Source organism: Pokkaliibacter plantistimulans (assembly GCF_003194385.1).
Classification (GTDB): domain Bacteria; phylum Pseudomonadota; class Gammaproteobacteria; order Pseudomonadales; family Balneatricaceae; genus Pokkaliibacter; species Pokkaliibacter plantistimulans.
This window is the reverse complement of sequence record NZ_LAPT01000037.1, coordinates 1-40678: the sequence shown is the minus strand read 5'-3', so window position 1 is coordinate 40678 and position 40678 is coordinate 1. Positions and strand designations below refer to the sequence as shown.

Genomic DNA, 40678 nt, shown 5'->3' with positions numbered 1-40678 from the left:
CCTCGATAACGTTTTTCAACGACCTGATAAGCGCCGACCGGATCCACTCGCATCAGATCTTGATGTGGTATTTCTGCAGACGATAGCGCAGGGTTTCGCGCGTGGTCCCCAGGGCTCTGGCCGTGGCCACCACATTATTGCCATGCCGAGTCAGTGCCGTTTCGATGATGTGCTTCTCCATTTCATCCAGCGCCATACTGCCATCCAGCGGCAGCACCAGGGCATCTCCCTGAACCTCTGCCTTCATCACCGGCACTGGCTCTGCTTCATGGCTTTTGCCGAGCTGCAGCCACTCCAGCGGAAAACGCTCATCTTCGGCCAGCAGCACGCATCGTTCCACGACATTGCGCAACTCACGCACGTTGCCCGGCCAGTGATGCTGACGCAGTCGTTGCCAGACCTCGGGCGGTATATGCCGCACCCGGCGATTCGCCTTGAGATTGAACTCATGCACCAGCGGCCAGACCAGATCCTGAATATCGTCCAGACGTTCCCGCAATGCAGGCAGCTCCAGCTGAAAGACACTCAGGCGATGATACAAGTCTTCGCGGAAGGAGCCCTGCTCAACCCGCTGCTGCAGATTGCGATGGGTGGCCGCAATGATCTGCACATCCACCTGAATTTCCTGCTCGCCGCCCAAACGCCGAATGCGCTTGTCTTCGATGGCCTTCAGCAGTTTGGCCTGCAGCTCGATGTCCATCTCGCCCAGTTCATCGAGGAACAACGTGCCACCACTGGCCTGCTCCAGCAGACCACGGCGACGCCCCTTGGCACCGGTAAAAGCACCGGCTTCATGGCCGAACAATTCAGATTCCAGCAGCTCCTTGGGCAACGCCGCACAGTTGATCTCTACCATCGGCCCGTCACGATGCAAGCCACCCTGATGCAGAATACGTGCAACCAGCCCCTTGCCTGTCCCGGTCTCACCGGTAATGGCCAGCGCACTGAACGGCACGGTCAGTAATCGCTGCAGCAACGCCCGCACCCGCTCAGCAGCCTCACTGCGACCGACGAAGGCATCCACCCCCTGCCCAACGCTACTGCTCATCAGCTCCACCCGTCGCTGCGCACGGGCGCTGCGGGCAGCCCCCTGCACCACCAGATCCAGACGCCCCAGATCACAGGGTTTTTCCAGGAAATCGAAGGCCCCCAGCCTCAACGCCTGCACCGAGTCAGGAATCGAGCCGTAGCCCGTCAGGAAGATCCACTCCTGCGGCCGCTGCGCTTTGCGCACCTCTTCCAGCAGGCTCAGGGCGTTACCATCGCCAAGGCTCATATCAGACAGCACTACCAGCGGATCCAGCTGTTGCTCAAGCAACCAATGACGCGCCTCAGCCAGACTGGAGCACAAACACACTTCCCAGTCCTGACGCTGAAAATGGCGACGCAGCTCGGCGCCCAGCAACGATTCATCTTCGAGGATCAGTATGGTATCGGCCATCTAGGTCTCCTTTAGCCTGCCTGCTCGCGGTAATCTCCGGCCTCACCGACACGAAAGCGCAGCGACACCAGAGCCCCGCCTTCTGCCCGGTTCGCGACCTGCAACTCGCCGCCCATGTCCTGCATAAAACGCCGGACCATCGCCAGCCCCAGACCGGTCCCGCCTTCGCGGAAGCTGACAAAGGTACGAATCCCCCCGCTCAACAGTGCAGCGGGGAAGCCAGGGCCGTCGTCGGCCACCGTCAGCGTCACGTGATCGGCATCTTCGGTGGCGTCGAGCACGATCTGCCCTACCTGATGATCCAGGCTCTGCGCCGCGTTCAGAATCAGGTTGAGAATGGCCTGATGCAACCGACCCTCGGCCAGCTGCACACGGATATGCTCGGGAATGTTGTTATGGATATGGACGTGTTCAGGAATCTGGTAGCGCACCAGTGCGACAATTTCTTCGATACTGCGATGTAACTGACAGCGACACAGCGGCTCCGGCTGCTGTCGCGTCTGCGCCAGCAGCGTATTGAGCTGCTTTGACATCCGATCCAGTGCGCCGATGGCCAGGGTCAGGCGCTCAGTCTGATCCCCTTCGTCCAGCTCGGCACGCAGGTTGGAGAGGGTCAGGGAAATGCCCGCCAGCGGGTTACGCAACTCATGCGCCAGACTGGCCCCCAGTTCACCCACTGCTGCCAGGCGCTCTGCCGTGGCCAGTTCACGCTGATGCAGCAGCAACGTCCGGCTGGCCTGCTCCACTTCATTCTGCAGCAGCTGATTGCGGCTGATATGTTCCTGCTCCAGCTCTGCAAGGCGCGCTACCATGGTGTTGTAGTGCCGGAACAGTGTCTGCAGCAGCGGGTCCACATCTTCGGTGGACATAGGCCGGTAACCTTCATCGGTTAGCGCCGTCATCAGCAGACCCAGCTGTTCAAGAGGCTGCCAGATGCGTTTACGCATCAGGAACAGCAGCCCGATACCCAGCGAAGGGAACAGCCCCAGCGCGAGGGCAGACAACCAGGCCTCCTGCCATGCTGACGCCCGCACATGCCGCAGCAGATTCTGGTGGGCGGCATGCTCTTCATCAGACAGGGTAAACAGCAGCTCCTGCAACTGCTGCAGCCGCTGGTGGTCATTGAGATCGGCGTTGTTCAGCACCTGCCGCACATTGCGCAGATGATCGTTGGAGTCGAGATCGATAAAGCCGTTCATGTCATACAGACGTTTGACGTCCGCCTGCAACAGCCCCCAGGGCAGCGGGCTGACTTCAGCCAGCACCAGACGCTGCAAATGCTGCTCAGTGGTCTGCAGCTGCACCAGCACTTCCAGGTGATCTTCGACGGGTTGGAGATTTTCCAGTGTGCGCCAGGACTTGGCCAGCAATAGCCCCAGAGCCAATAACAACAGTACCGTGACCAGCAGCACTGGCCACAATACTGAGCGAAGAAAGACAGAACGCAGCATCTCATGCCTCGGCTTTGACAAAGGAACACCGGCCAGACGGACGACCGACGGCGTGTTGCAGACAGATGAGGGCACCAGCACCCGGCATGGGAGAAGCGCTGGCTGGGTAGCTCGTCTGACAATAAGGCAGACGCGAAATATTCTAGCCGCTTTTTAGCGGCAACGCGTTGTCAAATACGGGAAGGGTAAACGAAAAGAAGGAGCACAAATAAAAACAGCCGCCCTGAGGCAGCTGTCTTTACGAATCCAATCAGAAGAAGCCAGAGCTTACTTGATTTTGGCTTCTTTGTAGTTCACATGCTGACGAACAACGGGATCAAACTTTTTGATCTCCATTTTCTCAGGCATGGTGCGCTTGTTCTTGGTAGTGGTATAGAAGTGACCAGTACCAGCGCTTGAAACGAGCTTGATCTTCTCACGAACACCTTTAGCCATGATCTATCCCCTTACACTTTCTCGCCGCGAGCGCGGATTTCGGTCAGAACTGCATCGATACCTTTCTTATCGATGACACGCATACCTTTAGAAGATACACGCAGGCGTACAAAACGCTGTTCGCTTTCTACCCAGAAACGATGGTAGTGCAGGTTAGGCATGAAGCGACGCTTGGTCTTGATGTTAGAGTGAGAAACGTGGTTACCAACAGCTGGACGCTTACCGGTAACTTGGCAAACTTTAGACATTATCTATACCTTAATTTGCTTGTTGTCCAAACATTATCGGCTGCTACCGAGTCCCTTGCGGGTCAACCCAGGCCCAGCCTCAGGCGGAGCACCCCAACCATTCAGGGGCAAAATCCCGTACCACAGGTACAAGCGGGCGGCATTATACCCCTCACCCCTGCCAATAGCAAGAAAACTGCTCACTTTTTACTCGCCCAGCGTGTTTCTGAGCCATCTCAACCCCAATCAAAACACCCCTGCGTCCGTGCTAAGTAACGTGCTGACGAGCACCGAATTCATGTCAAATATTGGTAATACCAATAATTTAAAATAGTGATTCTTATCTATAAAAAGCCTAAAAACGCCATTTATTGGTCTTACCATTTTACAAAATTCAACCTTTGTCTATTTAACAAGCAGTTTGACTTTGCGTATGGTGCTGCTCATACGCGAACCATTGAGGCCGGAGTGGCTTTCCAGCCGTCACTGCCGCAGAGGCTCGTCGTGGATACTCCCTGTCATAGGTCTGCACACTTTTGACAGTTCAATAAAAATAAACCGCCTGGCGCAATGACTGCCTTTCGTTGCCGACAACGTTGCTCCGTGATGCAACGGCAGCCTTACCAGGCACAACAGGAAAAGACTATGCAACCATCCATCCAAGCACTCTTGGCGGTGTTGCCCATCGCCACTGCAGGCTTTCTGCTGGTGGGCCTGAACTGGCCAGCACGACGCGCTATGCCTCTCGTTTTTTTGCTAACGGCTGCCATCGCCTGGCTGGGCTGGGACATGACTCCCCTGCGTATTGCGGCCTCCAGCCTGCAGGGTCTGGTCGTGACGGCCTCGGTTCTGTGGATCATCTTTGGCGCCATTCTGCTGCTGAAAGCGCTGCAGTACTCCGGCGCCATCCGTACCATTCGCTCCGGCTTTGCTGATGTCAGCCCTGACCGCCGGGTACAGGCCATCATCATCGCCTGGCTGTTTGGCTGCTTTATCGAAGGAGCCAGTGGTTTCGGTACACCTGCAGCCATCGCCGCTCCCTTGCTGGTAGCGCTGGGCTTCCCCGCACTGGCAGCAGTCATGATCGGCATGATGATCCAGAGTACGCCGGTTTCCTTTGGTGCGGTCGGTACCCCGATCGTCATTGGCGTCACCGCGGGCCTGAAGAACGACAGCATCGAGCAGCAGTTGCTGGCGGATGGCAGCAGCTGGGCGCAGTTCCTGCAACAGATCACTGACCATGTGGCTATCCTCCATGGCGTGGTCGGCACCCTGATGCCGCTGTTGATGGTGGTGATGATGACCCGTTTCTTCGGTGCCAACCGCAGCTGGAAAGAAGGGCTGGAAATCCTGCCATTCGCCCTGTTTGCCGGACTGTCCTTCACCGTGCCCTACATGCTGACCGGGCTGTTTCTTGGCCCTGAATTCCCCAGCATTATCGGAGCCCTGGTCGGTATGGCCATCGTTGTACCCGCCGCCAAACGCGGCTTCCTGCAACCCAAAACGACATGGGACTTCCCGCCACGCAGCGAATGGCTGGCAGACTGGAGCAGCAAACTGAGCAACGGCAATGGCAACGGACACCATGATGACAGTCATCTGGCGGGCATGAGCCTGTTACGTGCCTGGACGCCCTACCTGCTGGTGGCGCTGCTGCTGGTGCTGACCCGTATTCCTGCTCTGGAACTCGGAGCACTGACCAAAAGCCTGAGTTTTGGCTGGAAAAACATTCTTGACCAGCAGGGCATCAGCGCCAGTATCGAGCCACTTTATCTGCCCGGCGGACTGATGGTGATTGTCGTCGCCATCACCTTCTTCCTGCATCGGATGCAGAGCGCCGCACTGGCCCGCGCCACCCGTGAAGCCAGCCGTGTATTGCTGGGAGCGGGTTTTGTACTGGTCTTCACCATTCCGATGGTGCGTATCATGATCAACTCCGGCGTCAACGGCATGCAGCTGGCCAGTATGCCCATTGCGCTGGCCCACTATGTGGCCGACTCGGTGGGTAATATCTATCCCTTCTTTGATGCCTGGATCGGCGCACTCGGTGCCTTTATCGCCGGCAGTAACACCGTATCCAACATGATGCTGTCGCAGTTCCAGTACGGTGTGGCCGAGTCACTCAGCTTGTCTGCGGTGGTGATGGTTGCCATGCAGGCGGTGGGCGCGGCGGCCGGGAATATGATCGCCATCCACAACGTGGTCGCCGCTTCGGCCACGGTCGGTCTGCTCGGTCAGGAAGGACAGACTCTGCGTCGTACCATCCTGCCGACCCTGTACTACCTGATTGCTACCGGTCTGCTGGGCATGCTGATGCTCTAGGAGCCCAGCGCAGACGCTGTTCCTGAATAACGCAAAGCCCCGCGGTGCATGGCACCGCGGGGCTTTGCTTTTGTGTCCGGTCATTCGGCAACGCGACTCAGCGCACTCTTTGCAGCGATCTCAGTTTCTTTAGATAGAAAGTGCGCTGCCAGAACCGGTTCGCAAAATCGTGCACACGGCCAGTCAATGATCAGATACTGACCAGCCCCTGACGGATGGCATAGATCACCAGATTAGGGATGTCCTTGATATTCAGCCGCTCCATCATCTGCAGACGATGCGCCTCGACCGTCTTGGGGCTGATCCCCAGCCTCCAGGCGATTTCCTTGGTACTCAGTCCCTGTGCGATAAAGATCAGGATTTCCTGCTGGCGCGGCGTCAGTGACGGCGGAATGGTCTCACTACCATTGCCATATAGGGGTTGCAGCACCTCTTCCGTTACCCCTGCACTCAGGTAGAGATCACCGTTGACCACCTTCTGCAGCGCCAGCTCCAGCTCGACACTGGCCGCCTCTTTGGGCAGATAACCGCGGGCACCGGCACGAATGGCACCGACGACAAAGTCCCGCGAGGTATACATGGACAGAATGATGACCCAGGGCCTGCCGATAATGCGCTCACTTTCCAGCGACTTCAGGACATCCAGCCCACTACCGTCCTTTAATGCCAGATCCAGCAGCAGAATGTCGGGCTGGTGCAACGCCAGTAGCTGGCGAGCTTCGGCCACCGAGCTGCCCTCGGCCCTGACAGTAAAACCCGGTAATTCTTCGATCAGTACCCGGATGCCCGCCCTGACCAGCGCATGGTCATCAATCAGCACGATGGAATAATCGCCACTACTCATACTGCCCCCTTATGCATGGGGAGAGTGACGTGCAGACGGGTACCCAGCCCGGGGCTGGTGACAATTTGCAGTTCGCCGCCCAGCAAAGCCGCTCGTTCGGACATGCTGATCAGGCCCAGTCCGGCCTGGTGGTGAGGGCTGGCGTGGCCCTGGAGGTTGGAATTGTTGTTCGCGTTAATATCAAAACCTCTGCCATCGTCTTCAATATCAAGAGAAATATGATTGCCCCGGTGTTGCAGGCGCACCTCCACCACCTGGGCCTGTGCATGCTTGATGATGTTATTTAATGCCTCCTGCACGATGCGGAACAGGGCCACCTGAATGTGATCCGACAGCCCCAGCAGCGTGGCAGCCACATACAGACTGGAGCGCTCAGGTAACTGGCCGCGCAGGCGGTCCATGTGCCACTGCAGGGCAGCCTGCAAGCCCAGCGTATCCAGCTGCGGGGGGCGCAGCATCAGTGACATGTCGCGGATCTGCTGCACACAGCGGTCGGCAATATCTACCAGCTGCGGCCAGTCGACCGGCTTGTCCTGACGGCGAGAGGCCATCTGTAAGTGGATCTTCAGGGCCGTCAGGTTCTGCCCCACTTCGTCATGCAGCTCACGCGACATGGCCTTGCGTTCCTGCTCCTGAATTTCCAGCATTTTGCCGGACAGATACTTGAGCCGGTGATTGGCATCCGTCAGCCGGGTACGGAGCGCCTTGGCCTCGCTGATATCACGGACAATCATCTGAATGGCGGGTTTGCCGTCCACCAGCGTCGGTGTACTGGCGATCTCGGCATCAAACTCAGTGCCGTCCAGTCGCCGCAACCGGCGTTCCATATAGCAGCCGTCATTGGGCAGTACCTGCTCCACCGGCACGGACTGCTCACGGATAAAGGTCCACAGTGGCAGGCCCATCACCGTTGCGCTACTGCGACCACAGAGAATCTGCTGTGCAGCAGGATTGGCAAACAGAATGTAATCATGCTGCTGGATCAGCACCCCATCAGGCAGGTAGTCAATCAGTTGCCGGTAGCGCCGCTCGCGCTCCTGAATGGCTTCCCGTGCCTGCTGAAAGGCGGTCATATCCTGCACGATGCGCAGAGTACTGGGCGTTTCCTGCAGTTGCAATGGCACTTCCCACAGGCGGATGGGCACATCGCGCCGGGCCAGCGCCAGCACCCGCAGGCTATCGGGCTGGTTCTCGTCACCTGTCAGGCGCTCGCCCAGCAGTTGTTGCCCGGACAGGCAGGCAAACTGATCTACGTCTACTTCATACAAGGTCAACGCCGCCTTATTGACGGCCAGTAGCCGCTCCTGCTGCTGCAGCCACATAGGCAGTGGATGGCTATAGAACAGCTGCAGCAGCTCACGCTGCCCCTGCAGGATCTTGTCCAGACACTGGGCCAGCCGCGTCATCCCCAGATACAGCAGCGCAGTCAGGGTCAGCCCGGCCAGCACCACAAACAAGCTGTGCTGTGCGGTCGACAGGGCATCCGGCAGCAGCCATTCCTGTACCAGTAACAGCAGGATCAGCAGCCCACCGCCAAGCCAGGGCAGCCAGCGCACCCCGCAACGACTGCGTCGCACATAATGCAACTGACGCTGCAGCAGCATTTCTAGCTTATCTGATGGTTCTCGGTAGGGCATGGAAGCCTCGTTTTTGCGCCCCCAACACGAAAAGGGCAACCTGGGGAATGACATCCTGTGACCGATGTCCTGAGCAGCCTCCCTTCCAGTACTCGCCTGTCCTGTTTCTGCAGGCAAACAGCCCATAAACATATAGATTCGTCACGACAAAACTATCCGCGTAACGCTGACGCTTTATAAGGAATTTCCTTAATCCTTACGGGGCAATCGCTTATCGTGTAGCACCTTGTTTATCGTCATCATACGGAGTTATTTTTTGGGCGGCGCGACCGGTTGGAGCTACCTTGCACACCACTGACAACTTCCCCTCTCTGCAGGCCTGCATAGAGCATCAACTGACACAACAGCAACCGGCCAGCCAATCCCGCGTCCTTCTCAGCCTGAATATCGCTCTGGTCGCCGTCGGCATGCTCCTGCTGTACCTGCTGCACAGCCCGCTGCCGCCGGTAACGCGCCTGTTTTCAGCCAGCCTTATTGTAATGTCACCGCTGCTGCCACGCCGCTGGTTTGTGCTGGCCCTGACGTTATTGCTGGTCAGCGTGCTGCTGCCGCAGACCAGTATTGAGGCGTTCAACGCGACCGTAATGCTGACCATTCTGCTAGGCGTCAGCCGCTATCTGCACGGGCTGCTGCAGCAACGCTATATGGCCAGCCAGCTTGATGACTGGCGCAACCATGGCCAGCCCCTGCTGCAGACACTGATGCAGTCCCATCGCGGTGACGTCAAACTACTGGATGAAGAAGGACGGCTGCATTTTGTCGACACCGTCAGTCTGCAACGGCTGGGCGCCAGTCATCAACAGGAGGTACTGGGGCGCCCCTGGTGGTCATTCTGGCCAGACAGCTGGCAGGCTACTATTCAGCAGTATCTGCAGCAGGCCGGCCCGACGCCGACCCGTATCCAGGCTCAGCGCAGCGATGCACAGGGTGTGATGCAACAGTGGCATGGCTGGATCATGCGCCTCCGCTTCAGCCACCGTCACTGGTATCTGGTGGTCACCGACAAACTGGCGCCACTGGCCTGTGATCATCTGGACAACCCGCCCTGCCTGGCATTTGACGAATTGCAGGAAGGCATTCTGCTACTTGGCGCTGACGGCACGGTGGTACGCAGCAATGCGGCGGCCAATGCCCTGTTCGCTCAGCCTGCAGCACTGACGCAATACAGTCTGTGGCAGCTGCTGCCCGATCTGCTTGCTCATCCGGAGTACAGTACCCTGCTGCATTGCCTGCAGCAGGGGCAGGGCAATTGCCAGCTGCAGCTGAACAGCCAGCAGGCCAGACTGCAGCTGCGTCTCTGTACCGACGGCCCACACCGCCGCCTGTATCTGCTGCCATGGAATGACAGCCAGGCCCTGCAGCAGCAACTGCAGTGCAGCGAGCAGCGTCTGTCACGGCTGGAACAGGCCTGTCGGGCCGGGACCTGGCAGCTGGATGCTCAGGGCCTGCTTACCCTGTCGGCCCATGCCGTCCAGCTGCTTGGTTGTCGCCAGCAGCAGGGCGACGTCAAGCAGATGCTGGCAGCGGTCGCCGAAGCCGACCGCCTGCCGCTGCTCAGCACCCTGCGCGATGCGCTTAACGGCCAGACAGGGCAGTTTGACTGCCGCTTCCGCCTGCAACGCCAGCAGGGCGAAGACGTCGTCATTATCCTGCGCGGCTGGAGCAACAAAAGCACCAACCAGCGCTGTGTCGAAGGCACATTGCACTGTGCCACCCCTACAGCGGTCACTCCGCAGCCTCCCTCTCAGCTGGCACAGCAGATTCTGGAGGTGCTGGATGAACAGCTCTGCCTGCTCGACTGCCGCGGCAATGTGGTCCTCACCAACAACCGCTGGGACGAAACCTCCCTGCTCTTCCCCACCACCAGCCACTGGCAGGGGCTCAATCTCCTCACCCTTTGCGAACAGGCGGGTAACGAAGGTGACAAAGCAACACGTGATCTGGCCGCCGGTATGCGTGCCGTCATGTCGGGGCGTATCCCTTATTACCTGCACAAGCAGCAGTCACAGCTCAACGGCAACAGCTACTGGCACTGGGCCAAGGTCACAGCGCTGACATGGCAGCAGGAGCGTTACCTGCTGCTGGCGCTGGAAGACTTTACCGAGCTGCAGACCATTCTCGACGCCCATCAGAAAAGTGAATGGCGCTTCCGTCAGGTGGTGGAGAAAGTCGCCCGCGCATTCTGGATTTTCGATGTCGACAGCCAGCGTTTCGACTACTACAGCCCGGCCTTCCAGCAACTGATGGGCATCCACCAGCATCATCCGGAAGCCCATACCAAGGTCTGGAACCAATGGCTGCATCCGCAGGACAAAGCCTACGTGATGCAGCAGCTACAGCAGCTGTTCAGCGGTCAGGCACAGGGCGACAACCCGCAGGAAGTGGTACTGGAGTACCGCCTGCTGACGGCCGAACAGGAAGTGCGCTGGCTGCATGCCCGCCATTATCTGGTGGAAAAGGACAGAGGTCAGGATGCCGCACCGCTGGAAGAGCACAGCAGCGGCCTGCAGGTCGTCGCCGTGATCGAGGACATCACCGAAAGCCGGCGCCAGCAGGAAAGTGTGCGCAAACTGTCGTACTTCGACCATCTGACCGGCCTCAGTAACCGCACCAGCTTCCACAGCCAGTTGCAGCAGTATGTCAGCCAGCAGCAACAGCCTTTCTACCTGTTCCAGCTCGGCCTCGACCGGTTCAAGAAAATTAACGACAGCCTCGGCCACGAATGCGGTGATCAGCTGCTGTATCAGCTGGCCCAGCGGCTGCAGCTGACCCTGGGCAAGGATGCGCCACTGGCGCGACTGGGGGGCGATGAGTTCGCCTTTATCCTGCGCCCGGAACAGGTCGGCAACGATCTCAGCCTCTATGCCAGCACCCTGCTCAACTATGTCAGCACCCCCTGCACCATCGACGGCAACGAGGTGTTCATCACGGCCAGTCTGGGCGTGGTGTACTTCCCTGATGACGGCAGCAGTTCCACCCAGCTGCTCAGCAATGTCGATCTGGCCATGCAGCTGGCCAAGGAACAGGGCAACGGCCGTCTGTTCCGTTATGAATCGGCGCTGGACAACAAGGCCCAGCTGCTGGCCAGTATCCGCTTACAGGGCGAGCTGCGCCGGGCCCTGCGTCTGCGCGAGTTCACCCTGTTCTATCAGCCCAAGCAGGTGCTGGAAAACGGTGAGATCAGTGGTGTAGAAGCGCTGTTGCGCTGGCAGCACCCGGAACGCGGACTGGTGTCGCCCGCCGACTTTATACCCTTGCTGGAAGACAGCGGTCTGATCGTACAGGTGGGTTACTGGGCGCTGGAACAGGCCTGTCAGGATCTGGCCAAGATCGGTGCCGAACAGCACGGCGCGCTGACCGTGGCGGTCAACGTCTCCAGCCGACAGCTGCAGGATGAAGAGTTCGTCGGCTATATCGACCGGCTGCTGCAGCGCTATCCGCACGCACAGGGGCGGCTGGAGATCGAGATCACCGAGTCGGTCATGATGCGCCAGCCCATGGAAAACATTGCCGCCCTGCAGGCATTGCAACTGAAAGGGGTCAGTATCGCGCTGGATGACTTTGGCACCGGTTACTCCAGCCTCAGTTACCTCAAACAGCTGCCGGTCTCCACCCTGAAGATTGACCGTGGTTTTATTACCGATGTGCACGAGCAGGCCGACAGCCGCAAGATTGTCCGCGCCATCGTGCAGATGGGCCATGCCATGGAGCTGTCCATTGTGGCCGAAGGGGTGGAAGTCAACGAACAGGCACGCATTCTGCGCCATCTGGGCTGTGATCAGATTCAGGGATTCGGACTGGCACGGCCGATGCCGCTGCTAAGCCTGACCCAGTGGCTGGACAACTATCAGCCGGTAGCAGTCAGCCCCGACCTGTAGTGAAAAAGCCACTGCATCGTGCGGGGAAGGTGCGATGCAGTGGTCACACATCCTACTGAAAAGCCTTACTAACCGTGCTGGCTGGACTTCAGCCAGAACTGCTGGGCCAGCTGATGCAGCGCACTGCTCAGCCCAGCCACATAGTTGGCATTGCAGCGATTACTCTCGCTGCTGCTGACATTACTGTCGGCCGCGGCACGCATGTTCAGAATGCTGCGGTTAATATCCTCACTGACAATGCCCTGCTGCTCGACAGCGGTGGCGATCTGCAGATTCATGGCGGAAATCTCGCTCATGCCCTGCCCGATACTCGACAACGCCGCCGCTGCTTCCTGCGCCATGCTGACGGACGCACTGGCCTGCTCACCACTGCGACTCATGGCCAGCACTGCCTGCTGTGCCCCCTGCTGCAGTGAGCCGATCATCTGCTGAATTTCTTCGGTCGATTGCTGGGTACGGTAGGCCAGGGCACGCACTTCATCGGCTACCACCGAGAAACCACGGCCATGCTCACCGGCCCGCGCGGCTTCAATAGCAGCATTCAGCGCCAGCAGATTGGTCTGCTCAGCAATGCCACGGATCACTTCCAGCACTCTGGAGATCTGCTGGCTATGGCTATCCAGTTCCTGCACCACACCGGCGGCCCGTGCAATCTCGCCACACAGCGAGCCGATGGCTTCGCTGGTGGTACTGACCAGTTGCTGGCCACGGCGGGTATCCACATCAATCTGACTGGCCGCCACCGAAGCGCTCTGGGCATTGCCTGCCACCTGCTGAATGCTGACTGACATCTCCGTGACGGCAGTGGCGACCTGATCCGCTTCGCCCTGCTGGCTTAGAGTCACGGTTTTGCAGTGATCAATCTGCTCCACCAGACTGTCGGTGCAGCCCCCCAGCCGCTGCGCGGCATCACCAATGCGACCGATCACGCCACCGGTCTCGGCCTGCAACATGCGCATGGCAAACTCGATGCTGCCCCATTCATCGGCGCGGCCAGTGTAGAGCAGCTGGCTCAGCGGGTTGTCAGCCACCTTGCGGGCACGCTGCAGCAGGGTGGTCAGTGGTGCCAGCTGCCACAGCACGACGCCGCTCACCAGCAGCGCCAGCGTCACGGCCAGTGCCAGACTGCCGGGCAGCGCCGTATGCAGCCAGCCGACCGCGGCACCGGCCGCTGCCAGTAACAGCACCCAGATCAGCAGACAGAGACGTGTTGCGACCCCAAGCCTGGGCAACCGCCAGACCAGCGGTGTATGCCCGGCACGCAGCCGGGCATACAGGGCTTCGGCCTGATCGACCTGATGGTTGCTGGGTCGGGTCCGCACCGACTGATACTCGGTGATCTTGCCGTCACGGGTGATAGGTGTGACATAGGCACTGACCCAGTAGTGGTCGCCGTTCTTACAGCGGTTCTTGACCAGCCCCATCCACGAATTGCCTGCCTGCAGCGTCGCCCACATATGCCTGAAGGCCGCCGGGGGCATGTCCGGGTGACGCACCATATTGTGCGGCTGCCCCAGCAGCTCCTCCTCAGTGAAACCACTAATGGCGATGAAGTCCTGATTGACGTAGGTGATACGGCTCTGACTGTCGGTAGTCGACAGGATATTGGCGTTGGCCGGCAGCTCCAGCTGACGGCCAGTGACTGGCTGGTTGTTACGCATGGTGATGACCCCGTTCGCTCATTCTTCGCTGGTCAGCACGGCTTACGGCCCGCTGATCAGACAAGTCACAATATGACTTTCGTGACTATGAATTATAAAGAATGGATAAAAAGGGTGGTGCCAGCACCAGACTATATGCTGACACCCTAATATGAGCTGAAATTCGACACACCAGAGGACATACGGGCTGCGACTGACTGACTACTCACTATTCAACCAAAGTAGAAGCACTACTCCACCACCGGCCGGTGCAGGGTACGGTAATCCCGTGGGGTCGATTCCAGATGCTTGCGGAACACCGAGTAGAGGTAGTGAATCGAGGGGTAACCACACAGACCGGCGATTTCGGCAATCGGCAGGTCCGTCGCCGCCAGCAGATGCTGCGCCTGATGCAGTTTGGCAAAGTGAATCTCGTTGTGTACCGACTGGCCACGCTCATCGCGGAAGCGTTTCTCCAGATTGGAGCGGGACACACCGACGTAATCCAGCACCTGCTCCACCTTGATCCCTTTGCAGGCATTAAGACGGATATAGTGCATGGCCTGAATCACATAAGGGTCTTTCAGCGCCTTGAAATCCGTCGACTGACGCTCGAAGACGGCAGTGGGCGCGATCAGTTTGCGCACCCTGCCGGGGTGGCGGCCACGCAGGGCACCGTGCAGCAGCTTGGCCGCCTGATAACCCATGGCCCTGCAGCCCTGTCCCACCGAACTGAGCGGCACCCGGGTGAGATAGCGGGTCAGGTCTTCGTTGTCGATACCCACCACCGCCAGCCGGTCAGGCACCAGAATATTCAGATGCTCGCACACCTGCAGAATATGCCGGGCGCGGGCATCGGTGACGGCGATGATGCCGACCGGTGCCGGCAGCTGCTGCAACCAGTCGGCCAGACGGTTCATGTCGTACTGCCAGGTTTCCGGGTTGGTTTCCTGCCCCCGATAGACCGCGCCCTGATAGCCATCACTGGCCAGTACATGCACAAAGGCCCGCTCTCGCTCATGAGCCCAGCGCTTCCATGAGTTCTCCGGCAGGCCATAAAAGGCAAAATGTTCCAGCCCTTTGCTCTTGAGGTGCTGGTAAGCCATCTGCACCAGAGCATAGTTGTCGGTCGCCACATAGGGCACCTCCGGATAATCGGCATCGTCCATGTAGGAGCCACCGACGCCGATCACCGGCACATGCAAATCCGCCAGCGCAGCAGCAATGGCCGGGTCGTCGAAATCGGCGATGATGCCATCGCCCATCCACTCCCGTACATGCTGGATGCGACAGAGAAAGTCCTCTTCCAGAAAGATGTCCCAGTCACACTGGGAGGCCTGCAGGTATTCACCGATTCCCTGAATGACCTGCCGGTCATAGACCTTGTTGGCATTGAACAGCAGGGTGATGCGGTACTTCTTCTCGAACATGCGCCGATCAATCTTGTTGTTATTCATGGCCTATAAGGGTAGCAGGCAGGGATTAAAGTGGAAGCGGGCAGCCAGCGGGCAAGCCGGCCACTCAGCGCAGGGACAACACCGTGTTCAGCACATGCTCACGCTCTTCTGCGCGTGGCGCTGTCCATCCAGACCGCCAGCAGCAGAATGGCGCCCTTGACGATGTACTGCCAGAAGGTCGGAACATCCATCATGCTCATGCCGTTGTCGAGGCTGGACATGATCAGCGCTCCCAGCACCGCCCGATAGATACTGCCGACACCACCTGCCAGGCTGGTGCCACCAATCACGCAGGCGGCGATGGCATCCAGCTCGGCAAAGTTACCCGCCGAGGGGGATCCGGCACCAAGGCGCGAGCAGAGAATCAGCGCGGCCACGCCCACCAGCACTCCGTTGAGGGCAAACACCGTCAGCTTGGTACGGGCCACATCGATACCCGACAGACGACTGGCATCGAGGTTGCCGCCGATGGCGTAGACATGCCGGCCAAACAGGGTCTTGCGGGCCACAAAGCCACCGGCCAGCATCAGCACAATCAGCAGCAACACCGGCGTGGGTACGCCCCGGTAGCTGTTGAGCAGCAGCACGCCTGCCAGCACCAGTAGCAGCACAGCGCCGACCTGCATCATCTCGCGGCTGATCGCAGGTGTCGGCAGCTGTAGCTGCTGCCGCAGGCCGCGCTGGTAGCGACGCCAGCCCAGTATCACCAGCGCCGCCACCGCCAGCACCGCGACACTGGCTGCATCCGGCAGATAACTCTGGCCAATCAGCCCCATGGTGTTGGAGGTGGGTGCCACGGTGGAGCCTTCGGTGATGCCGATAAGAATGCCGCGGAAGGCCAACATGCCCGCCAGCGTGACAATAAAGGACGGCACCTTGCGGTAGGCCACCCACCAGCCGTTCCACAGCCCCAGCAGCAAACCTGCCGCCAGCGTCAGCACAATGGTGAACGGCAGGGGCCAGCCAAACCAGACATCGAGAATGGCGGCGATGCCTCCCAGCAGGCCCATCATTGAGCCGACCGACAGATCGATTTCAGCACTGACGATGACGAACACCATACCGATGGCGAGAATGCCGGTGATGGCCGTCTGACGCAGCAGATTGGAGACATTGCGGGCACTCAGGTAACTGCCATCGGTGGTGATGCTGAACACCACGGCAATCAGCAGCAGCGCCAGTACCATCACCAGCAGCTGCAGATGGCGCTGCAGCAGGCTCCGCAGTGTGGGTCTCATGGTCGCTGCCGGCACAGCGGCAGACCCCAGATTCAGGGTGACGTGTGGTTTATCCAGCATGGCTGGCCTCCTCCTGTCGCAGGGCACAGCCCATGATCGCTTCCTGGGTCAGCCCGTCATTGGGCAGATCCCCCTTCAACTGACCGTTATGCATGACCAGCACCCGGTCACTGATACCCAGCACCTCGGGCAGTTCCGACGACACCATCAGAATGGCGATGCCTTGTCGCGCCAGCTCGTAGATCAGTTTGTAGATTTCATACTTGGCGCCGACGTCGATACCGCGGGTCGGTTCATCGAGAATCAGAATGCGTGGATGCAGCATCAGGCAGCGGGCCAGAATGGCCTTCTGCTGGTTACCGCCACTGAGCTGACTGATCGGCAGACTGGCCGCCGCCGTCTTGACCCGCAAACGGCGAATGCCGTCATTAATAGCGACGGTTTCGCTGGCCTCACACAGCAGACCGTGGCGGCGCAGGGTGGGCAATGCCGCCAGGGTGATGTTGTCGCCCACCCCGAGAATCGGCACGATGCCATGGCGCTTGCGGTCTTCCGGCACCATGACAATGCCCTGCGCCAGCGCCTGCCGGTTGTCCCTGAACTGCAGCGCCTGCCCCCTGAGACGCAGCGGACACTGATAACGCCCTTCATAACTGGCAAACAGGCATTCCATCAGCTCCGTACGGCCAGACCCTACCAGCCCGGCGATGCCGACAATCTCCCCTTCACGCACGCTGAAGCTGACGTTCTGCACCCGCTGCACACCGGGCCGCTGACGATCCCAGGCGGTGACCGGCCCCACTTCCAGCACCACGTCACCAATGGCGTGCGGCTCACGGGGGAACAGCTGGCGAATCTCCCGTCCCACCATCAGGGTGACGATATCGTCACTGCTGAGCTGTCGCGCCTCGCGGGTAGCGATGTGTACGCCATCACGAATCACGCAGATAAGATCCGAGATGGCCTTCACTTCGCTGAGCTTGTGGGAAATGAAGATGCAGCTGACGCCCTGTTGCCGCAGCTCACCGATCAGCCCCAGCAGCAGCTGGGCCTCGCGCTCCGTCAGTGGTGCGGTGGGTTCATCGAGAATCAGCAGCCGCGCTTCCTTACCCAGCGCCTTGGCGATTTCCACCAGCTGCTGCTGCCCGACGCCGAGATCAGCCACCAGCGTGTCGGGGTCGATATCCAGATGGACCCGCTGCAGCAGCTGGCAGGCCCGCTGATACATACGCGCCTCATTGAGCACACCGTGCTGATGAGGCTCACAGCCCAGAAACAGGTTGTCCTGAATGCTGAGCTGCTTCACCAGCGTCAGCTCCTGATGAATCATCACCACGCCCAGCGCTTCCATATCGCGAAGGCCACGGGCGCGGATCCGTTCACCGGCCAGCCAGATTTCTCCTTCATAGTCGCCACTCGGATAGACGCCACTGAGAATCTTCATCAGGGTCGACTTGCCCGAGCCGTTCTCGCCACAGAGCGACAGCACCTCCCCGGTCTGCAACTGCAGATCGATGCCATCCAGCGCCTTCACCTGACCAAAAGTCTTGTTGATACGGCGCATTTCCAGCAAAGCCATAGCACACCTCTTTTACCCAGCCGGTTGGATGTCATGGAACGCAGACCAACCCTTAAAGGGCGGTCTGTCTGTTACCTCAAAGCGCGGATTACTGGGCCAGAGCGGCCTGACTGACGAAACCATCAGCGACAACGGTCTGCTGCAGGTTGTGATTGTCGACCGCGATGGGATCAAGCAGGTAGGAAGGCACATCCTTGCTGCCGTTGTTGAGGGTGGCGTTGGACTCCGGCGCCTTGTCGTCCCCCAGCGCCACCGCCACCGTAGCGGCTTCGGTAGCCAGCTTGTTGATCGGCTTGTACACGGTCATGGTCTGGGTGCCCGCGATGATGCGCTTCAGCGCCGCCACATCGGCGTCCTGACCGGAGATCGCCACCTTGCCCGCCAGCCCCTGCGCCTGCAGGGCCTGAATCGCACCGCCGGCGGTGGAGTCATTGGAGGCGACAACCGCATCAATCTGGTTATGGTTGGCGGTCAGGGCGTTTTCCATGATTTTCAGCGCATTTTCTGCCAGCCAGGAATCCACCCACTGGTCACCCACCACGGTGATATCGCCACGATCAATGGCCGGCTTCAGCACCTTCATCTGTCCGTCGCGGAACATATGGGCATTGTTGTCCACCGGCGAACCGCCCATCAGGAAGTACTTACCCTTGGGTTGCTTGCTCAGTAATGCCTCGGCCTGAATCTCACCCACCTTTTCATTGTCGAACGACACATAGAAGTCGATATCGGCATTCTTGATCAGGCGGTCATAGGCCAGCACCTTGATACCTTCACTCTTGGCCTCGGCGATGACGTTGCTCAGCACTTCGCCGTTGTAGGGAATGATCACCAGCACATTGACGCCCTTGGAGATCATGTTCTCGATCTGCGCGATCTGCGTCTGCTCATTGCCGTTGGCAGACTGCACATCCACGCTGGCGCCGAGTTTCTCGGCCTGAGCGACAAAGAAGTCGCGGTCTTTCTGCCAGCGCTCCAGACGCAGGTCATCGATCGCCATGCCGATCTTCACTGCCGACCAGGCAGGCACCGACACACCGGCCAGCAGCACAGCGCAGGCAACCGCTTTGACAGAGGCTTTGAGGGTGGCCTTGATGGGTTTCATCGCATATTCCTCGTTCATGTAGTTATTTGCGGAATCTAGTTACTAGCGAAATCAGTCGTTACAGGCAGCAGCGGGTTGAGACTGCGCGTCTGCCGCATTGTGGAATCTGGTTTTTCCCCGACACCGTCAGTGTCTGCCAGAGCCGGACCACAACCTGCCATCCCCCTTGCAGCGCCCACGGGCAGAAGGCGGATGCAGCGGGGGATGGGTTGGCCACCTCAATCTAGCGTCGGCTCCCGGGCTCTGCCATTGTGCTAATCCACAACCCTTTTACGTTTTTTCGTTGCCTGTTCGGGCACGCAAAGACGGTGAAATTTCACAACGGCAAACCGAAAAAGCGTAATTGCGAGGCCGCTGCGGTTAGCGCATTTATGAAAGCCATCTGAGGAGAACACGCGATGTCTGTTGCTGCTGAAACCTTGCCCACCACCCTGCAGAGCTATGAGCTGCAAAGTGACAGCGGCGCCCTGCGCTGCACCATCAGTAATCTGGGTGCACGCTGGCTGTCCGCCTGGGTGCCGGATCGTGATGGGCAGTGGGAAGACGTGCTGCTGGGCTATGCGCAGCTGCAGGACTATCACCATGACAGCGCCTACTTCGGTGCCATCGTCGGCCCCTGGGCCAACCGCATTGCCCAGGGTCGCTTCGAGCTGGACGGCCAGACCATCCAGCTGCAGCAGAATCAGGGCAGCAATCATCTGCACGGCGGTGATCAGGGCCTGCATGCTCAGCTCTGGCAGTGTCTGGAACAGGGTCCGCAGCATCTGCGTCTGGGCTGCTCGCTGCCAGCCAGCCGCAGTGGCTATCCGGCCGATGTCCGGGTGGAGGTGACTTACCGTATCGTCGATAGCACCCTGCATATTCACTATCAGGCCGAGGTTTCTGCCCGTTGCCCGCTGAATCTGACCGCGCATCCCTACTTCAATCTGGCACCCCGCCGCGGTGACATCAGCCAGCACTGGCTGCAGATCCATGCCGGGCACTATCTGGCGGTGGATGAACAGCTGATTCCGCAGCGTGAAGAGGCGGTGGATGGCAGCCTGTTCGATCTGCGCCAGCCACAGCAGCTGGCCACCCTGCTGGCTCCGCTGACGCAGGCCGACTGCCCGCGCCAGTTGCAGCTCGGCGCCGGGCTGGACCATTGCTGGCTACCTGAAGGTCAGGGCCTGCGCGAAGTGGCCGTGGCGTATGAACCGCTCAGCGGCCGCCAGCTGCGGGTCAGCAGTGATCAGCCGGGGCTGCAGTGTTACACCGGCAATTATCTGGCCGGCATGGCCGGCAAGCAGGGCCACTACCGCAATCACGACGGTTTCTGTCTGGAAGCCCAGGCCCTGCCCGATCAGGTCAACAGCCCGCGCGCGGCAGCATGTATCTACAGCCCCGAACATCCTTACCGGCAGCACAGCTGCTATCAGTTCACTACCCGCAGCGGCTGACGCGCGCGGGCCAGCTAAAACAACAACAGCGGAAGAGGAATCACCATGACGGCGTATTTCGATGCCATCGAACAGGTCCGTTACGAAGGACCCGACAGCAGCAACCCCCTGGCTTTTCGCCACTACGATCCACAGCAGGTCATCCTTGGCAAGACCATGGCCGAACACCTGCGGATGGCGGCCTGCTACTGGCATACCTTCGTCTGGGGCGGTGCCGATGTCTTCGGCCAGGGCACCTTTATCCGTCCCTGGCAGCAGGCCGGTGATGAGATGGAACTGGCTCTGCTCAAGGCCGACATTGCCTTCGAGTTCTTCCATAAGCTGAATATTCCCTACTACTGCTTCCATGATGTCGATGTGTTCCCCGAAGGCCGCTCACTGAAGGAGTACCTGTACCGCTTTGCCCAGATGCAGGACGTGCTGCAACGCAAGCAGGAAGAAACCGGCGTCCGCTTGCTCTGGGGCACCGCCAACTGTTTCTCTCATCGCCGTTATATGGCGGGCGCGGCGACCAACCCGGACCCGGAAATTTTCGCCTATGCCGCATCGCAGGTCTGCGCAGCCATGCAGGCCACCCATGCGCTAGGCGGCGTCAACTACGTGCTGTGGGGAGGGCGCGAAGGCTACGAGACGCTGCTCAATACCGATCTGCGGCAGGAGCGTGAACAACTGGGGCGCTTTATGCAGATGGTGGTGGAGCACAAGCATCGCATCGGCTTCAGCGGCACCCTGCTGATCGAGCCTAAACCACAGGAGCCCACCAAGCACCAGTACGATTACGACAGCGCCACGGTGTACGGCTTCCTCAAGCAGTTCGGTCTGGAGCAGGAGATAAAAGTGAATATCGAGGCCAACCATGCCACGCTGGCAGGTCACTCCTTCCAGCACGAAGTGGCGACCGCCATTTCACTGGGCATCTTCGGCTCCATTGATGCCAACCGTGGCGACGCCCAGCTGGGCTGGGATACCGATCAGTTCCCCAACAGCGTCGAGGAAAACACCCTGGTCATGTATGAAATTCTCAAGGCCGGTGGCTTCGTCAATGGAGGTTTCAACTTCGATGCGCGGGTACGCCGCATGAGTATCGACCGTTATGACCTGTTCCACGGCCACATCGGCGCCATGGATGTGCTGGCGCTGTCACTGAAACGGGCAGCGGCGATGCTGGAGAAGGATCAGCTCGGCGATGCGGTGGCGCAGCGCTATCGTGGCTGGAGTGCGCCGCTGGGCAAGCAGATTCTGCAGGGCGAACATTCGCTGTCCTCACTGCAGCAGCTGGTGCTGGATGCCGGACTGGATCCAAAACCGGTATCCGGCCAGCAGGAGTATCTGGAAAATGTCGTCAACCGCGTGCTGTATTAATAAGCCTTTACCAAAAGGCAGATAAATAACGTTACATAAATAGCAAAGGCGGTATTACATACCGCCTTTCGTTTTTCAGAAATAGATTCGGCAATTGTTCAATATTGTTTTCCCAATCGTTATTTCACAGGCGAAAAGCCGTAGCAGAAAAAAGCGAAAGATCAACTCGCCATCAATAACTGAAACCCGGCCAATTAATGTACATCGCCCCTCCCCGCGCTGTTCACTTTATGGAAAGAGTCCTTTGCTTTTTTAGGGATATTCAATAAGACTAATACACAGTCCGCTGCGCTGGACTCAGGTGATACCGGCACTTACACCCTAATTACAGTCACGTACTGGCATTCGCAGAGTTGTCCGCCAGATGCTCAGTCGTGCACGGATTATTTCCCACACGTGCACAGTGACAACCACCGGATTATCTCTTTCCGCAGCGCCTGATTATTAATGCGCCGCATTCCCACTTGCGGCCAGCACTTTGTCAAAACAGCCATTGCCGTGACAAAGACTGAAACCCCAGGACAGTCTCTATGCGTAAAAATCTGCCCGTGAATAATGTAGAAAGAAGTTTTTCCGCCAGCGAACAACTGATCTCTACCACTGATTTAAAAGGCCAAATTACTCATTGCAATGAAGCCTTTATCAAAATCAGTGGATTCAGTCGCGAAGAGCTGATTGGCGCGCCCCACAATCTGGTGCGCCACCCCGACATGCCGCCCAGTGTTTTCCAGCATATGTGGAACACGCTCAAGGCTGGCAAGCCGTGGATGGGGGTGGTCAAGAACCGCTGCAAAAACGGTGACTACTACTGGGTCGATGCCTACGTCACACCGATTCTGGAGGCAGGTAAGGTGATCGGCTACGAATCGGTGCGGGCCCAGCCCAGCAGCGAGCAGAAACAGTGGGCGGCAGCACTGTACGAGCGTATCAATCAGGGCAAGTCCACCAGCCACTCCACACTGATCTACCTGCTGGGCCAGTACTGGTTTGTGCCGCTACTGGGTATTGCCAGCCTGCTCAGCGCCTGGTATCTGCCGTCGCAGATCAGCGCCCCTCTGACCCTGCTGCTGACCATCGGCAGCGGCGTGCTCTGCATCAGCAAGGTACTGGGTAAGCTGAAACATGCGCTGCGCTTTACCAAAAACTCCTTTACCGACCAGCTGATCGCCCAGACCTACACCGAAGCCAAGGGCAGTTTCGGTATGCTGGAAATGGCGCTGATCAGTGAACAGTCGCGCCTGCGTACCATCCTTGGCCGGATTCACGATTCGGCCAACTACGTGGCGAAAAAGTCGGAGGAAGCGGGCGCCTTCAATCAGCAGATTCTGCGTTCACTCAACACCCAGCAGCACGAAACCGAGCAGAGCGCCTCTGCCATGCACGAGATGGCCGCAACCATCAACGAGGTCGCGGAAAACGTTCAGCTGACAGCGGAAGAAACCAAACAGGCAGCCACCGCTTCGGCGCAGGGCCAGCAGGTGGCGCAGGTGACCTTGCAGGCGATCAGCAAGCTGGCTGATCAGGTCAAACACATGAGTGAGTCGGTCAATGAGCTGGACAGCCATACCCTGAAGATCACCGAAGCGGTCGACATCATCCGTACCATTGCCGAGCAAACCAACCTGCTGGCACTCAACGCCGCCATCGAAGCGGCCCGTGCCGGTGAGCAGGGCCGCGGCTTCGCCGTGGTCGCCGATGAGGTGCGCTCGCTGGCAAACCGCACCCAGTCGTCCACCCAACATATTCATGAAATCATTGAAAACCTGCGCAATGGCGCCACCGCTGCCGTCCAGACCGCGCAGGACGGGCTGCAGGTAGCAGATCAGGGGCTGGAGAAGGTCGAGGAAACCAGTCAGGCGCTGGAGCAGATTCTGGCTTCCATCAGCCGTATCAGCGATATGAGCCAGCAAATGGGCGTCGCCACCGAGCAGCAGGCCCATGTGGCCGAGGACATCAACCAGCAGGTGACTCGCATTTCCTCACTGGCGGGTGACAGCGTCAGTCAGGCCAGCGCCGCCAATCATGCCACGCTGGATCTGTTGAACGCCTCGGAGGACCTGCGTAATCTGGTTAGCCGCTTTACCCGCTAACTTTTTATCGTCAAGGACATCACTACACCGCCATGGAACTGCTGTTTCTCGGTACCTCCTCCGGTACCCCCACCAAAGCCCGCAATGTATCCGCCCTGGCCCTGCGCCGGGCGGGTAGCAAATCCTGGTGTCTGATTGACTGTGGTGAAGGCACCCAGCATCAGATCCTGCATACCCCGTTATCCCTGGCTCAGCTGGATACTCTGCTGATTACCCATGTGCACGGCGATCATTGTTACGGGCTGCCCGGCCTGCTGGCCAGTGCCGCGCTCAGTGGTCGCAAGCAGCCGCTGCGCATTATCGCTCCGGCGGCCATCCGCTCTCTGATCGACTGTTACCAGCAGCTGACCGAATTGCGGCTGACCTATGCCATCGACTTTATTGCCGTGGAAGAGCTGGTCGGCACCAACGGCGCACAACAGATCATCACCCCTGAGTTTGCTATTGATGCCTTCCCGCTGTCACACCGGGTGCCGTCCTATGCCTATCGCTTCAGTGAGCGTCAGCTCGAAGGCAAGCTGGATATCGACAAGCTGCGGGCTGAAGATATCCCGCCGGGGCCGATGTGGCATCAGCTGCTCAAGGGTGCCGTACTGAACTTCAACGGCCGGCAGCTGAATGGCCATGATTATCTGCTGGCACCACGCCAGCCACGCGCGGTGGTGATCGCCGGTGACAACGATGAGCCGTCCTGTCTTAGCGAAGCGGTCGCGGGTGCCAGTCTGCTGGTGCATGAAGCCACCTTTACCGTCGATATTCACCACAAGGTCGGCCCCGCCGCAGGCCACAGTGATGCGGCGCGGGTAGCACGCTTTGCCGCCGGGCAGCAGTTGCCTCATCTGGTCCTGAGTCATTTCAGTGCCCGCTACGGTTATGGCAGCCGCAGTCCGTGTATTGCCGATATCGAGCAGGAGGCACGCCAGTACTATGCAGGCAGTCTGTGGCTGGCCAATGACTTCGACCTGCTGCATCTGGACAAGCAGCTGCAGTTGTCAGTCAGTTCATTGCGCCCCTCAAGTTAGAGCGCCCTGCGGCCGTTACATCTGGGGTTGCCGGGGAACTCTCCCCAGCCCCAGGGAAGCGTTGGCATGGTCAGGCTTGTGGCAGTTCCTACCGTTATTCTGAGCGGGATGCTGGCGTTCTGCAGTACGCAGGCCCAGGCACTGCCCCTGCCCAATCCCAGCGCCGAGTTCAGTGGTCTGGCACAAGTCAGTCAGGGCAAGGGCTACTACTACATCAAGGTCTACGCCAGCCGTGACCGACTGCGGCTGGAACTCCCCCCGCTGGGTGACAGTCAGGGTCAGGGCACAGTGATGATCCTCAACTTTGCCAGTACGCAGGGCTGGATATTCTCCGTCGGCCCCAGTCTGAGCAAGGAGGAAATGAAAACCACGCCGCTTGATCTCAGCATGGCACAAAGCCTCATTCCGCCGGTTCTGATCAACAGCGGTCAGCTCGAAGGCAACAGCAGTAACACCCGCCTGGTCGCGGGTGAACCCTGTATCAACTGGCAGCTCACCACCGCCAACCACCAGCTTGTTACCACCCCCATCAATGCCTGTCTGAGCTATGACGGTGCGGTGATGCGTAATCGTATCGGCGCCAATGTGGTCTACGAAATGATCCGCTTTCAGCGCGGTGAACAGCCAGACAGTCTGTTTACGCTGCCAAGCGGCTATGAGATGGACGCGGAACGCAAGAATCTGGACAGCTTCCGCGGCCAGCGCTGACAGCCTGGCCGTAAATAACGCGTCTTAACAACGTTTAACAGCCTTATCAGTCGGTTACGTCTGGCTGTTGCGCTATCCTGCATGCAGTACCATCAGCCTATCCTTGGTCTACTGAGTCACGGCATGGACAGCATTCACTCTTCTTCAGCCCATCGCACCTCATCATTGCTGATGTTACTGGCCAGCACCCATCAGGGTGAGCGCCTGAGTCTGGCAGAGCTCTGCAGCGGCCTTGGCAACCGTTCCTTCGGCATACTGCTCCTGCTGTTTGCCCTGCCCAATTGCATTCCCCTCGGTATTCCCGGGTTGTCGACCCTGACCGGTATCCCGCTGGCACTGATTACCGTGCAGTTGCTGCTGGCCTACCCGGTTCCGGTGCTGCCCGGCTGGCTCAGCCGCCGCTCTCTCAGCAGTCGCGACTTCCAGCGTTTGTGCCGTACTACCTGTCCCTGGCTGGCGCGCATCGAACGCCTGACACGCCCGCGCTGGCTCCCTTTGACCAGCAGACAGGCGGAACGCTGGCTGGGGTTGCTGAGCCTGATTCTGGCAGTCGTGCTGATTCTGCCGATCCCCTTCGGCAACGTGCCACCGGCCTGGGCACTGGTGCTGTTGGCACTGGCGATGATTGAGCGCGATGGCCTGCTGCTACTGCTGGGCATTGCCCTCAGTGCTGCCAGCTTGTTCTGGGTCTATGGATTGCTGTGGGCCATGGTGGAATCTGCGCTTTATATGTTCAGTCACTGGTGGCAGTCATGAACATCCCTGAGCTGCATCAAGGTCATCAAACACACAAAGACTACATTAGACTTTTCTAAACTAAATTCCGACAGTGTACGTGGAATGTTGTACCCACCTTCATACCGACACAGGAGATGAACATGGCCAAGAGCTACAAAGAGATCAATCAGGATCAGCGCCAGTACAGCAGCCAGCTGCGACAGGCCAGCACCGATACCATGACGGCCTTTGCCAGCCTGTATAAGGCATCGCTGGCAGAGGGTGCGCTGTCACGCAAGCACAAGGAGCTGATTGCGCTGGGGATCGGCATTGCCGCGCGCTGTGACGGCTGTATTGGTGATCATGTGGCGGGAGCGCTGAAGGCAGGGGCCAGCCGTGAAGAGCTGGTAGAGACTATCAATGTTGCCATTATGATGGGCGGCGGCCCTTCGGTAATTTACGGCAGCCATGCGTTGTCAGCAGTGGATGAACTGTCAGCCAGATCCGACTGACCGTTCATCGGCTATTGCTCGACGCGGAACTGCTACTCTATGCGCATTCTCAGAAAGCGGGCAAAGCGCGGCACCCCGGTCTTGGTGGTGCCGTCGTAGCGATAGGTAATCTGGCTGCCCAGCGGTGGCGGCTCCCGGCGCTCGGCATCACTCAAGCCACTGCCCAGCCGAAACTCCAGCCCCGCCTGATTACGTACCAGCAAGGCACCGACCATACCAGTGTATTTGCCCTTGCCGGGGATGTAGCCAATCACTTCGGCCTCCGCATCCTGATGGCGTTTGTACTTGAGCAAGTCATCGCTGCGGCTGGCGTGATACAGCGACTCACCGCGTTTCAGCATCAGCCCTTCACCGCCCTCACGTTCGACGTTGGCGAGCCACGTGTGCAACTCTTCCAGATTATTGACCCGCTGCTGCTCCACATGCTGCACCCAGGGTTGATTGATGGCTTTGATCACCTCAGACAGTTGCTGATCACGGCGGTTGAAATCGCCCGGCCAGGCTGGCAGGTCGTAGACCATGAAATGCACCTTGCGCCAGGCGCTATCATCGGCCTGCAGCTGGCGCACCGTGCCTGACAGAGCAGCGAACTGACCACGCCCTATCCACAACTCTCCGTCCAGCGACTGCTCCGGCCACCCGGCGGTAAACCAGGCTGGTGGCTCAATGGCGTTGCCACGACGGCTCAGCAGGCGCTTGCCATCCCAATAGGCGCGCACACCATCGAGTTTTTCGCTGATCCAGTAATTGGCCAGCACGGTATGAGGGCTGAAACTGTTGGCCAGCATCAGCGGTGGCGTATCGGCAGCCAGCAACAGGCGTGGTGCCGCCGACAGAGATAACCCGGCCAGGGTCAGCGCCCCCCAGGTACGTAGTGATAAAACAGACATGACGTCCTCCTTGATTCTCCTTGGTCCCTGCATTTCCCTGCTCAGGGCCCAGAAACAAGTCACCCCGCACAGGGCGGGGTGACTCAGGTATTAGCGGTGGCCTGTCAGGCCGCCATCACACTTTCCATAGAAGTGCGCAGTTTCTTCATTGCGCTCTTCTCCAGCTGGCGAATACGTTCGGCGGACACGCCATACTCTGCGGCCAGCTCATGCAGCGTAGACTTGTCTTCTGACAGCCAGCGCTTGTAAAGAATATCGCGGCTGCGCTCGTCCAGCATTTCCAGTGCCCGGTCCAGACCTTCATAGGCATGCTCTTCCCAGTTACTTTCTTCCAGCTGGCGAGCCGGATCAGCGCGCTTGTCTTCGAGAAAGTAAGCAGGCGACTGATAAGCCTTGTCATCATCGTCATCATTACCGGCATCGAACGCCATGTCCTGCGCGGTCAGACGACCTTCCATCTCACGCACCACCTGAGGATCAACGCCCAGGCTGTCAGCGACGGAATGCACTTCATCGTTGGTAAACCAGGCCAGCTTCTTCTTGGCGCTGCGCAGATTGAAGAACATCTTGCGCTGAGCCTTGGTGGTGGCCACTTTGACGATACGCCAGTTGCGCAGGATGAACTCGTGCATTTCGGCCTTGATCCAGTGCACGGCAAAGGACACCAGACGCACACCCACGCTGGGGTCAAAACGGCGCACCGCTTTCATCAGACCAATGTTGCCTTCCTGAATCAGGTCAGCCTGATTGAGGCCATAACCGGAATAGCTTTTGGCGATATGTACAACAAAGCGCAGGTGCGCCAGTACCATCCGCTGAGCAGAAGCCAGATCGTTCTCATAGAACAGTTTCTCGGCCAGCTGCTTTTCTTCGTCAGCGGTCAACATCGGAATCGCGTTGACAGCCTGGATGTAGCCCTCGAGGTTGCGACCCGGGGACATGATCTCAACAGGCAGAAGACTACGACTCATGAATTCACCTCTAACTCAAATTTCAACCCAGATCAGGCATTGCTGTCATTTAGACACAGGCATTGCCTGTTGGTTCCTTACCTTTTACCCGGCCATTTCGGTGGCCCAGGGACAGCGGAACACACTTTTAACGCATCCTTCAGACGTTGACAAGCCCCTGTCAGCCGCGGGGGTGAATGTCATCGGCCCACCTTGCATTCACGTCAAAAAATGTCTGGTCAACTGACGCAGGCAAGCCGCAAAGGTCAAACGAGAATCTGAATGGCGTTCAGTTTAATCGTCGGTCCTACAAGTGAGCGTCTCCAAGGATAACAAGTTGTTTCAGACTGCAGATCACGTCGGCTGAATGGCCGTCAGATGGCGCCCGACGGCCAGCCAGGCGCCCAGAATGCCAAGCAATACCGCACCGCTGATCAGAATCAGGGTGGCCTCGGCATCCAGCCCCGCCAGGGCAAAGGAGCTCTGATACAGTGAGCCAAGTGCGGTCACCGGCTGTTCCAGCCAGAACAGCGCCATACTGACCAGTCCCCAGGCTAACAGGCCACCATACAGGCCAAACCACAGGCCGGTATAAAGGAAGGGGCGGCGCACGTAGGCATCGGTACCGCCGACCAGCTTGATCACCACAATTTCCTCACGGCGGCTTTCGATGGCCAGCCGAATGGTATTACCCACGACCAGCAGCACCGCCACGCCAAACAAGCCCGACAGGGCAACAACCACCCGCTTGGCGATATCCAGAATGGCATGCAGCCGCTGCACCCACTGCAGGTCCAGCTCGGCTTGCTCCACCTCCGGCAATGCCTGCAGTTTGCTCAGTTGCTGTTGCGCTTCGAGCGGCCCGAGCTGACGGCCGGGCTCCAGTACGATGGCAGCAGGTAGCGGATTCTCGTCCAGCCCGGCCAGCACATCCTTCAGCCCTGACAACGCCTGAAACTCTTTCAGTGCCTGCTCCTTGGAGATGTAACGCACATCATGCCAGGTGGCATCACGACTGAGCTCAAACGCCAGTGACTCGCCTTCAGCTTCTTCGACGCTGTCTTTGAGATAGACGGAAATACGAGTCGACTGCCCGACTTCACCACTCAGCTGGCTGACATTGTTCAGCACCACATACAACAAGGCAGGTAGTGCCAGGGCAATGGCGATAACCAGCAGGGTCATCATGCTGGCAAAGGGTTGACGCAGCAGCTTGCCGAGGCTGATCCCCGCTTCCTGGCGATGATGCCGCCCCCAGGCGCGCAAGCGGTCAAGCCAGTGCACACGATGGGATACCGCACCGGCAGTAGCACGGCGAGTGTCAGCGGTCGGGCGCTGACGTTGGCGTGTCTCAGACTTGCGCATCCTGACTCACTCTTCCGTTCTGCAGGGTCAGCACCCGGTGATGCATACGGGCAATCAGCCGGAGGTCATGACTGGCGATCAGCATGGTGACACCGACCTGGTTGAACTGCTCGAACAGCCGCATGATTTCCGCCGATAACTCCGGATCCAGGTTACCGGTCGGCTCATCGGCGAGAATCACTGCAGGTTTATTGACGATAGCGCGAGCAATACCCACGCGCTGCTGCTCACCGCCGGAGAGGGCGATGGGATTGAGTTTTTCCTTGTTGAGCAGCCCCACCTTGTCCAGTGCCGCCCTTACCCGCCGGCCAATGTCATGCTGGTCATAGCCGCTGATATGCAGCGGCACCGCCACGTTTTCAAAAACGCTGCGATCAAACAGCAGCTGGTGGTTCTGGAACACCACGCCAATGCGCCGCCGCAGATAAGGTATCTGCGAAGCAGGCAAGTGGTTGAGGTTCTGCTCACCGATGAAGACCTGTCCGGCGGTAGGACGCTCCATCAGCATGATCAGTTTCAGCAACGTACTCTTACCAGCACCGGAGTGGCCGGTAAGAAAGGCCATCTCACCACGACGAATGGCAAAACTGACCGCCGACAGCGCCTGATGGCCTCCGGGGTAACGCTTGCTGACCTGATCAAATCGAATCATGAGGCGGGTCGCTCGAACAGTGCATCGACAAACTCATTGGCCTGGAACGGACGCAGGTCATCAATGCCTTCACCCACACCGATATAGCGAATCGGCAGCTCAAACTGCTTGGCTATTGCGAAGATGATGCCGCCCTTGGCCGTGCCATCGAGCTTGGTCAGTGCGATACCACTGACGCCGACCGCTTCACGGAAGGTCTTGGCCTGGGAAATAGCGTTCTGACCGGTGCCGGCATCCAGTACCAGCATCACTTCATGGGGCGCTTCCGGGTCCAGTTTGCGCATCACACGCACCACCTTTTCCAGCTCGGTCATCAGATGCTGTTTGTTCTGCAGACGTCCGGCAGTGTCGGCAATCAGCACATCCATACCGCGCGCCTTGGCGGCCTGCAGGGCATCGAAGATCACTGCCGCACTGTCAGCACCGGAATGCTGGGCGATGACCGGTACGTGATTGCGCTCACCCCATACCTGCAACTGCTCCACGGCCGCAGCACGGAAGGTATCCCCCGCCGCCAGCATGACCTTCTTGCCTTCGCTCTGGAACTTCTTCGCCAGCTTGCCAATGGTAGTAGTTTTACCCACGCCGTTGACACCCACCATCAGGATGACCATTGGCCGATGGCTGCTGTCGATGACCAGCGGCTGCTCCACACCCAGCAGCAACTCACGCAGCTCTTCCTTCAGTGCACCAAACAGTGCCTGCGGGTCTTTCAGCTCTTTGCGGCTGACACGCTCGGTCAGACGCTTGATGATGCTCTGTGTCGCTTCCATCCCCACATCGGCCAGCAGCAGCTGGGTTTCCAGCTCCTCCAGCAGATCATCGTCAATCTGCTTGGCACCGAGAAACAGCGACGCCAGACCTTCAGTCAGATTGGCCTTGGTCCGCGACAGGCCAGACTTGATGCGCTCGAAAAAGCCTAGTTTGGACTTCGGCTTCTCCTGCTCCACCATACGGGCAACAGGTTCGGGTTCGGGTTCGGGTTCGGGTTCGGGTTCGACAGCAACCTGTACCACCGCTTCTGCAGGCTCTACCTCGATGGTCACGGCATGCACGGGTTGCGCCGCCACGCCCGGCTCGACCGCATCGAGCACCAGGGGAGCAGGCTCAGCGGCAGGGGTTGGCTCAATACTGACTGTCGCAGGCTCCACCTGCTGAACCACAACCTCGGCAATCTTCGGCTCTGCAACCTCTGGTTCTGCTACCGCCGGCTCAGCAATGATGGCCGGGCTGGCTTCGCTCACCAGAGCAGGTTCAGCGTCGGCCTGAGGTACCGGACTTTGCTCTTGCTCGACGACCACTGCTTCGGCGTCGTTACGTTTTTCGGCCTCGTTACTCTTGCGGCTGCCGAACAGCGATTTTTTCAGTTTGTCCCACATGAGTTTTTCAACTTACTCCAGATAGTTCTCGACATATGCAGTGACGCAGGGGCACTCATACGTGGTGAAAAGACCGCATCACAACCTTGCACCTTCGTGACAATACGCCTGACTGGCGCAGAAAAGGCTGACAGATCGGGTCAGATTGGGGCATATAGTAAAGGAGCCCTGGGCTGCTGTCACAAATCCGTGCAGAAGATGAACACGTCAGCATGCCCGTCATAATGCCTGAGGTAACACGTTCATGGCCGAAGCCTACCAGCCCCTGTTCAACCGTACCTATCTGAAAGTCATCCTGTGGGTTGTGGCCATCACCATCGTCCTGCTTAACTGGCATGAGCGCCAGCGCGTTGCTGCCCTGATTCCCTGGCAATGGCAACAGGGCAGTACCGAAGTGCGGGCTCTGAATCATGACAACAAGGGCAGTGAAGTATGGATCCTGAGTTTTGCCCCCGGCGCCATGGCGGAGGCACAGGCGGGAACGGCCGCCCTTGCAGACACCATGCTGCAGGAGCGCTTGCCGGGTGGCGCCAGCCATTGGTTCCTCGACCGTCAGATGGCGTTTTCCACCCAGCTTACGCAGGAGCACTGGCAGATCCAGCTGCAACTGCCGGATGACGAGGATCACCGCCAGCAGGCCATCGCCGGGCTGCAACAACTCTTCAGCCCCACAGCGGACGATCAACAGCACACAGAACAGGCTCGTCTGCGCCTGCTGGCTCAGGCCAACCTGCTGGCCAGCCGCGGCGAAGCACTGGCCATACAGGGCAGCCTGCTGGCGCTCTATCCAGATCACCCGGTCAGCCGTCCGCTGTATGGCAGCCGTGCCAGCCTGGCCACTGTCGATGCCTCAACGGTTAACCATTTTGTCAGCCAGTTCTGGCAAACTGCGCCACAGCAACTGCTGCTGCTCGGTGATTTCGACGAGTCTCAGGCGAAACAACGGGCACAGCAACTGCTCACCAAACTGCCTCAGCAGGTCATGTCGACGCAGGCCACGCCGACGCTACCCGCTGCCCGCGCTGAGCCCCTGGCCCTGCAGCGGCCACAGCTGCGCCAGCAGGCTGCCATGGCTCTTGTCCTGCCAGAGGCGGATCCCTATCAGAGCACCTTACTATTGTTGTGGTTAACCCAGCTGGGACAGCAACACCAGTTGCAGGTCAACCCCTGGCGTTCAAGTGAACAACCGGTGGTGCTGTTCAGCTGGGAGGGCGATCTGCAGGCAACCCCACCACAATGGCAGCCACTGTTACAGCAGCAGCCGGACTCACAGCAGCTGGATGCCCTGTTCAGGCAAGTGGCCACCGAGCGCAAAAATCTGGAGCAGGATCCACTGACTCTGGCACAATGGCTGACCCTGGCCTGGCATCGCGGTCAACCCCTGAACGTATTAAAGGTCTGGGACCAGCAACAGGCAAATGAGCCACGTCAGGCATTCCTGCAACTGCTGACACAGCTGGCCAGGCAACCGCGCGGCGAAGCGACGGTGCATCCCTGAACTGACCGCCCTGCCCTTTTCACCGACTGACTGAGCATCTGATTTCCCATGGCAAGAACACCGGCACGCAACACTCCCTCTTCTCCCAAGGCCGGAGCTGCCCGCAATCAACTGCGCATTATCGCGGGCGAGTGGCGTAGCCGTAAGCTGACATTTCCGGATGTGCCCGGTCTGCGCCCGACCACCGACCGGGTGCGGGAAACCCTGTTCAACTGGCTCAGCAGCTGGGTGCCTGGCAGTCGCTGTCTGGACGCCTTCAGTGGCAGTGGCGCCCTGGGCTTCGAAGCCCTGTCACGTGGCGCTGAATGGGCCACCTTTATTGATAATGCTCAGGTTGTTACCCGCCAGTTGCAGGCCAACCTGACACTACTCAACTGCCGGCAGGCCGAGGTGCAACAGGCACAGACTCAGGACTGGCTGCAGCAACCGGCCAGCCGCCAGTTCGATCTGGTATTTCTTGATCCCCCCTTTCAGCGTCAGCTGCTGGAACCTGCGGCTCAGGCGCTGGAGCAACAGGGCTGGCTGGCTGATACCGCAATGATCTATGTCGAGCACGAGCAGGAATTGCAGCCACAACTCCCTGCCAGCTGGCAGCTGCACCGGCAGAAACAGGCCGGACAAGTGATCTATTCGCTCTATCACCGACAGACAGGTGGCAGCGACTCGCCCACCCTGTGATGGTTGTACGGCTGCCTGCAGCGCAGCATTAGGCCAATCCGGCGCGTTGTACCCCAGCACCATTTGGGCTAGTATCTGGCCGCTCAGCGCCGTGCCACGGCCGCGCTGCCTTGAACGCAGGTGCCATAAGGTGCCGGGGAGGTGTCAAACACGCCTTTCGGCTCTTCTGAGCAACCTGCCGCCGTGCACGTAAACAGGCCCCCAGAATGTATTCTGGCCAGCAGTGTGGACTCACGACATGAATACTGTCATCTATCCCGGCACCTTTGATCCGATTACCAACGGCCACACCGATCTGGTGGAGCGGGCCAGCCGGTTGTTCGAGAATGTGGTGGTTGCCGTGGCAGAAAGCCCGCGTAAGCGTCCTTTGTTGCCCCATGATCTGCGTGTCGATCTGGCCAAGGAAGTGACTGCTCACCTCGACAACGTCAGCGTCTGCGGCTTCAGCTGCCTGCTGACGGACCTGCTGAAAGAAAAAAACGCCAATATCATTCTGCGCGGGTTGCGTGCCGTGTCAGATTTTGAATATGAATTCCAGCTGGCCAATATGAACCGTGTACTGGCCCCCCAGGTGGAAAGCATGTTCCTGACACCTGCCGAACAGTATTCCTTTATTTCCTCGACGCTGGTGCGCGAAGTCGCCACCCTGAAAGGAGATATTTCGAAATTTGTGCATCCTTCCGTGGCGAAGGCCTTGCGCACCTATATCAATGAACTGCACAAGTAGTTCATCAAGCACCACCCACTATTACAGATCCGGCCAGCGCTGCCTGTCAGTGTGACGAGCCCGGATCATGAACAGAACCTGATTAGATAACGGCAACGGACGGCGCACTGCGCATCCGACTAGCTGACAACCAGTGAGGACTTGCCATGGCTTTGATAATTACCGACGAATGCATCAACTGCGACGTATGTGAGCCAGAGTGCCCTAACGAAGCGATTTCTCAGGGCGAAGAGATCTATGAGATCAACCCCAGCAAATGCACCGAGTGCGTAGGTCACTACGACACGCCGCAGTGCGTTGAGGTGTGCCCGGTCGATTGCATTCCCAAAGACCCCGACCACGTGGAAAACCACGACCAGCTGTATCAGAAATATCTGCAGCTGAGCCAGGCCTGATCGGCACCAGCGCACAGTATCAGCAGAAACAAGAACGGGCCCGTGAGGCCCGTTTCTGTTGATAGTGATCAGGGATCGCTCAGCCGGCGCCCAGGCGAATACCGAAGCCGACCAGAAACAGACCCGCCAGCCGTTGCAGCCACTGACTTAAAAAGCGATGGCGCTGCACCTGAGTACGCATGGCAGTACCTGCGAAGATCAACAGAGAGCAGTAGCCCAGAGACAGCAACGCAATCAGGGCGGCCATGGTGGCAAAAGTCAGCATGCCCTGATGCGCGACCGGATCAATAAACAGCGGAAAGAAAGCCATATAAAACACAATGGCTTTAGGGTTCAGCAGCGTGATCAGCATGCCCTGACGGAACAGATGTCCGGGCTGTAACCTGATCAGCCCGGTAGCCGTTTCGCCGCGACTGCGCAGCAGCTGAATACCGATCCATACCAGATAGGCCGCACCCAGATACTGCACCCCTTTGAACAGGGTGGGATTCGCCGCCAGCAGAGCAGCAACACCTCCCGCAGCCAGCCACATCAGAATCTGATCACCCAGAATCAGCCCGCCGAGGGTAGCATAGCCGCCCCGCACACCGTGCTTGCCACTGGCGGTCAGCAGGGCGAAGGTGCCGGGTCCGGGAATAGCCAGAAACACCAGCACAGCAATAATAAAGCTCCACAAGTCATGAATGCCCATAAACGCCATGATGCACCTCTCACTCAACGGCGGTTCTGCAAGGCCCAGATCATATCGTAGCAGGCACCCATAGTGTGATAGTCCACCTTGCCTGCCGGGCTCTTCTCATCGGAATAGCTCTGGTTATCGCGGCTGAGAATGCGATACCAAGCGCCATAGCGATGATCCACCATGTGCTCCCAGCTGTACTGCCAGATCTGTTCATACCACTGCCAGTAACGCTGATCACCTGTTCGCTGCCCTAGTAAAGCGGCGGCCGCCAGACTCTCGGCCTGTACCCAGAAATACTTGTCGCCATCACAGATCTGATAGTCAGGGCCAAAGCCGTAGACCAGACCACCGTGCTCCCTGTCCCAGGCATGCTCCACCGCCGTCAGGAACAGAAACTCGGCCTTGGGCAGCAGCCAGTCATGCTCCGGAGCGTAGCGCTCCAGCAACACCAGCAGCTTGGCCCATTCGGTCTGATGGCCGGGCTGGAAACCCCAAGGGCGGAACAGATGACGGGGGTTATCACGGTTATAGTCGAGGTCGACCTGCCACTGACGATCATAGTGCTCCCACACCAGCCCGTCGGCCTGTGCCGCCTGCCGTACGCAGATGGCCTCCGCTACCTGCAACGCCCGCTCAAGAAACTGCTGATCAGCGGTGGCCTCATAGGCGGCAATCAGTGCCTCGCAGCTGTGCATGTTGGCATTCTGGCCGCGATAGTCGCCAACCTGCCACTGTGCATCCGCCTCATCGGCATACAGCTGCCACTGCGGCTCCCAGAAACGCTGGGTCTGCAGCTCATGTGCGCGATACAGGCCGTCGCGCGCCTCTTCGATACCGGCTTTCAGTGCGGTCGCGTAGGCCAGTATGACGAAGGCCAGGCCGTAGCAGTGGTTAGTGCTGTCTTCGATCTGGCCATCCTGCAAGGTCCAGGCATAGCCCTGATAATCGGGCTGATAGTGCGCCTGCTGCAGATAATCCAACCCATGCTGGGCCCAGCGCAGATACTCCGGCGCCTGAAAGTGGCGGGCATACTGGGCATAGGTGAAGACATAGCGGGTACTGGAGACCAGATGGCGATGACCACGGTTGTAGATGCTGCCATCGTCACGCAGATAATGAAAAAAGCCACCTTTCTCATCGATGCAGGCGGGATGATAAAACGCCATGGTACGAGCGATATGCTCGCGCAGGTGTTCAGGATTAAAAAAGTCCATGGTGAATTCCTGTTGCATACTCTGCTCCTGTGCCACAGCAGCCCCGACCTGCCTCACTGACGAAATGAAAGGGCTGCTGCTCATGCGCTATGAGTGCAGGTGTTACAGCTGCCAGGCAGCAGCGACATCATTGAACTGTGGCAATGCCGGAAAGGCGCCTTTGCGTTGCACAGTGTGTGCACCGCAGGCGATGGCAAAGCCAATCACCGCCCGTAATGCCTGCTCGTCGCTCAGCAATGCTGGCTGCTCAGGCAGGCAGCGGGCCAGCGCATACAGCACCGCGCCACTGAAACTGTCACCCGCCGCCGTCGTATCGACGACCTGTACCCTAGGTACGGTCACCCAGCCACTCAGCCCGCCATGAGCCGCCGAGGTAGCGAAATACAACGGATTGCCATCATCACTGACCAGCACCAGCCTGCAACCCGCCTCCAACCACTGAGCCACACGCGGTTCGCCACCCAGTACCTGCAATTCTTCACGGGAAATCTTGATCACATCAGCCGCACAGCACAGGGCGTGTACCCGCTCCACATCAATCTGCTTACCGGGCCACAGATTGGCACGCAGGTTGACGTCGACAGTCACCCACCAGCCGGCTTCGTGGGCTTTTTCCACACCATACATGCTGGTCGCCGCAATAGCGGCTTCGGTCAGGGTGTTGGAGCACAGATGCAGAATGCCCTGACCCTGGAACCATTGCGGCAGGAACTGCTCAGGGCGGAACAGCACATCTGCGCTGTCACGTCGCAGAAACTCGAAACTGCGCTCGCCATTGGCGTCCAGCAGCACAAAAGCCAGCGGTGTCGGTGCCGTCGGGTGGATCACCGTGCGCGAGATATCGACACCTTTCTGCTGCAATGCGTGTAGCAGAAAATGCCCGAAGGCATCATCCCCTACCTGGCCGATAAAGCCTGCCTGACCACCCAGCTGGGCCACTGCCACGGCCGCGTTGGCCGGTGCACCGCCCGGATACTGGCGCAGCTCGGGCAAACGCAGCCCGGCCTCTTCACTGGCACCAATATTAAGAAAGTCGATCAGCACTTCACCGAAACACCAGACTGGCCACATAGCGATTGTTGTCCTTGTTGTACGCAGAGCCAGCAAGGCTCTCACGCTGTTAATGCTTGGAGGATTGTCAGCAACACTTAGCCGCAAAAATGAAAACGTTTTCATTCGGACTGTCCCGCATCATAGCAGAGCCATCCCGGCTTGAGTATGAACAAAATGACAACTGCATCGCCTTCGGCGTAAAGGCTGCTAGACTACAAACTGTATGGATTTTGAACAGACCACGCAGCCTTGATCATGAACAGTAGTGCGATGATCCTACCTGCCAGCGAAACCCATCGTCTGGAGGTGCTCTACAGCTATGGAGTGCTCGACACGCTAGACGAACAGGCGTATGACGACCTGACCCGTCTGGCTGCCTACATCTGTCATACACCTTCCTCCGTCATCTCGCTGGTGGACAGTCAGCGACAATGGTTCAAATCACGCTTTGGTCATCATGCCAATCAAGGCTCACGCAAGGACTCCTTCTGTACCCATGCCATTCTCAACCCCGATACCATCATGGTGGTCAAGGATGCCTTGCAGGACCCACGTTTCATGCGTAACCCGGCCGTCATCGGCCCACCCCGTATTCGTTTCTACGCTGGTGCTCCGCTGATAACGCCCTGCGGCGAAGCGTTGGGCACACTCTGTGTATTTGATACCCAGCCCGGCGATCTCAGCGATGCTCAGCGTGATGCTCTGGCGACCCTGGCGCGACAGGTAATGGCTCAGCTGGAACTGCGCAAAGTCATTCGTGCCCAGCAGGACAGCGCCCATCAATTGCGTCACAGTCAACGTCAACTGGAACAGCAACAACAGCTATTGCAACAGCAACAGCTCGAACTGGAAGAGGTCAACCAGCAATTGCGCACGCTTAGCCTGACCGACAGCCTCACCGGCCTCTTCAACCGCCGCGCCTTTGATGCCCGCATGAGTGAAGAGGTAGAACGTTCCATACGTACCCGTACTCCGGTATCGCTGCTGCTGGTGGATGTGGATCACTTCAAGTCATTCAATGATGTGTTTGGACACAGCGAAGGGGACATTGCTCTGCAGGAAGTCGCGGGGCTGCTGAAAAACAATGCCCGCAGTTATGATCTGGTGGCCCGCTACGGCGGGGAAGAGTTCGCTGTCATCATGCCCGGCACCAGCACGGTAGATGCGGAGCGTATCGCTGAACGCCTGCGCGCCAGTATTGCAGCGCATAGCTGGACGCTGAGAACGGTCACCGTCAGCATCGGCGTGGCCACGCTGGCGCAGGGAGACAGCATCCAGACCTTTATCAGTCATGCCGATCAGGCGCTTTATCGGGCCAAGGAACAGGGGCGTAACTGTGTCGTACACTGGACAGGTCTGCAGGAGCACTGATGACGTTGCCACTGACACTGCAACAATCTACCAAATCGTTACAGCAAAGGGCTTTGACACCACAGTGAGTTTGGCGGACGGAATCTTGTCCCTATAGTTAGACAGGTGGCGTGTTATCCCACGACGGTTCATTCAGGCAGTACATCCAGTCGCCGGGTTAACTTCAAAAGGCAGTTGAAAATACCAAGAGGTCTCTGCACAGTGGGTACAGGTCTCACCGAATGCTGATCGTTTCAGATCCATGATGGAGTCGGCAGCAACGAATGAGCCAGCGCTATGCGGAGCTGCTTCCAGGACCAGGATTGCAGGAGGGACTGCATGATCTTTTTACTCTGCCGGAACCGGGTAACTGACTTTTACCAGTGGAAGTCTGTATTCGACACCATGAGCACAGAACGACGGCATGCTGGCATGCACCTGTTGAATCTGTGGCGCACAGTCGATGAGCCCAATAATGTATTCTTTCTGCTGCGACTGGATGATGTGGAAAAGGCGCGCTCACTGTTGAGCGACCCTGACTACATCCGCATGGGCTGGGATGCCGGGGTGATCGACGGCGACTACACCTATCTTGAAGATGAGAAGGATATGGGCAGCGAGCTGGATGCGGCCTGAGGCATGCCGATAGCCCGCTGGGTCAGGCCTTGTAATAGCGTGTTCTAACAGGCTGTTGAAAAGCGTTATCGAGGCAACCGAGACAAGGAAGAAACAGGCGAAAAAGCG

Annotated in this window: 34 protein-coding genes; 15 read left to right on the top strand and 19 right to left on the bottom strand. The window is 58.7% G+C overall.

Annotation, left to right across the window (positions count from 1 at the left end; translation table 11 throughout):
- Positions 1-52 precede the first annotated feature (52 nt).
- The 4 genes from WH50_RS09060 to rpmB all read right to left on the bottom strand — a co-directional run bounded on the left by WH50_RS09060 (position 53) and on the right by rpmB (position 3575).
- Positions 53-1441, bottom strand: a complete 1389-nt coding sequence (locus tag WH50_RS09060; protein ID WP_110187012.1) for a sigma-54-dependent transcriptional regulator — start codon at positions 1439-1441, stop codon at positions 53-55.
- Positions 1442-1452: 11 nt separating this feature from the next.
- Entirely contained in the window at positions 1453-2892 is a 1440-nt protein-coding gene (locus tag WH50_RS09055; protein WP_110187011.1) for a sensor histidine kinase, read from the bottom strand.
- Positions 2893-3159: 267 nt separating this feature from the next.
- A complete protein-coding gene (rpmG, locus tag WH50_RS09050; protein ID WP_104155516.1) occupies positions 3160-3327 on the bottom strand; it encodes a 50S ribosomal protein L33 in 168 nt (55 codons plus the stop codon).
- A gap of 11 nt (positions 3328-3338) precedes the next feature.
- Positions 3339-3575, bottom strand: a complete 237-nt coding sequence (gene rpmB / locus WH50_RS09045) for a 50S ribosomal protein L28 (RefSeq protein ID WP_104155515.1) — start codon at positions 3573-3575, stop codon at positions 3339-3341.
- A 624-nt stretch (positions 3576-4199) separates the two neighbouring features.
- Between rpmB and WH50_RS09040 the strand changes: the two genes are divergently transcribed.
- Positions 4200-5876, top strand: a complete 1677-nt coding sequence (locus WH50_RS09040; RefSeq protein WP_110187010.1) for an L-lactate permease — start codon at positions 4200-4202, stop codon at positions 5874-5876.
- A 190-nt stretch (positions 5877-6066) separates the two neighbouring features.
- On the opposite strand, the gene WH50_RS09035 is transcribed toward WH50_RS09040, so the two are convergent.
- Both WH50_RS09035 and WH50_RS09030 read right to left on the bottom strand, forming a co-directional pair.
- Positions 6067-6720, bottom strand: coding sequence for a response regulator (locus WH50_RS09035; RefSeq protein WP_110187009.1), 654 nt, complete (start codon positions 6718-6720; stop codon positions 6067-6069).
- Complete coding sequence (locus WH50_RS09030; RefSeq protein ID WP_165838365.1) at positions 6717-8357, bottom strand: PAS domain-containing sensor histidine kinase; 1641 nt, start codon at positions 8355-8357, stop codon at positions 6717-6719. Before WH50_RS09030 ends, WH50_RS09035 begins: the two co-directional genes overlap by 4 nt.
- A 284-nt stretch (positions 8358-8641) precedes the next feature.
- Between WH50_RS09030 and WH50_RS09025 the strand changes: the two genes are divergently transcribed.
- Positions 8642-12235: an EAL domain-containing protein gene (locus WH50_RS09025; RefSeq protein ID WP_110187007.1), complete on the top strand. Its 3594-nt coding sequence runs from the start codon at positions 8642-8644 to the stop codon at positions 12233-12235.
- Positions 12236-12303: 68 nt separating this feature from the next.
- Here WH50_RS09025 and WH50_RS09020 read toward each other — a convergent pair whose 3' ends face one another.
- The 5 genes from WH50_RS09020 to xylF form a co-directional block, all read right to left on the bottom strand.
- Positions 12304-13896: a methyl-accepting chemotaxis protein gene (locus WH50_RS09020; protein WP_110187006.1), complete on the bottom strand. Its 1593-nt coding sequence runs from the start codon at positions 13894-13896 to the stop codon at positions 12304-12306.
- A 230-nt stretch (positions 13897-14126) separates the two neighbouring features.
- Complete coding sequence (locus tag WH50_RS09015) at positions 14127-15332, bottom strand: XylR family transcriptional regulator (protein WP_279305914.1); 1206 nt, start codon at positions 15330-15332, stop codon at positions 14127-14129.
- 98 nt (positions 15333-15430) lie between these two features.
- Positions 15431-16630 (bottom strand): sugar ABC transporter permease, encoded by a 1200-nt coding sequence (locus tag WH50_RS09010; RefSeq protein WP_279305913.1) that lies wholly within the window; start codon positions 16628-16630, stop codon positions 15431-15433.
- Positions 16620-18149, bottom strand: a complete 1530-nt coding sequence (locus WH50_RS09005; RefSeq protein WP_110187005.1) for a xylose ABC transporter ATP-binding protein — start codon at positions 18147-18149, stop codon at positions 16620-16622. Before WH50_RS09005 ends, WH50_RS09010 begins: the two co-directional genes overlap by 11 nt.
- A gap of 88 nt (positions 18150-18237) precedes the next feature.
- The gene (xylF, locus tag WH50_RS09000) at positions 18238-19254 is read right to left on the bottom strand and encodes a D-xylose ABC transporter substrate-binding protein (RefSeq protein ID WP_110187004.1); all 1017 of its coding nucleotides are present in this window, start codon (positions 19252-19254) and stop codon (positions 18238-18240) included.
- A 398-nt stretch (positions 19255-19652) separates the two neighbouring features.
- Here xylF and WH50_RS08995 point away from each other — a divergent pair, with 398 nt between their 5' ends.
- The 7 genes from WH50_RS08995 to WH50_RS08965 all read left to right on the top strand — a co-directional run bounded on the left by WH50_RS08995 (position 19653) and on the right by WH50_RS08965 (position 27101).
- The gene (locus WH50_RS08995; protein WP_110187003.1) at positions 19653-20690 is read left to right on the top strand and encodes an aldose epimerase family protein; all 1038 of its coding nucleotides are present in this window, start codon (positions 19653-19655) and stop codon (positions 20688-20690) included.
- A 45-nt stretch (positions 20691-20735) separates the two neighbouring features.
- A complete protein-coding gene (gene xylA, locus WH50_RS08990; protein WP_110187002.1) occupies positions 20736-22052 on the top strand; it encodes a xylose isomerase in 1317 nt (438 codons plus the stop codon).
- A 530-nt stretch (positions 22053-22582) separates the two neighbouring features.
- Positions 22583-24142: a methyl-accepting chemotaxis protein gene (locus WH50_RS08985; protein ID WP_104155505.1), complete on the top strand. Its 1560-nt coding sequence runs from the start codon at positions 22583-22585 to the stop codon at positions 24140-24142.
- A 32-nt stretch (positions 24143-24174) separates the two neighbouring features.
- On the top strand, positions 24175-25164 hold the full coding sequence (locus WH50_RS08980) for an MBL fold metallo-hydrolase (RefSeq protein ID WP_104155504.1): 990 nt from the start codon (positions 24175-24177) through the stop codon (positions 25162-25164).
- A gap of 66 nt (positions 25165-25230) precedes the next feature.
- On the top strand, positions 25231-25872 hold the full coding sequence (locus WH50_RS08975) for a hypothetical protein (RefSeq protein ID WP_133251282.1): 642 nt from the start codon (positions 25231-25233) through the stop codon (positions 25870-25872).
- A gap of 123 nt (positions 25873-25995) precedes the next feature.
- The gene (locus WH50_RS08970) at positions 25996-26628 is read left to right on the top strand and encodes an exopolysaccharide biosynthesis protein (protein ID WP_165838364.1); all 633 of its coding nucleotides are present in this window, start codon (positions 25996-25998) and stop codon (positions 26626-26628) included.
- A 122-nt stretch (positions 26629-26750) separates the two neighbouring features.
- Positions 26751-27101, top strand: a complete 351-nt coding sequence (locus WH50_RS08965; protein WP_104155501.1) for a carboxymuconolactone decarboxylase family protein — start codon at positions 26751-26753, stop codon at positions 27099-27101.
- A gap of 32 nt (positions 27102-27133) precedes the next feature.
- Here the strand turns inward: WH50_RS08965 and WH50_RS08960 are convergent, their stop codons facing one another.
- The 5 genes from WH50_RS08960 to ftsY form a co-directional block, all read right to left on the bottom strand.
- Positions 27134-27991: a DNA ligase gene (locus WH50_RS08960; protein WP_110186999.1), complete on the bottom strand. Its 858-nt coding sequence runs from the start codon at positions 27989-27991 to the stop codon at positions 27134-27136.
- Between the two features lie 104 nt (positions 27992-28095).
- A complete protein-coding gene (gene rpoH, locus WH50_RS08955; protein WP_110186998.1) occupies positions 28096-28962 on the bottom strand; it encodes an RNA polymerase sigma factor RpoH in 867 nt (288 codons plus the stop codon).
- A gap of 333 nt (positions 28963-29295) precedes the next feature.
- A complete protein-coding gene (ftsX, locus tag WH50_RS08950) occupies positions 29296-30306 on the bottom strand; it encodes a permease-like cell division protein FtsX (protein ID WP_110186997.1) in 1011 nt (336 codons plus the stop codon).
- On the bottom strand, positions 30293-30958 hold the full coding sequence (gene ftsE, locus WH50_RS08945; protein WP_110186996.1) for a cell division ATP-binding protein FtsE: 666 nt from the start codon (positions 30956-30958) through the stop codon (positions 30293-30295). The genes ftsX and ftsE overlap by 14 nt, the downstream gene beginning before the upstream one ends.
- Entirely contained in the window at positions 30955-32337 is a 1383-nt protein-coding gene (gene ftsY / locus WH50_RS08940; protein ID WP_110186995.1) for a signal recognition particle-docking protein FtsY, read from the bottom strand. The genes ftsE and ftsY overlap by 4 nt, the downstream gene beginning before the upstream one ends.
- Positions 32338-32581: 244 nt before the next feature.
- Here ftsY and WH50_RS08935 point away from each other — a divergent pair, with 244 nt between their 5' ends.
- The 4 genes from WH50_RS08935 (at position 32582) to WH50_RS08920 (ending at position 35635) form a co-directional block, all read left to right on the top strand.
- Positions 32582-33835: a peptidase M16 family protein gene (locus tag WH50_RS08935; RefSeq protein WP_110186994.1), complete on the top strand. Its 1254-nt coding sequence runs from the start codon at positions 32582-32584 to the stop codon at positions 33833-33835.
- A gap of 48 nt (positions 33836-33883) precedes the next feature.
- A complete protein-coding gene (gene rsmD / locus WH50_RS08930; RefSeq protein ID WP_110186993.1) occupies positions 33884-34513 on the top strand; it encodes a 16S rRNA (guanine(966)-N(2))-methyltransferase RsmD in 630 nt (209 codons plus the stop codon).
- 238 nt (positions 34514-34751) lie between these two features.
- Complete coding sequence (gene coaD / locus WH50_RS08925) at positions 34752-35240, top strand: pantetheine-phosphate adenylyltransferase (RefSeq protein ID WP_104155493.1); 489 nt, start codon at positions 34752-34754, stop codon at positions 35238-35240.
- 146 nt (positions 35241-35386) lie between these two features.
- A complete protein-coding gene (locus WH50_RS08920; protein WP_110186992.1) occupies positions 35387-35635 on the top strand; it encodes a YfhL family 4Fe-4S dicluster ferredoxin in 249 nt (82 codons plus the stop codon).
- Positions 35636-35714: 79 nt separating this feature from the next.
- On the opposite strand, the gene leuE is transcribed toward WH50_RS08920, so the two are convergent.
- The 3 genes from leuE to WH50_RS08905 form a co-directional block, all read right to left on the bottom strand.
- On the bottom strand, positions 35715-36335 hold the full coding sequence (gene leuE, locus WH50_RS08915) for a leucine efflux protein LeuE (RefSeq protein ID WP_104155491.1): 621 nt from the start codon (positions 36333-36335) through the stop codon (positions 35715-35717).
- Positions 36336-36349: 14 nt separating this feature from the next.
- Positions 36350-37549, bottom strand: coding sequence for an AGE family epimerase/isomerase (locus tag WH50_RS08910; RefSeq protein WP_243410046.1), 1200 nt, complete (start codon positions 37547-37549; stop codon positions 36350-36352).
- 84 nt (positions 37550-37633) lie between these two features.
- Positions 37634-38602, bottom strand: a complete 969-nt coding sequence (locus WH50_RS08905) for a carbohydrate kinase family protein (protein WP_110186991.1) — start codon at positions 38600-38602, stop codon at positions 37634-37636.
- A gap of 237 nt (positions 38603-38839) precedes the next feature.
- Between WH50_RS08905 and WH50_RS08900 the strand changes: the two genes are divergently transcribed.
- Both WH50_RS08900 and WH50_RS08895 read left to right on the top strand, forming a co-directional pair.
- Complete coding sequence (locus WH50_RS08900; RefSeq protein ID WP_110186990.1) at positions 38840-39955, top strand: sensor domain-containing diguanylate cyclase; 1116 nt, start codon at positions 38840-38842, stop codon at positions 39953-39955.
- A 318-nt stretch (positions 39956-40273) separates the two neighbouring features.
- Positions 40274-40570, top strand: coding sequence for a hypothetical protein (locus WH50_RS08895; protein ID WP_110186989.1), 297 nt, complete (start codon positions 40274-40276; stop codon positions 40568-40570).
- The last annotated feature ends 108 nt before the right edge of the window (positions 40571-40678 follow it).

Excerpts from the sequence above, each read along its gene's own strand:
- WH50_RS09060 (WP_110187012.1), bottom strand. The coding sequence starts at position 1,441 with ATGGCCGATACCATACTGATCCTCGAAGATGAATCGTTGCTGGGCGCC.
- WH50_RS09055 (WP_110187011.1), bottom strand. The coding sequence starts at position 2,892 with ATGCTGCGTTCTGTCTTTCTTCGCTCAGTATTGTGGCCAGTGCTGCTG.
- rpmG (WP_104155516.1), bottom strand. The coding sequence starts at position 3,327 with ATGGCTAAAGGTGTTCGTGAGAAGATCAAGCTCGTTTCAAGCGCTGGT.
- rpmB (WP_104155515.1), bottom strand. The coding sequence starts at position 3,575 with ATGTCTAAAGTTTGCCAAGTTACCGGTAAGCGTCCAGCTGTTGGTAAC.
- WH50_RS09040 (WP_110187010.1), top strand. The coding sequence starts at position 4,200 with ATGCAACCATCCATCCAAGCACTCTTGGCGGTGTTGCCCATCGCCACT.
- WH50_RS09035 (WP_110187009.1), bottom strand. The coding sequence starts at position 6,720 with ATGAGTAGTGGCGATTATTCCATCGTGCTGATTGATGACCATGCGCTG.
- WH50_RS09030 (WP_165838365.1), bottom strand. The coding sequence starts at position 8,357 with ATGCCCTACCGAGAACCATCAGATAAGCTAGAAATGCTGCTGCAGCGT.
- WH50_RS09020 (WP_110187006.1), bottom strand. The coding sequence starts at position 13,896 with ATGCGTAACAACCAGCCAGTCACTGGCCGTCAGCTGGAGCTGCCGGCC.
- WH50_RS09015 (WP_279305914.1), bottom strand. The coding sequence starts at position 15,332 with ATGAATAACAACAAGATTGATCGGCGCATGTTCGAGAAGAAGTACCGC.
- WH50_RS09010 (WP_279305913.1), bottom strand. The coding sequence starts at position 16,630 with ATGCTGGATAAACCACACGTCACCCTGAATCTGGGGTCTGCCGCTGTG.
- WH50_RS09005 (WP_110187005.1), bottom strand. The coding sequence starts at position 18,149 with ATGGCTTTGCTGGAAATGCGCCGTATCAACAAGACTTTTGGTCAGGTG.
- xylF (WP_110187004.1), bottom strand. The coding sequence starts at position 19,254 with ATGAAACCCATCAAGGCCACCCTCAAAGCCTCTGTCAAAGCGGTTGCC.
- WH50_RS08995 (WP_110187003.1), top strand. The coding sequence starts at position 19,653 with ATGTCTGTTGCTGCTGAAACCTTGCCCACCACCCTGCAGAGCTATGAG.
- xylA (WP_110187002.1), top strand. The coding sequence starts at position 20,736 with ATGACGGCGTATTTCGATGCCATCGAACAGGTCCGTTACGAAGGACCC.
- WH50_RS08985 (WP_104155505.1), top strand. The coding sequence starts at position 22,583 with ATGCGTAAAAATCTGCCCGTGAATAATGTAGAAAGAAGTTTTTCCGCC.
- WH50_RS08980 (WP_104155504.1), top strand. The coding sequence starts at position 24,175 with ATGGAACTGCTGTTTCTCGGTACCTCCTCCGGTACCCCCACCAAAGCC.
- WH50_RS08975 (WP_133251282.1), top strand. The coding sequence starts at position 25,231 with ATGGTCAGGCTTGTGGCAGTTCCTACCGTTATTCTGAGCGGGATGCTG.
- WH50_RS08970 (WP_165838364.1), top strand. The coding sequence starts at position 25,996 with ATGGACAGCATTCACTCTTCTTCAGCCCATCGCACCTCATCATTGCTG.
- WH50_RS08965 (WP_104155501.1), top strand. The coding sequence starts at position 26,751 with ATGGCCAAGAGCTACAAAGAGATCAATCAGGATCAGCGCCAGTACAGC.
- WH50_RS08960 (WP_110186999.1), bottom strand. The coding sequence starts at position 27,991 with ATGTCTGTTTTATCACTACGTACCTGGGGGGCGCTGACCCTGGCCGGG.
- rpoH (WP_110186998.1), bottom strand. The coding sequence starts at position 28,962 with ATGAGTCGTAGTCTTCTGCCTGTTGAGATCATGTCCCCGGGTCGCAAC.
- ftsX (WP_110186997.1), bottom strand. The coding sequence starts at position 30,306 with ATGCGCAAGTCTGAGACACGCCAACGTCAGCGCCCGACCGCTGACACT.
- ftsE (WP_110186996.1), bottom strand. The coding sequence starts at position 30,958 with ATGATTCGATTTGATCAGGTCAGCAAGCGTTACCCCGGAGGCCATCAG.
- ftsY (WP_110186995.1), bottom strand. The coding sequence starts at position 32,337 with ATGTGGGACAAACTGAAAAAATCGCTGTTCGGCAGCCGCAAGAGTAAC.
- WH50_RS08935 (WP_110186994.1), top strand. The coding sequence starts at position 32,582 with ATGGCCGAAGCCTACCAGCCCCTGTTCAACCGTACCTATCTGAAAGTC.
- rsmD (WP_110186993.1), top strand. The coding sequence starts at position 33,884 with ATGGCAAGAACACCGGCACGCAACACTCCCTCTTCTCCCAAGGCCGGA.
- coaD (WP_104155493.1), top strand. The coding sequence starts at position 34,752 with ATGAATACTGTCATCTATCCCGGCACCTTTGATCCGATTACCAACGGC.
- WH50_RS08920 (WP_110186992.1), top strand. The coding sequence starts at position 35,387 with ATGGCTTTGATAATTACCGACGAATGCATCAACTGCGACGTATGTGAG.
- leuE (WP_104155491.1), bottom strand. The coding sequence starts at position 36,335 with ATGGCGTTTATGGGCATTCATGACTTGTGGAGCTTTATTATTGCTGTG.
- WH50_RS08910 (WP_243410046.1), bottom strand. The coding sequence starts at position 37,549 with ATGCAACAGGAATTCACCATGGACTTTTTTAATCCTGAACACCTGCGC.
- WH50_RS08905 (WP_110186991.1), bottom strand. The coding sequence starts at position 38,602 with ATGTGGCCAGTCTGGTGTTTCGGTGAAGTGCTGATCGACTTTCTTAAT.
- WH50_RS08900 (WP_110186990.1), top strand. The coding sequence starts at position 38,840 with ATGAACAGTAGTGCGATGATCCTACCTGCCAGCGAAACCCATCGTCTG.
- WH50_RS08895 (WP_110186989.1), top strand. The coding sequence starts at position 40,274 with ATGATCTTTTTACTCTGCCGGAACCGGGTAACTGACTTTTACCAGTGG.